We start from the raw sequence: 57,671 nt of genomic DNA on the forward strand, positions 1-57,671 counted from the left end.
GTGGTGTTTCCCCCAACGATGAAACTGATAACCCTTCGGGTTCGCCAGTCGCCTAGGTCGGGAGACCCTCCTGCAGCGCTGGCTCACTGATAACTGATAACTGGTAACTGGTAACTGTTAATGCATTTGAGGGCAGATGAAAATTCTCCTAAATACACATATTTTCTTCTGGTTTCTCAGTGAAGATAAAATAAAAAAGGGACTCTTGTCTCAATCCCTTTTCCAAAAACTAATTTTATTTTGAGTAGGTATGATTAGAAAACTCGAAAAATAAATGGATAACGGAACGGTTCATCAGGCTTGGTGAAACAGTGCAACAGCGCCCAAATTGTCAGTCCCCAGTGCAGTGCAAAGCCAAAAGCAACAACGGGGAAGAACAAAATTCCGCCAAGACCAAAGGTGAGAAAAGATAAAATCCCAATTGGAACTCCAATTAAGATTGCCCAGAACCAAACATTGAAGTGAAAATTAATTGATTCTTTGGCGTTGCTTTTAACAACTGGGTCATCGGAAACTAAGTTAATTACAATTGGAACCCCAATCGACAACAATGCTGTACTAAAGAAAATCGCCCCATGACACAGAGATGATAGCAATTTGCGCTTATCAGAATCGTATGTAACTTGCATCTTGGTGGTGGCTCCTCAATTCGCTTTCTTGCTTCGATTTTAACGGTCACCGAATAGATTTAGCATTGCAGGTTACCGTACTTAGAAAGCTTTTATGCTTTTCCTTGAGTGCAGATTAACTTTGAGTGCCACTCATCAACTATACGTTATGAGGTTTACCGAACCTCCACAGTAGAAGAAAAGTTTACAGATAACAAGCGTGAATACGCTCATTGCTTCAACGCCACTGCAAGGTGCGATCGCACTCTGTGTCAGGCGGAGGCGATTGCGATTCGGGGCAGTGGCAAAGCCAATCGCACTTTTGGTTAGCAGTTTCTTACTCTTTAGCAAACGAGCAAGATAATATTTAGTAAATATGTACTAATTTTACAGACTTCAATTATATTTTTACATCTAAATGGATACATCTGTTAAAGCTAGCAGCAGAGATAACATAAAGTAAGGTGAAGCCCTAACTTGAAATTACTTAACAAAGGCGGTATACAATGGGTCGTTTAAATCCCTTCTCACTTCAAATGCAGATTACCCAAATGTTTGAGCAAGGGCAATCATTTTTCGCCACAATCAAAGTGCAGGATTGGTTGAAAGAACGCAATCAAAATCCCGCAGATTACGACATTCTTTTCCATCAAAAACCTGCACCTCCCGGTTCAAAATCAGTTATGGTTGTTGAAATTGAGTTGCGTCGCAAAGATGGACAACCTGTTGAGCCGTGGTTGCAAGAACAAGCCAACCTTCATGCATGATAGTTTCACGATGGCGGGTATTGCGTACCCCAATTTATGAAATTAGTATAAATTTTTCCGAATAAGAGCGTTCCCTTTGCGGAACGCTCTTTTTTATCTTGAATGAGTTATAGGAATTTTAGAATAATTGTCATGCCATCTCATCGCTCTTGGTTTTTTGCACTTTGGTTCTACTTGGGAATTCTAGCTGCTATATCTCTTGCCGTCTATCTGAAAATTATTCCGTCTAAAATCACAAAAATTCAGCCTATAGATACAATTTTCCATTTTCTGTTCATAGGATTTATTGCTTACATAGGTCATTTATCAATTAAAAAATATAAAATTAAAATTTTTCAATTTTTTCTGCCAATAGCACCAATTATAGTTCTATTGTTTAGTTTTATAGACGAGTTCATCGAGATATTTATATGGCGTGCGGGTTTTGATAAACTTGACTCAGCAGCTGATTTTTGCGGTATAGTATTATTTACATTTTTGGCAGAAAAAACTAAAATTAACAAATCCTCAAAAAATCAAACTTAAAAAGCAATTATCTCTTTTTCTCTTACTCTGTATCCTCTGCGGTTTGTTAATCAAAATCACCCAATCAGGTGAGTCAACTGGCTGACTTCATTGCTAACTTTAGTGTGAGAGCAACTGAAAAATTAGGGAACGTGGAAAATGACCGTAAACCAGCCTTGTGTTTGCGCCAACTGTGGTAAGCGTCTATTTGCCTGGTTGATGGCTCAAGGTGACGACGTATACGATAAATTTATTAGCGATCGCAAACGTTCTCTCTTCGCCAACCTACATGGTAATGTTTTAGAAATTGGTCCAGGAACTGGTCCTAACCTACCCTACTATCCTAAAGACATCAACTTGATAGGAATTGAGCCAAACCCATTCATGCATTCCTATCTCAAAAAAGAAGCCCAAAAGCTGGGTTTCAACAACATCGACCTCCGCACTAGCACAGCTGAACAAATAGACGCTGAAGATAACAGCATGGATGCCGTGGTTAGTACTTTAGTTTTGTGTTCCGTGCCGAATTTAGCTGCTACATTACAAGAAGTTTTACGAGTTCTCAAACCTGGTGGAAGCTTTTTATTTATTGAACACGTTGCTGCACCGCAGGGAACTTTATTGCGACAGGTACAAAGTACAATTCGCCCAATTTGGAAAGTGCTTGCTGATGGTTGTCATCCAGATCGGGAAACTTGGATTGCGTTAGAAAATGCTGGGTTCAAGAGTGTGAATTACGAGCATTTTAAAGTACCAGTGCCGATTGTTAGCCCTCAAATTATCGGTGTGGCAATAAGATAATTTCGCGCAAAGAGGCGCTTGACGCTAAAATAGTTTTTGCGTCTTTGCGAGAGATTTCAAAAATCATCACAAAATATTATGGTTAACCTCTGGACTTCCGCAGAACACGCATTACTGTAATTTAAAGTTTGAATTTGCCGTTGCGGCAAAGCTATGCTTGAAAATAGGACAATTTAGGACAACAAGCATAAGTTGTCCAAAATGGTCACTTTATGCTTGTAATTCTCTATGGTCAACTTATGCTTGTTATTATTTAAACTCTGACGAGAGCCGCCCTTTAAAGCCTATCTTTGCCGCAGTGGTACAGGTCAGCGATCGCATCTCTGGTTAGCGCGATCGCACCTCAAAGCCCCCATTTCTGCTACTCAATTGCTACTCAATCTCTATGGTGGGCTACACTACAGTAAACCTTCCGTCTGGAGAGTCGGTCAACTAGAAGTTTTTGACTGTCATAGGCAAAATATGTAATTTGTAGGGGTTCTCGCATTCGGTGAACAATTTATACCGCTCAGAACTGCTGGTGCCGTAGGCAATCGCTCAAGATTTTCTGTCCCAATGCCACAGCCCTTCATTAAATGTCGATGAGAGTTAACTCTGTTTTCTTGACCGACTCAGACACGAACTATCCCCGCAGGTTCGGTTATTACGAATCTAACTTTCAGGATAACCGAATAAACATAGCTATCCCGCAGCCTATCAGTTACAAAATATTGACAGAATTGATAAAAACGGAAGAACAGTCGGCTTCGGCTGCCATTAGTTGAAGTATTGAGTCAAAAAGGGGGCTACTCTTGGAAGCGCATCCGCTATCGCCCTGCTCTGACTCGCTCGCTTGCTTGGGTAGCCGATTCGTGCAAAGATTGGGAAACGCTCAAGCTTGGGGTACAGCAAGGACTGATCCGGCGCTCAGTATTTAGATGAGTCTGGTTGTACCTGTGTGCGTTCTGCAGAATACAGTTATGCTCTCAGAGGGGTGCAAAAATCCATTCGTCAACGCCCTCGACGGGGCAGACGCATTAATATCTTGGGGGTTTGGGAACCAGGAGTGCAATTTGACGGGAGCTTTAATGGTGGGAACGCTTAAAGCCCCAACCTACGTGGAACTGATGGATTGACAGGCTCATATTGCCCAACAGCATCTTGATACTACTGGACAAATAACGGTGATGTTTAAATGGTATTGCTATCGGGCAATATATCCTCTGCATTTTTGATGATTTTGAAGAGATACCCACCTAAGCCAATTAATATACCTAATAAACCTAGAATAAAAAGGACTAGACCCATTCCAGCACCAGGACCAATACCAATGATTCCGCCGAACATAGGTACAATGCTACCTCCTGGTTGCATTGCTGGCTCAAAAACGTAGTCAGCTAGCGGTCCTGCAATAATTATGGCTAAAGGCATAGTAATTTCTCCTATCTGGCGTTGCACGCCAAAAACACGCCCTTGCAAATCGGGTGGTACTTTGGCTTGCCAGATAGCTTGATTACAGCCATATGCAATCGGGGGAAAGAATTTAGTAAAAAAGGCGGCTGTAGCCCAAACAGGAAGGTTCTGTCCCAGTCCCATCAGCGTTGTACCCAGTAGGCTAGTAAATGCTACGCCAAGCAAAACCCCGTGTATTTTGCGCGTCGGACCACCCCAACAGCTCATCAACACACCGCCAGCTATTCCTCCAATACCAAAAGCTGAACTTACAATTCCAAATATGACCTGATTGTTATTCGAGCGAGCCAAAATCATGGGTGCAAACAAAGCCATGTAGAAGCCGAAAGTGATGTTGATAGTGAAGAAAATAAGTACAAGTCCGCTAAGGCTGGGACGCTTAGAAATGTAGCGGAATCCGTAAATAGAATCTTGCCATAAACTAACGCTACTAACTTTTTCAACGGCTGTTTTTTCTGGCTGGGGAATATGTATGAAAAGCAATGCACTTATTGCTACTAGAAAAGTTAATATATCAATGGTCATAATACCTTTTATGCCAATAAGCGCAAACAAAAAGCCTGCCAATACTGGAGCGGTAACACCCGAAATAGATTCCAAAAGTGAGAGCATACCGCTAGCTTGAGTGTATTGAGCTTTTGACAGCATCATGGATATGGAAGCGTAATAAGCTGGAAATTGAAAAGATTCAAATATTGAGGCAATAGCTGTCGTGAGATACAGATGTTTTACTTCCAAATTGTTAGTGGCATAAAGTACTAATAAGCCAATTGTTACCAAACCTGCGCCCAAGTCGCTGATAAATAAAATCAGTTTTCGATTCCAGCGATCTACCAGCGCACCAGCAATAGGGCTGAGTAGTATAGATGGCATAAAGGAACAGAAGAATACCAAAGCTGTAGCTGTGGCTTGTTCGGTTATTGTGTATGTCCATATAGTAAGAGTAAAGCGGGTCATAGCAGTACCCAACTGTGAAATCACCTGACCAAACCAGATGACTGTAAATCCTTTCATGCCAGTTAGTAGCTTTGCTTTCCTCATCAAATTTCTCTCTTGTTACTGGTTCATCTTTTGCAGTGAGCAGTGAGCAGTTACCATTTTTAGCGGGAGGAAGGAGACCCCCATCACGCTCCGGGTACGTTTCACTTGGGGTCTAAATCAAGAGCGTGTTACCTGGTCACTGCGGCTGGTACTGGTCACTGTTTTAATAGAATTGCTGTATTATTGCTAATAAATTACAATCCCGCTTTTGGAAGACTACAACTGAACGATTAATGAAATGAGCGATCGCACTGTCTCCATCAAAGATTCGGCTAGACTCTCAATTGTGGACTGTCGATAAACATTTTCACTATAGATAAAATCTACCTCCAGGCTGTTCTCAGATATTACCCCGATGACATCTAGTAAATGCGGTCGATTTCCTTGTTTTTGCCTAATTGTTCCGGGAGATTCTGGGGCAAATTGGAATAAAGAAGCTTGAGAAAAATCTACTTGACCAAAGTAGTTGAAGGCAACTTCAGCTTGAGGTAAAGACCTTAATTTTTCGGCAACTTGAGTATTTGGTGTAAGATAGCGAAGAATACCGTAGCCGATGCCTCGGTTGGGAATGCGCTGAATTTGCTGTTTGACCGATCGCAACACATCCTCCAAAGTATCTCCATTGCCCATATCTAAAAACACAGGGTAAATGCTGGTAAACCATCCCACAGTGCGAGATACATCCATATCTTCTAAGATTTCCTCGCGTCCATGACCCAAGAAGTTAAGCAACAGAGAACTTTTGCCTGTCCACTGGGACATGGCACATAGTAAGCTAGTCAACAACACCTCTTGAGCTTGAGTGCCATAAATAGGAAACTCCCGCAGCAGCACATGAGTTTCTTTTTCATTGAGAAACCTGGAAACAGTGCGGCTAGAACATTCAGTATTAATGCCTTCAGGATAGTCCACTGGCAGAGGGTTTGCTTGTTTGGGTAGGGTTTCCAGCCAGTAAGACAACTCTTGCTGAATGTTATCCGACTGTGCATATTTGATCAGTTGTTGAGACCATTGCTGGTAAGAAGTACTCTTGGGGGGAAGTTGAATAGCTTGACCGCTATTGAGCTGCTGATAGAGTGTTTGGAGATCCTCTACCAAAAACCGCATCGAAACCGCGTCAATTACTAGGTGATGGGCAACTATTAATAGGAGGTCTGACTTTTGGGAACCAAGTTCAAAGAGAACAACCCCTATCAGTGGTTCTTGGGACAAATTGAAGTTAGCCAGTAACTCTGCTGCCGTTGCATTGATCGCTTGTTGGCGATCGCTCGTTGGTACGTGCGATAAATTAATTCGCTCAAAAGCGAGCGCCGCCCCAGGACTGGCGTTATACTGCTCCCAGCCAGAAACATTTCGTTCAAAGCGCAGGCGGAGTGCATCGTGATACAGCAGTAAATGTTGGAAAGCTGCTTCCAGCACACAGACATCTACTTTTTGCCGCACCTCCAGCAGCCACGTCAAGTTCCAGGGATAAGAGTTTGGCAGATCCTGCTCGAATAAAAAGTGCTGGATGGGGGTGAGGGGAACCAAACCCGTTACAGGTTCCTGTTCGGTGCAGACTGCCGTCGCCGTGCTAGCTACTGCTGCTACTTCAACAATAGTTGGATACCCAAACATCTGTCTGGGTGTTAGTTGAATACCTGCTTGCTTGGCACGAGCGATCGTCTGCATAATGAGAATCGAATCTCCACCCAAGGCAAAGAAGTTGTCGTTAATGCCTACAGGTTTGACAGCAAGTACCTCAGCCCAAATTTCCGTTAGTATCTTCTCTATGGGAGTGCGAGGTGGCACATATTCAGTACGGCTACGCGCTGACGTGAGAGTAGGAATTCCTACCTCAAATTCGCTGTTGACTTGCTCAGGTGCTGGTAATGCCCGCCGATCCACTTTGCCGTTAGCTGTCAGTGGCAGGGCATCCAACACCATGAACGCAAAAGGCACCATATACTCAGGCAGTTTCTCGCTCAAGAAGTGGCGCAGTTCATCAACGGTAGGGGCTGGCTTTTGCACGGGGACTACATACGCCACCAAACGCTTATTGCTTTGCTGTTGATCTGCCGTAACGACAGCTTGATGCACAGCCGGATGCTGCACCAAAGCCGCCTCAATTTCTCCTAACTCAATGCGGTATCCGCCGACTTTAACCTGGTAATCTTCCCGTCCTAAAAACTCAATTTGACCGTTTGGTAAATAGCAACCTAAGTCCCCTGTACGGTACAAGCGACTACCAGTAACGGGATGAGTGATAAAGTTGGCAGCAGTCTTTTGCTCATCCCGCCAGTAACCTTTTGCTAAACCAATTCCCCCAATATATAGCTGTCCCGGCACCCATACAGGACAAGGTTCTAGTGCCTCATTCAAGACGTAAAATTGCTGGTTGGTCATCGGACAACCGTAGGGGATGCTTTTCCAGCTTGGGTCGATAGTTTCAATCGGGTAAAGAATTGACCAGATTGAAGCTTCGGTAGCACCTCCTAGACTGATGACTTGAGCATTTCTAGCTATAGCTTTAATTCGAGAAGTCAGAGGTAATGGCAACCAGTCTCCACTTAGAAGCACTAGGCGTAAAGAGGTCAGGGAAAATTCTGGTCGCACATTGGCATATTCCACTAACATCTGCATTAAGGCGGGTACTGAGTTCCAAACAGTAATTTGCTCGTGTGCGATCGCATCCAACCAATGAGATGGGTCTTTAGCCGCATTCGCTTGGGGAATGACAATTGTTGCCCCAGCAGCTAAAGTACCGAAAATGTCGTAGACCGACAAGTCAAAACTGAGGGAGGAAAGCGCGAATACTCGGTCAGATGAGTTAACATCAAAACGTTTATTGATATCGAGGATGGTGTTAACTGCTCCGCGATGGTCTATCATCACTCCTTTAGGCATCCCGGTAGAACCAGAAGTGTAGATAACATAGGCTAAATCTTCGGGTTGCTGTACCGGATGCAAAGGCTGGTGTTTTTCAGATAGCAGTTCTTTTATGTCTACATAAATTCGCTTTACAAAAGAAGGTAACTCTAAGGTTTGATTCAGTTTTAATTGGGTTAAAACTAAGCTGACTTGTGCTTGTTGTAGTAAATGCGTAAGCCGCTGATTAGGCAATCCTGGGTCGATGGGTACGTAGGCAGCACCAGCAGCTAAGATGCCCAAAACAGCTACGACTTGCTCCCATCCTTTCTCCATAACGACAGCCACCAGAGTGTTTGGCTTTGCACCCAAGTGCCGCAGTCGGTGTCCCAATGCCTGTGAAAGGCTATGCAACTCTTGGTAAGTCAAGGTGCGCTTTGGTGCAATAATGGCGGCATGATGGGGATGCTGTTTTACCTGAGCCTCAAATAAAGTGTGTAGCAGCAAATCTGGTACTGGTAGCGTGGTGCTATTGATAGCTTCAAAAAGCTCAATTTGGGCATTTGGTAACAGTTGCCGTCTGGTTTTCAACCAAACCGATTCATCATTAGCCAAACGAAACAGAAAACCACAATAAGCTTCAAACATATCAGAAAGAAGCCCACCGGGGAAAAGTTCCTCGACAGCATCCCAGTTAAAAACTAAAGTTTCTTCTTCCTCATAAACTTGATGATCTAGCAAAACTTGAGGTGTCTGGGTGATGCTGTAAACTACCGAGCCAAATGGGGCGAATGGGTCAGTATTCTGTCCGGCTTCTGTTAAAGTAAGGGTGCTGGTAAATACGACTGGCATCAGAGCTTTTGACTCCTGAGTTTGGATGCGAGCCAATTCTCGCAACACCTGCACTCCGTCAAAGTAGCGATGATCTAAATCTTCCCAAAGTTGCTCTTGTATGTTTCGAGCATGGGTTTCAAACGAATCTAAAGTTGAGTTGTCTATGGCAAGTAAGCTTAATGAGGTGAAGTCACCAACAATTTCGTTGATTTGGGGATGTAGGGGTAGGCGATTAAATAGCGTTAGGTTGATGGTAAATCGGGGACATTTGCTCCAGACACTCAGAACTTCGGCAAAAGCAGCTAATAGCACTCCTGATGGCGTTAAACCTGCTTGATTTGCTCGTGTTTTCAGTTGTTGCCAGATTTCTGGTTGTAGCGTTGCACTCCGACGCACAAACCGAGGGGAATGTAGCAAGCTGGGATGTTTTGCCAAAGGTAATTCGGGTGCGGGTGGTAGGGTATGAATTCGCCTCAGCCAATAGTCCCGCGATCGCTCATACTCGCAAGAACCTTGCAGCGCGACACAAGCGAGAACATAATCTCGGAACGATACCGCGATCGCACCTAGAGGAGTATCGACATCTTGGTAGAGTTCCCAAAGTTCTTGTAATAAAACTTGCAGACTCCAATCATCGCCAATTAACAAGTCGAAGCTGATATGTTGCCGAATGCACCGTTCATTTAATATAGAAACACGAATGTCAAATAAAGGCCATTGATCGGTTGGCAGTATTTGATGAGACATTTCCTGGCGAGTCGCTTCCAATTGGGAAGCTGCTACCTCTGGACTTTCTTTGCACAGATCCAAGACTTGAATTTGATAAGGTGGTACAGAGTCCAGAATTTGCTGTTCTCCAGAAGGTAAGACAATCGCTCGCAGCATTTCGTGACGTTCGATTAACCGCTGCCAAGCTTTTTCATATCTTTCTAAATCTAAATTGATGCTTTCAATTTCCCAGTAAGCATGAGCTGCTACATTGCCCAATTCCAGCGCTTCACTGCGACCGATCCAGTAAGCTTGTTGAATATTAGTCAGCGGAAAAGGTTGGTGCCGTTTTTCTGGATCGGACACTATAGGAGGAAGTGGTTGCGTTTGCGAAAGTTCTATTCCTTCCTCTTCAAGTAAATATGCCAGAAGATCGCGCTCTTCAGTAGAAAGTTCAGTTCCGTCTGCAAAGCTTTTGATATTCATGAAATTCTAGCTCCTCTTTTCTTCTCCTGAAGCGTCTGTCTGATGTCTTGAGCAGACATATTCTTGAGCCTTTTTAAAGCTTTAGCAATCTTTTCGATTTGTCCTGGCTTTGGTTCGTTAGTGATAATGGCGTGCGACAAATCTGCCACATTGGTTGCTTTAAAAAGAGTACGCAGAGGTAGTTCTACCTGGAAGGTGTCACGCAACCTAGAAACTAACGGCAAGGCAAGCAAAGAGTCTCCCCCTAGTTCAAAAAAGTTATCGTATATGCCTATTTGTTTGATACCAAGCAATTTTTCCCAAATCTCAGTAACAGTTTCTTCAACCTCATTTCTCGGAGCAACGTAGGAATTTGATAAACTCGGTCTAGGATGGCTCGACGATGAATTGAGTTCTTGGGAATCTTTGACTTTTTGTAAAGGTTTAAAGTTAATCCATTGGTCAATCCTAGCTTTTAAATCTCCTGTGGAAATGACAATTTGAGTGGGCGCATTTATGGCTAAAATACGTTGTAAAACCTCTACTCCTTCTCCAAGTGTCATGGTTAATTCAGCCATACTTGCTCCTAAAGCTGTCGTTGTTGGTTTTTCTTCTTTAAATTGCCAGTTGTCCCAATTTACATTCAGCCAAGGAAAAGAGTGGGTTTGGTTGCACTTATAAGCAAAAGCATCCACGAATATGTTGGCGGCAGAGTAGGCTACACAACCTAATCCTCCTAAAACAGATGATAGGGAAGATACCAATAGACAAAAATCAAGTTTTCTTCCCTGCAATTCTTGTTCTAATACTATAAGTCCGCGTCCTTTAGCCTGAAACTGCTGCTCGCACTCAGTTTTATCTGTTTCTTGAATAGAGCGAAATGACTTTTCTCTGACAATTCCTGCGGCGTGAATAACTCCATGAAGAAGACCAAATCGTTCGTATATCTGGGTAATGACTGCTTGCATTTGGTTGCAATCGCCCACATCTGCGTTCTTGACCAAAACTTCGGCACCCAGTTTTTCAAGTGTTTGCAATTTCTGAATCTTGCGGCTGATTTCATCCTGAGAATCGTGAGTTTGCAGCCATTTTTCCCACTCGTCTTTTTTGGGAAAAGGCGATCGCCCAACTAATATTAGTTTGGCTTGCACGGTTTTTGCTAGATGTTCGGCAAGTACCAAACCAAGACCTCCCAGTCCACCTGTGATAAGATAGACTCCACCTTGGCGCAACCTTATTTTGCTCCCAGCTTTATCATCCAGTCGTATTGCTTCAAAAGTTTGCACCCATCGATGATTTCCACGGTAAGCAACAACTAAGTCAGACTGCTCTGCTGCTGTAAATTCGGCTATGAGTTGATTTATTAGCTTATTGTCCTGGTAAGTTTTGATTTCAGGAAGTACGATATCAATGCTGCGGCAAGTTATATTGCTGTATTCTTGAGGAATAACCTTGCACGCACCTAAGACAGTCGCCTTTTCTGGACAAAGTACCTCTTCTTCAGTCACTCCCTGCATATTCGCTGACACAACTTTGATTTGCAAAGAATCGGTAAGATTTCTATCTTTAAATGCTTGCACAAGATAAAGTAGACTGTAAAAACCGAGTTCCTGAGAGCTTTCAAAAAATTCAATTTCAGATTGTTTCTGCTGAAGCGGTTGAATACTCCACAGGTGTGCAACTATTTGGGGAATTTTACTTAATGTGCAAAGTTCTTTTAGTAAGCGATCGTAATCCTGGCGCGATCGCGGATTGATAGTATAGACACCATCATCAACTTTGCGAAACTCCTCCCCAATCATCACTTTGATAACAGTTTGCTTTTCTTGTTCCAAAAGTTTGGCAATTTGCTCTCCCAAACCGCATTCATCCATAAACATTAACCAGCAACGTTTTACGCTTTCTAATTCTCCTGGTTGAAATAAGTTAGGTGCAATAGAACGTTTCCACGATGGGATATAAAACCAGTCGGAAATGTCAGGCTTTTTGCTTAATGATACTGAGCTATTAGTTTCAGCGTTAGATAACTTTTTCGGTTCAATCCAATAACGCTGACGTTCAAATGGATAAGTTGGTAAGGGTAAGCGATGGCGTTTTTCGTATGCGTAAAATTTCGAGAAATCTATTAGCGTACCCTCAAGCCAAAGTCTGCCTAAAGTATTTAATAAAAATGCTACATCTGACTGTTCTTCTTTGGGATGTCGTAACGAAGAAAGCACAATTTGTCCGGTTATCTGTCCTTGATGCTGTTTTGCTAAAGTGCTTAATGTTCGACCTGGTCCAACTTCTAATAAAATTCGTTCTGATTTCAACAACTCCTGTATTCCAGAAGAAAACTGTACCGTATGGCGCAAATGTTTCGCCCAATAGCTGGGACTTGTTGCTTCTGCTGCTGATATCCAGGTGCCAGTAAGATTGGACAAAAAGGGAATTTCAGGGGGGTTCAGCTTAACTTTTTTTACCAGTTCGGTGAATGGATCTAAAATAGAATCCATCACAGAAGAATGAAAAGCATGGGAGGTATGTAAGCGACTTAGTTCCAAACTTTTCGCCGCCAACTCATCCTCTAGTTGGGCGATCGCTTCTACTGTACCAGAAACAACACATCGAGATGGTGCGTTAATTGCCGCCAAGGAAAGCCCTTCTTTTAAAAAAGGTTGTACTTCTGCTGCTGATAAAGAAACAGAAAGCATCGAGCCAGGAGGCAATTGCTGCATCAATTTTCCTCTAGCTGCCACCAACGCCAAGGCATCTTCTAAACAAAATACACCAGCCAGGCAAGCAGCTACATATTCTCCGATGCTGTGACCGATCGCAGCTTGAGGTTGCACTCCCCACGACATCCACAACTTAGCCAAAGCGTATTCAATGACAAATAATGCTGGTTGTGCAATCGCCGTCTGTTTTAGTTGCTGTGTTGCCTTATCCATATTTGACTCGTCTGGATACAGCACTTGCCGCAAATCTAAATTTAGATGAGGTTGTAGCAGTTGACAGCAGCACTCGACTTCCTCTCGAAAAGTTGGCTCAGTTTCGTAGAGTTCCCGCGCCATATTTACATATTGCGCTCCTTGACCGGGAAACATAAATACAATTGGTCTTTCGCTTGGCTTTTGCGAGTGATAGGATTGCTGCAAATTCAAATTTGAGAGTGCATTTACGGCATCTTCAACGTTTTGGCACACCAACATCCGGCGATAATTGAAAACGCTGCGACCCACTTGTAATGTGTAAGCTGCATCGGCAAGATTAATATCAGGATGCTGTTTAAAGTGTGCAGCTAAATTTGCAGTAGCAGTATCCAAAGCTGTTGGAGTTTTGGCAGAAAGTAACAATAATTGATACTTTCTGCCCTGCACCTCTGCACCGCTAGAATTATGTTCAAGAGGCGCTTCCTCCAAAACTATATGAGTGTTAGTTCCCCCGAAGCCAAAGGAACTAATACCTGCACGACGGGGAGTGCCGTTTGCTTTCCATTCAGATAAAGAAGTGTTGACGTAAAATGGGCTGTTAGCGAAATCTATTTGAGGATTTGGCTTCTCAAAATGCAGGGTGGGCGGTAGTAATTTATGTTTGAGAGATAAAACAGTTTTAATTAAACCAGCGATACCAGCAGCTGCATCTAAATGCCCGATATTAGTTTTGACAGAACCGATAGCACAGTAGGGTTTTTTATTAGGATTGGTGGGAAAAATTTTGGAAAGAGCAGCAATTTCAATTGGATCGCCTAAGGGAGTTCCGGTTCCGTGAGCTTCGATATAGCTAATAGTTTCGGGTTCCACTCCTGCCACAGACAAAGCTTCTGCGATCGCTTTTGCCTGTCCGTCAACGCTGGGTGCTGTGTAACCAACTTTGGCAGATCCGTCATTATTGATGGCAGAACCTTTGATGACCGCATGAATGCGATCGCCATCTGCAAGAGCATCTTGCAATCGCTTCAAAACAACAATTCCTAATCCATTACCGCCAACAGTTCCTTGTGCTTGAGCATCAAATGCGCGGCAATGTCCGTCTGGGGAAACAGCTCCTCCTTCTTGATAAAGATAACCGAGTTTTTGCGGAACTTTAATTGAAACTCCACCAGCCAAAGCCATATCGCATTGATAATCGAGTAAGCTTTGACAAGCCAAGTTTACAGCAACTAATGAAGTAGAACAGGCAGTTTGAACGCAAATACTAGGACCGTTAAGGTTTAATTTGTAAGAAACGCGGGTAGCTAGATAATCTTTATCGTTACCAATCAAAACTTCAACAAATTCTGAAGGCTTTCCCAGTTTCCATTGTGATGCCAAGTTGAGTAATGAATAAGTGTTAATCCCTGAACCAGCGTAAACACCAATTGCCCCTTGATAATTTTCAGGAGTATAGCCAGCATTTTCCAAAGCCTCCCAAGCGCACTCCAAAAAGATCCGCTGTTGGGGATCTATAATTTCAGCTTCTTTGGGAGTTATCCTAAAGAATTGAGCATCGAATAGATCTACATCTTCTAAGATGTATCCTGCTTTGACAAACTGAGGATTTTTTACAATGGCGGGGTCTATATTTTCCTCCATCTCCTCAGAAGAAAAGACTGAAATTGATTGTATGCCGTTTTTTAGGTTATGCCAAAATGTTTCAATATTTTTGGCTTTGGGAAAACGACCTGCCATGCCAATAATGGCTATTCCGGTCAAATCTATTTCTTCTTGATTTATCACGGCTTTTCTCCGATTTCTTGAAAAATCTATACGATTTGAGCGAAGGAATACGGTGGTTCGATTTGATTTATGAAGGGTTTGAAATGAATTAACCGCCAAGACGCCAAGAGCGCCAAGAAAGAAAAAGATAGGTAATCTTATAATGGGAAGGGAGTAGTTAGGATTGTTGTATTCTTTTTCAGGAGCTAAATGCTACTCAACTTATTCTTGCTACTTCGTTGTTTTTGTAAAGCCGCTTCTTTTCGCTTCTGCCCTCGGTCGTAACCTTCTTTGAAAACAGTATTTCTCGTTTCTTTTCGACTTAAAGCTTGTGCTAAAGCGCTAACTGTTGGATGTTCAAACATTGTGACTACTGGAAATTCCGTTTCCAGTTTTTCTTGCAGCTTGTTATAAATTTGAATTGCCTTTAAAGAATTTCCGCCCAACTCGAAGAAGTTATGGTGAATATCCACAGCACTTTGTAAGTTAAGTATTTGAGTCCAAATGCCAGCAATTATTTGCTCTAGTGTATTTCGAGGAGCTACAAAAGCTTTGTTTGGATTTAGTTTGATTGGACTCAGTTTGGTAAGAGCTTGCCTATCTACCTTTCCGTTAGAATTTAGCGGCAAAGTATTAAGGGATATATAGGCAGAAGGAACCATATACTCAGGTAGCTTTTTCTGAAGAAAATTCCGCAATTCATCTTGCTTCAAGCGCTTTTCAGAAAAAGGTTGTCGAGCAATTATTAAATGTTGCCCAAACAAATCATTAAGGGAACCGGATTGTGGGAAGGCAACAAAGTCTTCAAACGCATTCAATTGTAAAATGCTTTGCCATTGCTTTACTGATAAAGTAGGTAAGTTTTCTTGCGTTCTTTCATCTTCATAATTGCTGAAGCCTTTGACAAATCCCATAGTCGTCATGGCTGAACGGCTATACTCTGTTAACTCAACTAATAAAAGTAAACCTTGGGGAGCTAAAAGAGAGCGGATATAGGACAAAGTTGTTCCTAAGTTGCGGGCGACGTGCAAAACATTGGCGGCTACAATCAAATCAAAACTTTGCAATTGATAGCCTTGCTCCTGCGGGTTTTGGTCGATATCCAGTCGCTTGTATTCAACAAAGGAATATTCTCTGAATTTTTTCTTAGCCAAATTACTGAAAAATGCAGAAACATCAGTGTAAGTGTAAAGTGTGCGCTCGCGTGGCAACACTGGCAGCAGCGATGCAGTTGTGCCACCTATGCCTGCCCCAATTTCCAGAATTCTGAGTGGTTTTCCCGGAGGCAATGTTTTTACCAAAGACCTCACGACTTCCCTAGCAAGACTGTTGAAATAGGCAGCAGTAGGAAAGGATTGATATAGACTTTCTACCGTGTCTAAAGAACCGTCAGGAAATAATAAATCCAGCGGGTCTATTTGTCCTTTTAGCAGTGCCGAATGATTATTGAGATGACGCTCAATATAATTCAGAAAATTCTGCCCTTGAGGAATCGAGTTGGCATATTGCTTAACCTCGTTCCAAATAGTATTTAGAGAATCGGTTTGTAAGGGAATATGGTTGACAAAAGTATCTTGTCCTTCTCGCTGCAATAGCTTTTCTTTTTCCAGGACGCTTAACCACTGCCCTAATAGTTTTCGATAGTAAGGCTGAATCTGACATCGATTCATTAAACTATCTAGAGAATGCTTTTCTTGGGGGTGGATATAAACACCCAAACTGGTTAAGGTAGAACGTATATAGGTAGTACTCAAATGCTCTATAGCTTGCAAGAAAGCTGATAGAGTTTGAATATTGACTCCTTCTGGTTCTTTTTCAGCTTGTTGAGAAGCTGAATTCACCAGAGATTTCCAAACTTGTTGAATCTCTGAAAAATTTGTACCTTCCACTTCAAAAAGGGTGAATCCTTGTTCTCGTTCTGGAAGTACATAAGCTACTAGCTGCTTATTGTTTTGCTGTTCACCAACTGCCGCGACGACAGCTTGATGTACTGCCGGATGTTCCATTAAAGCAGCTTCAATTTCTTTTAATTCGATGCGATATCCACCAATTTTGACCTGGTAATCTTCTCGCCCAATGAACGAAATGTTGCCATCTGGTAAGTAGTAACCGAGGTCGCCAGTGCGGTAAAGTTTTGCTTTAGTTACCGGATGAGTGATGAAGCTAGCAGCAGTCTTTTCTTCATCCCGCCAATAACCTTTAGCTAAACCAATTCCACCAATGTATAACTGTCCCGGCACCCATACAGGACACGGTTCCAAAGATTCGTTAAGTACATAGAATTGTTGGTTAAGCATCGGACGCCCGTAGGGAATACTTTTCCAAGACGGGTCTACACTTTCTATGGGGTAGAGAATCGACCAAATTGATGCTTCGGTAGCGCCTCCTAAACTGATAACTTGGACGTTTTTAGCTACGGTTTTAATTTGATCGGGTAAAGTCAATGGTACCCAATCTCCACTTAACAGAACTAAGCGCAAACAATCCAAAACTGAGATACGTCCTGAAGCATATTCCACCAACATCTGCATTAAGGCGGGTACTGAATTCCAAATTGTCACCCGCTGTTTTTCAATCAAATTCCACCAGATTGAGGGATCTTTAGAAGCCTCTGTTTTTGGAATGACAATTGTTGCCCCAGCAGCTAAAGTGCCGAAAATGTCGTAAACTGACAGGTCAAAGCACAGAGAAGAAAGCGCCAAGACGCGATCGCACGGGTTAACACCAAAACGCTGATTCATATCCAAGATGGTATTAACTGCACCGCGATGGTCTATCATCACCCCTTTAGGCATCCCGGTAGAACCAGAAGTGTAGATAACATAGGCTAAATCTTCGGGTTGCTGTACCGGATGCAAAGGCTGGTGTTTTTCAGATAGTGGTTCTTCGATGTCTACACAAATTCGCTTTACAAAAGAAGGTAACTCTAAGGTTTGATTCAGTTTTAATTGGGTTAAAACTAAGCTGACTTCTGCTTGTTGTAGTAAATGCGTAAGCCGCTCATTCGGTAATGCTGGGTCGATGGGTACGTAGGCAGCACCAGAGGCTAAAATGCTTAAAACAGCTACCACTTGCTCCCATCCTTTTTCCATGACAATGGCTACCAAAGTATTGGGTTGTGTGCCTAATTGTCGTAAACGATAACCTAGCGCATTCGAGTATTCAAATAACTCTTGATAGGTGAAACTGCCCTCGGGTGCGACAATAGCCAAATGATGCGGACGCTGTTTTACCTGTGCCTCAAATAAAGTGTGTAGCAGTTGAGTTGACAGTGGTGCTGTTGTAGTGTTAATAGCTTCAAAAAGCTCAATTTGGGCATTTGGTAACAGTTGCCTTCTGGTTTCTACCCACGCTGACTTGTTAGTTGCTAAACGCTGCAAAAGATTACAATAAGCCGCAAACATATCGTCGAGAAGACCTGGGGGGAAGAGTTCTTCAACAGCATCCCAATTAAACATCAAAGTTCCAGCTTCCTCATAAACTTGATGGTCTAGCCACACTTGAGGCGTCTGGGTGATGCTGTGAACAACTTCTCCAAATCTTGCCAATGGATCGACATCTGTACTGGCTGTTGGTAAAGACAGTGTACTGGTAAATACAACTGGCATTAACGCTTTTGATTCCCATCTTTGGGTGCGTGTTAATTCCCGCAATACTTGAACTCCATCAAAGTAGCGATGGTCTAAATCTGACCAAAGTTGCTGTTGTATTCGTTGGGCGCGAATTTCAAACGAATTAGGATTAGAGTTGTCTACAGTCAGTAAGCTTAATGTGGTGAAGTCGCCAACAATTTCGTTGATTTGGGGATGCAGCGGTAGACGATTAAATAAAGTGAGATTAATTGTAAATCGAGGATTTTTACTCCAAATAGTTAGAACTTCAGCAAAGGCTGCTAAAAGCACTCCTGAAGGAGTTAAGCCTATTTGAGAAGCGCGTGTTTTCAGTTGTTGCCAAAAGAGGGGTTCTAGCTTTGCACTCTGGCGCACAAACCGGGGATGAGTAATGGCGCTTTTCTCCCGCTGAGGAGCAATCGCACTGGGATGTTTCTGTAGGGGTAATTCGGGTGCGGGTGGTAAAGATGGTAATCTGTTGAGCCAATACTCTTTTGAACGTTGATACTGCAAAGAATTTTGCAGCACCACACAAGTATTAACGTAATCTCGGAATGACACAGATAGTGGAGGCAAGGAAGTATCGAGATTTTGATAAAGTTCAAAAAGTTCCTTGCCAAGAATCTGAAAACTCCAGTAGTCACCAATTAACAAATCAAAGCTGATGTGCAGTCGAATGCGTCTGTCGTCCAAAACAGAAGCGCGAATGTCAAACAAGGGCCAAGTGTCAGTAGGCAACAGTTGATGCGACATCTCTTGGCGAATAGTCTCTAATTGAGAAGCGACTACCTCTGGAATTTCTCCACGCAGATCCAAGACTTGAATTTCATAAGGTGGTACAGAGTCCAGAATTTGCTGTTCTCCAGAAGGTAGGATGATCGCTCGCAGCATTTCATGACGTTCGATTAATCGCTGCCAAGCTTTGTTGTACCGTTCCAAGTCTAAATCAACGCTTTCCGTCTCTAAATAAAAGTGAGCTGCCACGTTACCCAGTTCAAACATCTTACTGCGACCGAGCCAGTAAGCTTGTTGAACATCAGTGAGTGGGAAAGGTTGATACCGCTGGTTTTCATTAGAAGCGATCGCAAATATTGTACTGACATTTGTACTGACAATTTTCTGCTTAACTGCATTTTGTTCAATCCAAGCTGCCAAACTATCAACGGTGGATAATTCCAACAGGCGTTGCAAAGTTAGTTCCACACCGAAAGTATCATGTACTTGGAGCAGCAGTTCCGTTGCTAGTAGCGAGTGTCCTCCTAACTCAAAGAAATTATCGTGAATGCCAACCCGTTCAATGCCAAGAACTTGTGCCCAAATTTCGGCTAACACTTTCTCTGACTCAGAGCGAGGTGCTACGAAAGCTTTCGCCAAATGCGATCGCGTAAAATCGGGAACAGGCAATGCAAGGCGATCCACCTTGCCGTTGGGAGTTAAAGGCAGTGCCTCAAGGAATACAAAAGCTGAAGGCACCATGTAGTCCGGTAGCTTTTCGCTCAAAAAGTGACGCAATTCACTGATACTAAGCTCTGATGACACCAAATATGCCACCAAGCGTTGTTCACCAGAGACATCCTTTTGAGCCAAAACTACCACTTCTTGCACGTAGGGATGTTTTGCAAGAATAGCTTCAATTTCCCCTACTTCGATACGAAAACCGCGTATCTTTACCTGTTGGTCAATGCGACCTAAAAACTCAATGTTTCCCTCTGGAAGATACTGCGCCAAATCTCCAGTTTTATAAAGTCTGGGGACTGGGTAATGGTGATTGGTGATTGGTGATTGGGGTATTGGTAGTTCTCTCCATTTCCTCATCTCAGACAAAGGGTTTGATATGAACTTTTCAGCAGTTAATTCTGGTCTGTTAAGGTAGCCTCTAGCCACGCCTGCTCCGCCTATGTATAATTCACCCGGTACTCCAACAGGTACAGGATTTAACTGCTCATCTAGTAGATAAATTTGAGTATTGGCAATTGCGCGACCGATAGGAATTGAACTCTTCAACTCATCGCTTTGACAACGATATACGCTACTCCAAACAGTTGCCTCTGTCGGTCCATATTCGTTAAATAAAGTTGTTTGCGGAAGTATTTGATAATGGCGATCGACTAACTCTCTCGAACAAAGCTCTCCCGCTACAATAACGGTACGCAGGGAAACAAGCTGCTGTAACGACCCATGAGTTAGTAAGGCTTTGTAGAGAGAAGGAACGCTTAACCAATGGGTTATTTGATATTGAGATATTAACTTTGTTAACTGCAAGATGTCTTTGTGCAAACCCTCTTTAGGGAGTACAAGAGTTCCTCCAAAGCAGAGCGTCCAGAAGATGACTGCAACTGAACTATCAAAGGCAAAGGATGAAACCAACAGGAAATTTTTAACGGGTTCTTGGTAATAGAAAGTACGAGCAACAGTCGAATAAACTAAGTTGTTATGCGTTACCATAACTCCCTTGGGTCTACCCGTGGAGCCTGAAGTATAGATCGTGTAAGCTAAGTTTTCTGAACTTACTGTACTGAGAGGGTTTTCGTTGCTCTCGTGTACCATAACGCCGCAGTCTGAGTCCAGACACACTACCTTAGCTTTATGTGCAGGGAGTTCTGCAACTAGCTGCGCCTGAGTCAGCAGTATCGGTACACAGGCATCTTCCAACATAAAAGCTAAGCGCTCTTTTGGATATGTTGGATCTAGAGGTACGTAAGCTCCACCCGCTTTGAGAATACCCAGCAGTCCTACAATCATCTCTAGAGAGCGCTCTACGCAGATGCCAACCAGTGTTTCTGACCCTACTCCCTGCCTTTGCAAGTAATGTGCTAGTTGATTAGCGCATTGATTCAACTCTCGATAGGATAGAGACCTGATAACCCTTGTCTCTACGTCTTCAAAGATAACCGCAACAGCTTCCGGTGTCCGCTCTACCTGAGCCTCAAATAGCTGATGAATACACGAATTTTCTGGGTAATTAACCTGAGTTTCATTCTGCTGTTTGAGTACGTGCATTGCTAGCTGGGCAAGGTTAGAATCTGGTGGAAAGTCAGCGAGAGATACAATGACTCCAAGGTCAGTCTCAATGCAGTTTTTTAGCTCGACTCGGCTCAAGGAGTCGAGTCCCAAACTGTTCAAAGGTTGCTGAAGATCCACTTGAGATAAAGCAATTTTCAGCATTTTAGCCACCTGCGCTTGCAGATAAGACTCCAGCAGAATCTGGCGCTCTTCTAGTTCAATCATGAGAAAAGCTTTGCGGTAAATTAATTTTTATTTAATCAGAGTATATAAGCTTTGTGTTCTGTAAATTCGGATTTTGAAAGAGTAATCCAGTGAGGCAATTGCTCCTATTTGCGCCGTAGGTATTGATTACTCTAAAGTCGAAGTTTTTTAGACTTATGCTGTTGAGAACGCCTCCCTGTTAGTTAGCGCAAGCATTACCTGAAAAGTTGGTATTGATATAATGCTTTACAGTTTTTTAGCTCAAAAAACTTAGCAAATCCAAAAACTTGGTTGGGCGATCGCTCGAACGGCGACGTCTTTTTAAGTGCGATCGCTTCGATAGATTTTTTGCAGCAAGTTGTAAATTGCTTCATCTCTAATTTGAATCGGCATACTTATTTCCTCACTCTGAGGTTTAGCTTGCTGTTAGCCAAAGTCATAATATCACCATATCACCTGTCTTACAATTTACAAGTCCTAAACCAAACAATAATTTGTAGAATTTTTTACTTTAAAACCGCAGCATCCCTTTTCGACATCTTTCTTAATAGTCTCTATTCCTTTTTCACGAAAGCTTTTCAGGCTCAATTCGGTTTTTTCTCATTAATTTCTTCATTAATATTTACTATCAATTCTTAACTTATTGATAATGATTTTCAAAGTTAGCAGGGCAATACTTGGATTGTAACTGGGATACTGTAAAGCTTGTTGTATTGCCTTATAAAAAGAATTGCATTGAGCAAAGATGAAATGGTATTATCTGTAGTTTTTTCGTTCTAACTTAGCGCATCGTCAGCGCTCTATAGCAAAGTTTTCTGTACATTACTATGCCCCTATAGGGCATAGTAATAAAAAAATATTTTTTGCTCGCTCCCATTCAAGTTTGACAACTTGTCGTTTGACACGGTTGCTGCAAATACAAATAATTTACTAAAGAGTCATTTTATAAAAACTCAATAATTCTGCTTCGGATTTAGTCCCGAAGTTCTACTTGGCTAAAGTTAGTTTTCAAATTCTCTATCTTTTATTAAAAAGTATTATTGTTATCAAAAAGTGTGATATTTACTTAGTAACAAAAAAAAGCATTCTAGCTGCTGACGCTTGCCAAATCCTTTTGGTAGCTGGGAGTTCGTTGCTGTTCAAACTACTTTGGTGTGAGGGATTTATGAATCAACTGCATCTACTGAGGAATTTAGGAATAGCTGTGGTCATAGCAGTGATTGTCAATCAGCAAGCTTTGGCAGGAGCTAACACCACGAAAACAAGTCATACAGCAAAAATAGTCCCTATTACAAAGATTCCCCAACTTAAGGACATCCAGCGTCCTTACACCAACGTTAAGGAGTGGCTGGCGCAGCAAGAGCAATCGAGTCAGATTATTCAAGTAACAGGGGTCAGGCTGAATCAAACACAAAGTGGCTTGGAAATCATCTTAAAAACATCTGCTACATCTGACAAGCTGCAAACTTCACTCAAAAGTGAAGGTAATACCCTGACTGCTGTGATCACCAATGCTCAATTACAACTGGCTAGTGGTCATTCTTTGCGTTCTGAAAAACCTATTGCGGGAATTACGCTGTTACAAGTCACAAATCAGAATCCTAATACTGTCCAAGTGACAGTGACAGGTGAACAGGAATTACCAAAAGTCGAGGTGTTTGACAGCGATGAAGGTCTCATTTTCGCGGTGACACCGGCTGTATCCTCAGCTGTGAAGCCCACACCTAGCCCTTCTTTGCCTACGGCACCCCCGCCCACAGACGAGGAAAGCTTACCTAAACCTAGTAGTGAAACACAGCCTGCAAAACCATCGGCTTCTGGTGAAGAACCCATTGAGCTAGTAGTGACGGGTGAGCAAGAGGAAGGATATCGGGTTCAAGAGTCAACAACCGGAACCAAGCTACCTGTCCCGCAACGCGACTTGCCCCTATCAGTACAGGTAGTACCGCAAGCCGTGATTCGCGATCGCGGGCTGACTCGTCTGGAAGAGTTCACTGAAAATATCAGCGGTGTAACTCGGTTCCCTGGCTTTCCGTTTGCGCCCGGATACCGGGTGCGAGGCTTCGGGGAAAGTTACCAACAACTCCGTAATGGTTTTCCAGACTCGGCTTTTATCAATCCCCACGGTTTTGCGAATGTCGAACGGGTGGAAGTCCTCAAAGGACCAGCTTCGACACTTTATGGGGGCAATTTCGCCTTTGGTGGTGTTGTAAACACAATCACAAAGAAGCCCTTAGATCAACCGTTCTACCAAGCGAATTTCACAGTTGGGAATTATGATTTTTTTCGTCCAACATTCGATATAGGAGGTCCTCTCACCGCAAATGGTTCTCTCACCTACCGTTTGAATGCTTCCTACGAATCTGCAAACAGCTTTCGCGATTTTGTCTTTAACGAAGACTATTTCATTGCACCAGCTTTTACCTGGCGAATGAGTCCGCGAACAACGTTAACAGTAGAGTACGAATATTTCAAAATTTCTAATAACATTTTTGGTGCTAACTTTCCACCAGAGCGAGAGTTTTTGCGAGTACCTATCAGCAGGTATCTTAGCGAACCAGATTTAGGGCCTACTACGGGAACAACCCACTGGGGATATTACGACTTTGAACATCGCTTTAGTGATAATTGGAGATTTCGGCAGGGGTTTAGTGTACTCGTTGCCGATCTCAATATTGGATCTGAACGATTAGCTAGCACTGCGCTAGAACCGGATCGGCGAACGCTCAACCGTGAATCTGTTAAGGGACCGCAGAACAATCAACTCTACACGCTGCAAAACGAAATCATTGGCAAGTTCAATACAGGCTCCGTGCGACACAATCTTCTGTTTGGTGTGGAATTAAGTCGATTTGTCTATCCCTATACTCGCAGTACCGCGCCTCTGGGTTCCATCGATATCTTTAATCCTGTTTACGGTGCCCGACCGGGAACTTACACTGTGTTGGACTCTGCGGAATTTGGCAACGATAGTCTCGGAATTTACATACAAGACTTGGTTGAGCTTGCCTCAAATCTCAAGGTGCTAGGTGGCATTCGCTTTGACTCTGTCTATTCCTTCAATGAAAATACACTAACAAATGACTTGATAGACCGATCGGATACACAATTCTCTCCCCGCGTGGGCATTGTCTACCAGCCAACAGATTCTACTTCTGTCTATTTCAACTATGCACAAGCCTTCAGTCCCAACACTGGTTACATCACCCAGACGGGAGAATTATTAGAACCGCAGAGCGGAGACCAGTTTGAGTTTGGACTTAAACAAGATTTCTTCGAGAACCGAGTTTCAGCAACCTTGGCATTTTACCAGATTACCAGACAGAATGTGCCAACAGCTGATCCTGACCCGGAATCTCGAGACTTGTATAGTGTTGCAACGGGCGAACAACGCAGTCGTGGGGTTGAATTGGATATTGCCGGAGAAATTTTGCCAGGATGGAATATCATCGCTAGCTATGCTTACACGGATGCAGAAGTTACAAAGGATACTAATCCAGATATAGTTGGCGATCGCCTGCCTGGTGTTCCATATCATAGTGCCAGTTTCTGGACGACCTACGAACTGCAAAGTGGAAGTTTGCAGGGGTTGGGATTTGGCTTGGGGCTGACATATGCACAAGATGCTGAGGTCATACTACCCAATACCTTCAAAATTCCCTCTTACCTTAAAGCAGATGCAGCTCTGTTTTACCGTCAAGATAACTTTAGATTCGGGCTAAATTTAAAAAATCTCTTTAGCACAAGATATTACGACGTTGATAACGGCTTTACATTAATTCCTGGAGCACCTTTGACAGTGTTGGGAACGGTGTCTATCAATTTCTGATTCGAGTGTGTCCTATGAATCGGAAGACAGTATCGAATTTAGTAACACGCTTAGTGGGCAATGTACAAAAATTGTCTTAGTAGTAGGCAATGCCTACTTGGTAAAACTTATCAGCGCACATCTGATTTCCTTCGCTTGCTAGTGGTGCTGCTGTTAGTAGGAGCGGCTGCTTGTAGTCGGGTTTCCCAGAATCGCTCACTGCTTAGCACCACCTCTGGTTCTAAGGAGCAGATTATGGTGGACTTGGGGTGGGATGAATATCATATATATGAGAAAGGGTTCGACCCAACAATGGGTTGGCATTACGCTGGTCCTCCTCTGTTTCAAAGTACACTATTAAGCCGCGACGAAAATTTAGAACTGGTCAACGATCTAGCCCAAAGCTACACCGTCAGCAGCGATCGCAAGGTCTGGACAGTGAAAATCCGCCAAGATGTTCGGTTCACTGATGGTCAGCCCCTCTTGGCAGAAGATGTCGCTTACACCTTCAATACAACGAAAGACAGTTTGGGGCGACTGGATATGGAGATTTTGGATCGCGCTGTTGCTACAGGTAAGTATCAGGTCGAACTACACCTCAAACGACCTGATATTACCTTTGTCAATCAACTTGCCAGTTTGGGTATTGTACCCAAGCATGCCCATAACAAAGACTACGCCCGCAACCCAATCGGTTCCGGTCCTTACAAACTGGTGCAATGGAACCAGGGGGAGCAGGTCATCATCGAAGCCAATCCTGACTACTACGGGCAGAAACCAGCTATTAAGCGTGTCATCCTTCTCTTCACTCAGGGAGATGCTGCTTTTGCCGCTGCCAGAGCCGGTCAAGTTCAGGTGGCTGCAGTTCCCAACCACCTAGCCTCACAGCCAGTGGAAGGCATGAAGACTTATGTCATTAAAAGTCTCGGTCACGCTGGGCTTATGTTTCCCTATCCTCCCCGTACAGGAAGGAAGACACCTGATGGCTACCCAATTGGCAACGATGTCACTTCAAACCGAGCGATTCGTCAGGCAGTCAATTATGCGATTGACCGCCAAACTTTGGTTCAAACCTTGTTTAATGGTTACGGTTCCCCAGCGATGAGTCCTGCTACTGGTCTTCCCTGGGACGAGCCAAAAGCAGACATTCAAGATGGGGATATCAACAAAGCCAAGCAAATCCTAAGTGAGGATGGTTGGCGGGATACGAATGGTGACGGCATTTTAGAAAAACAGGGGATCAAGGCAGAATTCACTCTCCTTTACAATGCCCAAGACGCTTTCCGGCAGGGACTGGCTTTAGCAGTTGCCCAAATGCTCAAACCTGTCGGGATTAAGGTAAATGTTGAGGGTCGGAGCTGGACTGAGATTGAACGCCGGATGCAAAGCAATGTTGTCCTCTACGCGCTGGAAACCCACGACACGCAGCAGTTATCCTTTCTCTTCAAAAGCTCTTTGGCACAAGGAAAATACCAAAATCCCGGTTACTATAGCAACCCAGTGGTTGATAGAGCGCTTGACCGAGCAGCAGCATCCGCTACAGAGACAGAAGCAATCCAATTTTGGAAGCAGGTGCAATGGAATGGTCAAACCGGAGTCACCACAAAAGGCGATGCAGCCTCAGCCTGGCTAGTCAATATCGATAAAACTTACCTTGTCAGCACCTGTCTCGACGTTAGTAAAGCTACCGAACAATCCCGCCACTACACGCTAACGCTTCTACATAACTTGCCTAACTGGAAATGGATTTCATCATGCACTTCCTGATTCGATTTATTCTGCAAAAACTCTTGCATTTGTTGTTGCTCCTGCTAAGCGTCGCTGTCCTTACCTTCGTGCTAGTTAGTTTATCTCCGGTTGACACTGTCAATGCTTACGTTGGTTCTGATGTAATTCGCCTCGGTTCAGAGCAAAGAGAATTGATTATCCAGCGTTGGGGGCTTGACAAACCTTGGATTATGCGATTCATTCTCTGGCTGGGGCAACTGCTTCAAGGCAACCTTGGAACTTCCATGACCTACAATCAGCCAGTTTCTGATGTCATTGCTGAGCGCTTTCAAGCCTCACTTTGGTTAATGGCATTGGCGTGGTTGGGTTCAGGCATTTTAGGAGTCGCTTTAGGTGTCTTAGCAGGAGCGAAAGAAGCTTCACTGCTGGATCAAGCAATTCGGCTGTATGCTTACACTTTGTCCTCTGCTCCCACCTTTTGGATTGCACTGCTGCTGCTTATTACCTTCTCCGTCACTTTAAAAGTCACTCCTATGTGTTGTGCGACTCCACCAGGAGTGTTGCTTAAAGATGTCACTTTTTGGCAACGTCTATACCATTTGTTACTACCTGCTCTCGCTCTCAGCGTTATTGGGGTTGCAAATATTGCTTTGCAAACCCGCGAAAAACTGATCCAAGTCCTTAATAGTAACTATGCCCTGTTTGCTTACGCTCAGGGAGAAACAACGACTGGAGTCATTTTACACCACGGTTTACGCAATATCGCTTTACCAGCCCTGACTTTGCAATTTGCATCTCTTAGCGAACTGTTTGGTGGTACTGTCTTAATTGAGAAGGTCTTTGGCTATCCTGGGTTAGGTAGTGCAACCTTACAAGCAGGTTTGCGCAATGATGTCCCGCTACTGGTGGGTATTGTTTTGTTCAGCGCCATCTTTGTGTTTATCGGCAACACCTTGGCAGACCTCAGCTACCAAGTGATTGATCCCCGCATCCGCATAGCAGGTACCAGAGGATGAAACTTCCCACTGCGATTTCAACCCCTCAAACTTTAGGACGCAAACTATCACTGATCTTCAGTAATCGTCGTAGTCGGACATTGGTGCTCATTGCTCTGTGCGCGATCGTTTTGAGCATCCTGCTGCTTGGCACCCAACTGATTGGTAAAGCTGGTTTGGAGATTGCCTTACAAGAACGCAACCAACCTCCAACGCTTGCTCACCCGTTTGGCACTGACTGGTTGGGACGAGATATGTTCACCCGTACCCTCCACGGTTTGAGCTTGAGCCTATGGGTGGGGCTGCTAACCGCTAGCTTTAGCGCCGTCATAGCCTTGGTACTGGGAACGCTCTCAGCTACACTTGGTGGTAAAGTTGATGCCTTTATCATCTGGATCATCGATGTATTCTTCAGCCTGCCTCACCTAGTATTAGTTATCCTAATTGCCTTTGCTGTTGGGGGCGGAGTCAAGGGGTTAATCATCGCCATCACTATCACCCATTGGATGAACTTGGCTCGTCTGCTGCGGGCTGAAGTGCTTCAGGTCAAAAGTTCTGATTACGTGCAACTCTCTTCTAAACTAGGACACTCGCCCCTGTGGATTGCCCGCAATCACATACTGCCCCACCTATTGCCCCAGTTCCTCGTTGGGTTGATTTTGTTGTTTCCCCACGCAATTTTGCACGAGGCAGGGCTTACCTTTTTGGGTTTGGGTCTACCGCCAGAGATTCCGGCAATCGGGATTATCCTGTCGGAGTCAATGCGATACCTATCCAGTGGCTACTGGTGGCTGGCGGTAATGCCAGGAGTAGCGTTGCTTCTAGCGGTGAAAACCTTCGACATCTTGGGTCAGAGCCTGCTTGCTTTGCTCGACCCAAAAACAAGCCAAGGGTAACATTATACTATGCTATCAGTTCAAAACCTCAGTGTCACTTTCACCATGTACGATGTGGGTCTGACCCAAAAACGGCTGACCGTCATTACGGATTTGGATTTAGAGGTTGGTGCGGGTGAAGTGGTGGCAGTGGTTGGCTCTAGTGGCTCTGGTAAAAGTCTGCTAGCTCACGCAATTTTGGGCATTTTGCCTTATAATGCCTTGGTTACAGGCAAGATAAATTTTAAAGGAGAACTCCTGACCTCAGAGCGTCAGAGCAAGTTGCGGGGCAAGGAAATTGCCTTGATTCCCCAGTCAGTTAGTTATCTTGATCCCCTAATGAGAGTGGGTTCGCAAGTACATCGGGCAGCTCGTTTGAGTGGATTGTCTGCTACGCAAGCAAGAGGAGTTGTGAATCAAACCTTTGAACGCTACGCTCTTCCCCTGCCAGTTAAACAGCTTTACCCCTTTCAACTTTCAGGTGGCATGGCTCGACGAGTACTAGTTGCTACAGCAGCCGTCGGACGCGCTGAACTGTTGATTGCTGATGAACCCACTCCTGGTTTACATATAGATGTAGTTGTTGAGACACTTAACCACCTACGCGAACTGGCAAATGAGGGCAAAGCGGTGATTCTTATCACCCATGACCTGGAAGCGGCTGTGCGAGTTGCAGACAAAGTGGCTGTGTTCTATGCAGGTACGACATTAGAAGTAGCGGCGGCAGAGGATTTTATTGATGGTAATCTGCGTCATCCCTACACACAAGCGCTGTGGCGATCGCTGCCCCAAAATGGCTTTATCCCGGTTAAAGGCACCCAACCCAGTCCAGAGGCGCTTCCTGATGGTTGTCTGTTTGCTGACCGCTGTCCCTTAGTGACTGACGCTTGCCAAAAAGCCCGACCCCAGTTTCAGATCGTGCGAGGCGCTCCTGTGAGGTGTATTCATGCTGAAGGGTGAACAGTTGTCTTTTCGCTACCGAGTGAATCAACCTTGGATTTTGCGTGGTTTCAGTATTGAAATCGACAAGAGTGAAATTGTGGGCTTGCAAGGTCCAAGCGGTCAGGGCAAAACGACTATAGGTAAGCTACTAGCCGGGTATCTTCAACCAACGGAGGGTAGAGTCACAATCGACGGTGAGCCTCTGCCAAAACAAGGCTATTGCCCCGTACAGCTCATCTTTCAGCACCCAGAACTAGCAATGAACCCCCGCTGGCTGATTAGCCAAATCCTAGCAGAGGGAAAAGGAACATCTAGGGAACTCCTGCAAGCTTTGGGAATTCACTCTAGTTGGCTGAGTCGCTTTCCCCATGAACTGAGTGGGGGAGAGTTGCAACGTATCGCAGTCGCACGCTCACTCAATAGAGCTACCCGCTACTTAATTGCTGACGAGATGACTGCTATGTTGGATACCAACACTCAAGCACTCATCTGGCGTACAGTCATTGACTATGCCTGCCAGGTTGGAATAGGTATTTTGGTTATAAGTCATGACATTGCGCTACTCAAGTATCTGTGCCATCGTAGGATTGATTTAAAAGCAGCGCATTGAAGAAAAGGGTTCATATTCGTCACTTGGCTCTTGTGGCTCATATTCCTTCAATCGCTCCCATTCATCCGCAGTTAGCTCATCGAATGGCTTGTCTAAAAGGTCATCTACTGTGCTATTCGTAGCGGTTTCAATAATTCGACTTTGCGCTTCCTCTCCCGTAGAACAGTACCAGCACTCAGTGCTACCACAAGAACGCGCTACCCACTCACCACTTATTGATTGGTAGAAGGTACCGATAAGACGCATACCTTGCCATACTCTGTACAAGCTGCCAAAGTCAGAGTCGGGTACTGCGTCAATTTCTGCTTCTGGTGCAACTTCCTGCGCTTGCTGTTCAATTGTTACGTTGAGTTCTGATTGCGCTACCGCTTGAATTTGTAAGGACTGCTTCGCCAAAATCTCATCAACACACTTGGCGTTTGCCGAATGCTTAGGTAACCCTAATTGGTCACAGATTGCCCAGAGTTCGGGACGTTTGAGAGTCGTGAGATGGTCGCCGCTATATATAGGATGTGTCATTATTAAAATACCTGACTTTAGTAGTTGGGGGTTTACAAAAGGCGATCGCACTTGATTGGTAGTCGGAGCGGTCGTCTTTTGTTTTGGCTTGGGGTAGTTCCCTGTTGCCTTGTGAATCTAATGTAATGCAATGCAACGCTTTTGTCAAACATTGCGACGCATAATTTTCTTTTGTATAGTCAGGAGAACTATAATTCAGGGAGAGACATTGCAACGCATTGCAGAGGGTCAATATGAGGATGGATACTCAAATCAATTTCCGGACTTCATCGGAAATTAGAGAGCAAATGGAGAAAATAGCTAAAGACCGAAACATAAAGCTATCACAACTGATTAATGATATAGTTGCCGACTTTATTAATCGCGAGGGGAATCAAAAGTCAGAAGGCGTGGATATACAAGCGCTTTATCAAATGGTAGTTTCACAAGAAAGACGGATAGATCAACTAGAAAAAAAATCAGCAGCCTGAGAGAGGAAAACCTGTCTCTCAGGCGACAACGCGATCGCGTCTTGCAAATTATGAAAGAAGACCCGCCTCCGTCACAAGACAAGGCGGGTTGAGTTTTATTAGGTGATAAGCGTCGCTTTGCGACGCTTATGTATGACAATGACGATAACACGTTGCATCTACAATGCTTAGCCTCAATGTTTCCTGTTACCACGTTTGTGATGGCGGAACCATGAGCGCAGGTTTGAAGCGTGGCTCAGTCGTTAAGCATCCAAGATATGGGTTCTCCTAGGTCGGGGCTTGGCAAGAATCTCCAACCAAAAAAGACCCAGACAGAAAAACAATTAGCTTGCACAGTCTTGATACTGGTAAGCGATAGCTGAAGCTTACGACAGATTGGCGAAAACTGCTGAGATAGGAGTGGAGGTAGTGAAATGAGCATAATTAATTTAGCTTCTGTCCACGAAAACAACGCTCTTTGTGCTGACTTTTCGATTGAGATAGCGGTTGTCTTGTATGAGTCAGACGAGCAGTATCCAGTTGATTTTGAATTAGCTTGGCTTCGGTTCTCGAATGCGGCGATTTTCAGTGAGTACGCTTAGCCATCATAATTTTAAGCTATCCTCGTAATCTGACCGAGTCCTCATGGACAACTTATGCTTTGTTTTTTGCACTCATGGACAACTTATAGTTGTCATAGGTAATTTTCTGTCCGCTCCGGGGTACGAAAAATCAACCTTCTAGAGATTCCTGTGGTCAACTTATGATTGTCATTGTGGACAACTTATGGTTGTTGTCCCATACTGCTAGAACACGTCCCCAAGACAGTGAAACGCATTCTTGATTTAGGAACTGGAGACGGTCGTTTGCTAGCACTACTCAAAATAGAACGTCCCCACGTCCACAGCGTTGCTGTTGACTTTTCACCAACAATGCTGGAGGCTGTAAGAACTCGCTTTGCCGATGATTCTACGGTGCAAGTTATTGCACATAACTTAGATGTACCACTACCTGAGTTGGGTTTGTTTGATGCGGTTGTCTCCAGTTTTGCTATCCATCACCTCACTGATGAACGCAAACATTCCCTGTACAGAGAAATTTTCCATCTGCTAGAACCAGGGGGAATTTTCTGCAATTTGGAACACGTCGCCTCACCCACTCCCAAGTTGCACGAACATTTTTTACATGCGATCGGTAGGACTCTTGAGGAAGACGACCCATCTAATAAGCTTTTGGATGTAGAAACACAGCTTTGTTGGCTGCGGGATATTGGTTTTACAGACGTAGACTGTTACTGGAAATGGCTAGAACTTGCACTGTTGATTGGGGTAAAACCAGAATAAGCTGTCGCATTTTTAACTTGCATACCATTTGCAATTGGTTATGGGTTTGTAGTTGCGCTTTAGCCCAGCTACAAACTAACTAGCGCTAAAAAATGAATAAATACCAGGTGCAATTATGACTTATCAAATTATTGCCAATCTGACCGAAAACCAGATTTCTGATTTACTGGATTTATATAAAAACGAATTTTGGAGCTACAAACGTACTCGTGAAGACCTTGTTAAGATGCTTGCAGCGTCAGACATTATCGTTGGATTGGTAGATGAAAACGAACAATTAATTGGTTTTACTCGTGTTCTCACTGATTTTGTGTATAGGGCAACTATTTATGATGTTATCGTTAAACCAACACATAGAAAAATAGGTCTTGGTGCTAAGTTAATCGACGCAGTTGTCAATCATCCCAAACTTTCCTCTGTTGAGCAAATTACTCTTTACTGTTTGCCAGAAATGATTCCTTTTTATGAACGTTGGGACTTCTCAGCTAACGTAGGTGAAATACGGCTGATGTACAGAAACCAAGAACTTTATACTGACAATGTAAAGACTAGTAAGAACAATAAATAGGAGCATAGATTGTAAGTATGTTTAACAATATAATTAAAAAGATTTCAGGTTTTCTCAAACTATCTCTCAGCAATCTCCTGCCTGGCAAAATCATAGGTAATAAGATTGAAGACATTTACAACTACCTAAAAATATCAGATTCTATTGCCACTTCAGGACAACCAACTAAAGAACAATTTTCAGCAATTAAACAAGCAGGATATCAAATCGTTGTGAATCTGGCACCATCAAAATCTCCCAAGGCTTTACCTGATGAAAAAGAAATTATTGAATCTCAAGGTATGCAGTACGTACACATTCCAGTAGTTTGGGAAAAACCCACTATTGAAAATGTGAACGAATTTTTTAGCGTCATGGAAGCAAACGGCGACAAAAAAGTCTTGGTTCACTGTGCTGCTAACATGAGAGTTTCGGCTTTCATGTATCTTTATCGCCGCATTCATGAGCACATGAGTGACGAAGAAGCAAAGAAAGATTTACAGAAAATTTGGAATCCCAATGAAAACTGGCAAAAATTTATGAACCAGGTTATTGAGAATTATCGTTGAAGAAAAATATCTAGATATTTGTAGTACAATTAAACCGTGAATTAGAGGTTATTTATAAAGTAAAAATAAAATTACTGTAGGGTGTGTTAGGCGCACCGTTTCGATATGATTTGTAACGAAAAACATGACGAAAGCGCCTAACGCACCGCTATAAGCGCATGGTGCGTGATAGCAAAGCCGTAACACACCCTACTTAAGATTTACTTTATAAATCAACTTTTAGGCGATCGCCTTTATGCGGTCAATTCGTGCGATCGCACCAAAGGAACAATTCCTAGCAACAAGCTATCTTTAATTATGGACTTGTGCAGTAAGTCATTTATGCCTGCCAAAGATGCCTTTCATACTATTGTCAAAACAGCCCTGCAAAAGGAGAGATGGCAAATAACTCACGATCCATACCCACTTCAAGCAGGTAGTTTTAATTTGGCAATTGACTTAGGGGCACAGAAGGTGATAGCGGCGGAACGAGGAGAACATAAAATTGCCGTTGAAATTAAGAGCTTTCTTGGTCCATCTAAGATTTCGGAGTTTTATGGTGCATTAGGACAGTTTTTGGCGTATCGAGCAGCACTGCAAGTACAAGAGAGCGATCGCCTATTGTATTTAGCAGTGCCAAACAACGTCTATGAGCAGTTTTTCACCACATCATTTATTCAGTCACTCGTTGAGGAGCATCAAGTGTATTTGCTGATCTACGATATTGATCAGGAGGTGATTAAGCGATGGCAGCCGTAGAAGAATATCGTCAGCACATTCAAAGATTGCTGAGTGAACACGCTCAGTTAGTTTGGGACAGCCGGATTCAGGCAGAGACAATTTTTGATCAAGAGCGCGATCGCTATCAATTAGTATATGTCGGCTGGCGTGATTCACAGCGTGTCTATGGAGTTGTGCTTCATCTCGACATCATTGATGGAAAAATCTGGGTACAGCAGGACGGAACAGAAGTCGGCATTGCCAATAAGCTAGTAGAAATAGGAGTGCCAAAACACGATATTGTGTTGGGTATTGACCCACCCAAGATGCGTCAATACACAGAATTTGCTGTAGGTTGAGTCAGGCAAACGTTGGGTAGCATCGCATTCGTTAAATAAATGTGACTCAAACCATTGCCTTTTAAGAGAAATCGCTAAAATACTGGATAAATGCAATAAAAATCTGCGGCAAATGCTTAGGCGACTTTGGCAGTGGCTCAAAAGGTTTTTTCAGGGGTTATTTGGCAACAAGCATCCATCTCCTCAACCGGGGGGACAGAGAAAGGTAGAACCACCCAAACAGCCGACAGATGCGGAGTATGAAGCGTTGTTCCTCGAACTGTTGGCGGGTGTGAATGAGGGTTGGAGTCGGGGACGGGTAAAGGGTTTCTTGGATGCAAATAAAATCACTCAGTCAGGTTTGGTGGAGTGGTTGCGGCGCTTTGGTGAAAGATTGTTAGCATCAAGCGCACCGAATGATGAGTTAGCAGCGCGGATGGTGCAGGTGGGTGAGTTGGGCGTTGGGGAAGTGGGAGATGTGGCGCGTGATATTGGGATGCGGTTGTTGAGGCGGGGAGGAGAAACGAACCGCCAAGACGCCAAGGACGCAGAGGAAAGAGGGGAGGGAGAGGCAGAAGCTTGGTTTGACCGAGGTAATGAGCAATTTATGGCAGGAGATTTTGCAGGTGCGATCGCATCCTACGACAAAGCCGTTGAATTCAAACCCGGCTACCATGAATCTTGGCACAACCGGGGCGTGATGCTTTCTAACTTAGGGCGAATTGAAGATGCGATCACATCCTACGACAAAGCCGTTGAATTCAAACCCGACGACCATGAAGCTTGGTACAACCGGGGAGTGGCGCTTTTTAACTTAGGGCGATTTGAAGAAGCGATCGCATCCTACGACAAAGCTGTTGAATTCAAACCCGACTACTATGAAGCTTGGAACAACCGGGGCTTGGCGCTGGGTAACTTAGGGCGATTTGAAGAAGCGATCGCATCCTACGACAAAGCAATTAAATTCAAACCTGACTTACATCAACCTTGGATTAACCGGGGCAATGCAGCTGGAAGTTCAGTTAGTTGCGATCCCCTGCTAGCTTTTATGAGCGCCATAGCCAGACAAAATCCTCTTCTTAACCAACGCGGTTATGAGGGACAATTAGCAAGCTATAAGGAAGGTTTGAAGTATTGCCACCAAGACACTCACCCAGAAGGTTGGGGACAATTGCATCGGGCGATAGGTAATGCTCACTACTTCCGAGGGCGAAAAGATTCCCGTCCCCGCAGCTATTGGCACAAAGCCGTCAACAGTTACAACGAAGCGCTAAAAACTCTTACAGAAGCAGATTTCCCCCAGTTGCATCTGGAAGTTTTGCAAGATTTGATTCGCGTCCTTTTGGCTTTAGAGGAAACAGCCAAAGCTTCTGAACTTCAGCGACGCGGTACAGATTTGTTGCGACGCTTGCTGAATGAGTGCAAAAGTCCTGGCAATAAAAAACAGTTGGCTTTGAAGTTTGCTCCTTTTCAGCAGTTAACTGTTGACTTAGCTGTGCAGTCTGGGGATCTGGTGCAAGCGGTTGAATTAGCAGAACAGGGTAAAAATGCCTGTTTGAGTTGGCTTTTGTATGCGTGGAGTGATGAGATTTCCTCCCCCAGCTACTTAAAAATGCAACGGTTACTCAATCCCAAAACTGCTATTATCTACTGGCATCTCAGCCCAGCAGCTTTACACACTTTCATCCTCAAACACGACGCCCCGTCACCCATCCTCCTTTCTTCTCCCCCCTTTTCAAGCAGGGTTGGTGGGGATCTCCAGTCCGATGAGTTAGAAGTACCCGCAGCGGTGCAACGCCTGCACGATTTTGAAAACTGGGTGAAAGATTGGAATCAACAATACGCCGATTATCGAGACAAGAAAGATGAACAAAGTAAAAGTAACCACTCCTGGCGAGTGGACATGGAAAATAGGCTCAATGACCTCAAAAAAATCCTCAGCATTCCCACAATTAAACAGGAACTTCAAGACATCACGCACCTGATTTTAATTCCCCACCGCGACTTACATAGATTTCCGCTTCATGCGCTTTTCAATGGGCAGGGGGAAGGGTTGAATTTCACAATTGCCTATCTGCCCAGCGCTCAAATTGGCATAAATTTACAAGAGTTTTCTCCAAAGGGAGGCAAAGAAGGAGCGCAACAGCTACTTAGTGTAGAAGCACCCACTAGTAAAGGTCTAAAATCACTAAATTTTGCCTTCTTTGAATCGGAAGCTATTAGCCTGATGTTTGATAATCCCAAACGCATCCAGGGAAAAGAAGCTACTAAAGAACAGGTGGAAAATGTCTTAGAAGATGGTTACGAAATATTTCATTTTACGGGGCATGGAAAATACAATTTTATTGACCCGAAAAAATCAGAATTAGCATTAGCAGGTGAAGACAAACTTACCCTAGAAGAAATCTTCCAAAAGAGTCTCACAACTTACAACCTTGTTAGCCTCTCGGCTTGCGAAACTGCTATCACTGGCAACCAAACCATTACCACGGAATATGTGGGTTTAGTCAGTGGCTTTTTGTGTCGGGGAGTAGCAAATGTGGTGAGTACGCTATGGACTGTAGAATCAGCTGCCAGTGCTTTGGTGATGATAGAATTTTACCACCGACGGCAGCCAGATAAATCTGATGCCATTGCTTTGGTAGAAGCAACTGAATGGCTGAAGGAACTGACTGTTATAAAATTGAAACTATGGTATGAAGATTTCCTGAATCAACTGCCGGATGAAGAATCAAAAATAAGACCTTTTTTAGAAACGGAGGTAGATAAAATTAGTAAAATGGAATCAGATAAAAAGCTATATAAACACCCATACTATTGGGCAGCATTCATTATTACAGGTAAACAAAAATAAATGAATTCCTTAGATGAAATAACGCTCAATGCCTTCCTTGCAGCCTTAATGCGGCAGGAGAATTCTCTGCCTGCTGATTTGCAGAACCAGCTAAAGGAAATCGGTAAGACGTTCTCCTCAAATGTCGGTAAACTTCATGCTCTAGCAAAGAAATATTCGCTTTTGGAACAAGAGTATATGTCGGCTCGTTCTGCTTTGCAAGATGATGGGGAACGCTTCCGTTCATCTACTGTACTTGAGGTTGATGACTCAGCAGAAATTAGTGACGACAAACTGATGAATTTTGCAGTGGAAGTTTTGAATGCTGACGATTCTGTAAATTTCGTGAAAAAAGCATACACAGAATCAAGCAAAATTGGGCAATTTCTTTTCCAACTGCGACGCCAGACCAGTTTTATGGTAAAAGATGCTCATAACATTCCCGAAGAAGAATTGTGGGTTTGGCAAGATCCCACAGTTTGGGATTCACTAGAACGGGGACTACGACAAGCACAAGCCGGAGAAGTTCACAACTTAGGTTCCTTTGCTCAATACGCAGATGTAGAAATAGACGACTAATGCAATACAAACTGCTATTTTCAAAGGAAGCCAAAGAAAAATTGGAATCCCTGGAAACACATGATCCTAAAAAGTATAAGAAGGTTTGCAAAATTCTAGGGTACATGGAAACTAACCTGAGTCACCCCAGCCTCCAAACTCACAAATACGAATCTCTTTCAGGTCCCGAAGGACAGGAAGTTTTTGAAGCTTATGTCGAGAATAGAACTCCAGGTGCTTGGAGGATATTTTGGTATTACGGACCGGGTAGAAGCGTTATTACAGTTTGGGCGATCGCACCCCACCCGTAATTTTTTGTGTAGTGATACCCCCAAAAAAGACGCAGCAGACTACATCTATACAATGCAATTATGCTAACCTGAATTGTCCTTTGCATTTTTCGCCGCTAAATGCCTTTCTTGGCGTCCTTGGCGTCTTGGCGGTTTAAAATCTCAACTATGTCTTCAATTCCTACAATCAAAAGTATATACACAGATGGTGCTTGCACTGGCAACCCCGGTCCTGGCGGTTGGGGCGTAGTCGTCTACTTCGATGATGGTTCCATCCACGAAATGGGCGGTGCATCCACCCGAACCACCAACAATAAGATGGAGATGCAAGCTGCGATCGCCGCCCTCCAATTTTTAAAAGACTCCGGACAAACTGAACCGATCCCCCTCTACACTGACAGCGAATACCTCATCAACTGCGTTACCAAATGGGTTAAAGGCTGGAAAAAGAAAGGCTGGAAAAAGGCAGACGGAAATCCCGTTCTTAACCAAGATTTGTTGGAAACCTTGGATGACCTTAATCACCCACGGGTAAAGTGGGAGTATGTCCGTGGTCATGCAGGTAATGTTGGTAACGAACGCTGTGATGCGATCGCCCGCGCCTTCGCCAATGGCAAAACCCTATCCCTGCAACAACAAGATTTATCTCATTTTCACCAAGTCTTTGAGCAAAAAAGCGAGGTAAATGTATCAAGAGGATCTGATTTTGATACAAACTCTACAATAATTAACAAAAAGACACAAGAAATCAGTACTCTGGCAACAGATATAACCAATATGGAACCACATACCCACTCTACTGCTTCAGTCAGCGAGGAATTACCTCGAGAAATCAGGGTAACGCAACTCCGCAACTTAGTTGAAACCTTACGTATTGCTGACGAAATTGCTGAAAAAGGCTACCTTATCACTAGTTCCGAACTCGCAGACTTGATGGATGTCCACGCCAGCGCTGTTACCAGTCGTGGAGACGAGTGGCGCTGGCGGAACTGGATAGTATCACGAGTGCGACGCGAAGGCAACCAAATTCTTTGGGAACTGGAACGGGGGGACCAAGTGGAAAATGAAGAGTGAAGAAGAACGCAGAACACAGAACCCAGAACACAGAATATTGACAATTTGACACTCCTCGCCCTATAAGGGCGAGGATTCTTTCATCACGGGGAGCGCAACCGCTTTACCCTCAGAAAGCATCTTGACCGTGTGCCCCACGGCTGCAAGTCCCCGTATGAGAACTACTTGAGCGGCTGCGACATCTCTGTCGGTCCTATAGCCGCAATGGTGGCATGAGTGTGTACGCAAAGACAAGTCTTTCTTACCTGTCTCGGTGAGGCAGTTGGGACAAATCTGGCTAGTCTTTTTGCTATTAACTTTAAGAAAGAATACACCGCGTTTGCGGCAACACTGTTCTAGTACATCAAAAAACTGACCCCATCCAGCATCTAGACAATGCTTACCTAAAAAGCCGCGAGCTAGTCCCTTGAGGTTCAAGTCTTCTGCAAATATCATCCCTGCCCAATCACAAAGATTGTGGGACAGGAGCCAGTGATAGTATGCCCTTACGTTAGCGATACGCTCATGCAATTTACTCACCTTAAACTGTGCTTTCTTACGGTTGTTTGACCCAAAAACCTTTCTTGATACACTGCGTTGCAGCAATTTAAGCTTGCGTTCGAGCTTCTTGAAAGGTCGTGGATTGGGAAACAATTTTCCGTTAGAAACAGCAGCAAAGTGACTTATTCCTACATCAATTCCAATCGGTTCTCCATGAGGGGTTATAGATGGAACTTCAACATTCCATTGTAACGTTATCATGGCGTACCAACCACTAACACGACGAACTATTCGTACCTGCCCTACTTTGGCATCACTTGGAATCTCTCTAGATTGACGGAACTTAACCCATCCTATGACTGGAAGTTTGATACGGCTGTTTTCTATTGATCCAGCGCTCATTTGCGGAAAAACAAATGACCGCATCGTTCCCACTTTTTTGAATCTGGGAAAGCCGTGGTTCTGTTCCCACATACTAACAAACGCTTGCTCTAGCCTTCTGAGCGTTTGTTGCAAAACCTGAGATTGCACTTTCTGCAAAGCTGGACTAGTTTTTCTATAAGCCGTCAATGACTTGCACTGATTGGCATAAGTTGGGCGTTTGCTATCTGCCGGAATAATGTATTCTGACCGAAGTGAGCAAGCATTTATCTGACAACTACGAGATTTAAACCAGTCCTTGCGCTCAGCTAGAGCATAGTTATAGACACGACGGCATTGTTCCAGCCAGTCGGCAAAAATGGTTGTTTGTTCCGCTGTCGGCTTGAGTTTGAATTCGTACGTCAGGCTAAACACTTGCATCACCTCCTTTCTGTATCATACATTTTTTTAAGAAATGCGGCTCCATTTCTTAAAACCTTCCGAGACAAACAAAAGCCGCCCTAGAAGGGCGGGGCTTTAGACCCAGTTTTTTGGTAAAATTCGGGAGTCTCTTAGTTTCACTCATTCTTCTGAGTTCTGACAACTGAGTTCTGAGTTCTTTCTTCTATCTTCCATCTTCTACCTTCAGTATTTTCGCCCTCGCCACTCTGTTGGAGTGCGGAATGCAGATAAGAAAATCCGCAGCACCGCTACTGGATCAGCTAGAGGTGATAGCCAGAACAACCAGCCACCGTTTGCTTGAGTGCGATTGCCTCCGGCACTGCGCTCCGCGCAATCGTAGGAAGGTGCGATCGCAAAAAGCATTGCAAAACGAATCACCAGTAGAAATAGATTCAGCCCCAAAAGAAGGAGGGGAGGAGAGGGGGACAACGAGACAGGGAGGGAAAGACTAAGGTAACTCAGGACAACTATGAGGGGTAGACCTTGAACTGCTGAAAGTAGCCATAAATCCCCCCAAATTTGAGCGCGGGAGGAAGCATCTTTCAAGTCAAGGCTGCGCCCCCATTGTTTCCAAGTTTCCATAGCTCCCTCATACATCCGCACCTTCAGCACTTTTGCCCCATCTAAGAAGCCGACTTTAAACCCAGAGGCGGCTATATTCCGTGCTAAGGTAACATCATCACAAAAAGAACCACTTGCACTCGTATATCCACCGACAGCCGCTAGAACAGAGCGACGACATAAAAAGCATTGCCCATTTGCCATCACCCGTTCTGGCTGGTCTGTATTAACACCAGCAGGGTCAAATCGGTAAAGCAGAGTCATCAGCAATGCTGGTTGTAGCAGGCACTCTCCTGGATATTTGAGAATGAACTGGGGTGAGAGGGAAACCAAGTCATAGCCTTGCTCTTCTGCTGTCTTCACCAAACCAGCAACCAAACCAGGTGATGGTTGTGTATCAGCATCCACACCCAGAAACCACTCACTTCCCTCTGAAGTATGCAAAAAGCCGTAATGCAACGCCCAAGGACGCCCTACCCAACCAGTGGGTAAGGGATCATCCGTCATCAGGCGAAAGCGAGGATCTTTTTGCTGTGCCGCTTTTACCAAGTCAGGTGTGCCATCACCAGACTTGCTATCTACAACGATAATTTCCCGGACTTCGTAGCTTTGCCGACTTATCGCATCTAGCAGAGGACTAATACGAAGAGCCTCATTCAGGGTGGGAATGACAACGCTGACAGCACCCAAAAGTTCTGGTGTGGGATTTTTGGGTGCAATGGGAGGAAGGCGGCTAGGTCCTTTTAGAAGGCGTGACAGCAGAATTGCTGTCGCTGGTAGTTGAATGAGTAGTAATAACAGTGAGATAGCACTTGCTATCGTCCACACGTCTAGCACAGCAAAATACCTGGCGATGGAAATCAATGCTCTATTTAACGGCAACTTTGACGTTCGCTACAGAAACTTCAGTGGTTGTTGGTGCAACAGGAACATTAGCAAATGAGGCTTTTGATCTCCACCAAAGTACCACAGCAGGAACTACGCCAATCACAAAGCCCAGCGAAACCGGGATAGCAAATCCAGCAGCTAAGCTGAGTCCAGCAGCGAAGAAAAAATTGCTGAGATAAACGATTAAGGGTACCCAGAGTTGCGATCGCTCGACTTTAATTGGTGTGTTTTTCCATAACAAGGCTGCTACTGTCATGAACAGGGCGCTAGTGCCAAACCAACCCGCATAATTTTGGTACGGTGTTCCAAAGAACGCTCCTGGATTTTCCCAATACCAAAAGGGGAGATTTGTTTGACTCATAGCTGGTTCCAATGCAAAGTCCCAGCAGGTGAACAGCATTGCGCCCAAGGCTATGGCACCTACGTGGCGCGCTAAACTGGGATTTTGAGCGACACCCAGACCGGCACGAGCAATCAGGTAAGAAGACAAGCCCACATAAAACCAGGATAAGGGAATTGTAAATGGGACAAGCCCCGCAATCTTATATCCCAAGCCACTCAAGTAAGTGTAGTCTCCAAAGGGAAACCCAGTGCTAGTTCCTAGTAATTCACTGCCCACCGATATTGACATAGCTGGCAGCATAAACCCTAGCCAAGTGCGCCATCCCAATATCCGGTATGCATAAATGGAGACAGCTATTGTCCCCAAAATAATATCTACCACACCGCCATCAGCCAAACTCAATTGCATGGCTGTTTGTCCAACGCCTCCTGAGTTCAAAATTATTTCGGCATTGGGTATGACCAATAGAATGCCTATCAGCCCAAAAGCCTTTGCCAAGATATGACCAATCAGGCTTACACGCTCAGCTATAACAAGTTGTCTCATGATAATTCCTTAACAAGACATGACACGCGGCTACTTAGCTGCTAACAGTTTACAAATGTTTAAGAAAATATTTAACAATTTGTGCGGGAATTCTTGGCAAACTTGCTTTGCTTTTATTGGGAGAGCATAACAGCCTCTTGATTTAAGGTAGAAAAAATATGATATTAAATTTATAGTCTAAGTCATTCAAGCCAAGATCTATCAACTTTCATTGCCTTTCTTTTGATGGGTTATAGTGTAGGCAAGAGATTCATCCTTTCCTACACAGTATCCTTATGCTTTCTTATCCTTTAGATAGTTCTGGAATGATAGCCTGTCCTTATAATGGGAACAACCCATGTCAATTTTGAAAAGACTTCCCTTTGTTTCCCTAGTATTACTACTGCTGACTTACACTACCTTAGGCTGGGTGATATCCAAAACATATGCTCCTGCTCGTTGGTTTATATGGCTGCTGGCTGTAATTGCTATCTTGGTTCTCCTGGCTGGCTTAACCATTTCTTGGAGAAGGCTAACAGACTATTCTTTTGTCTTATTCAAATCAAACCTCAAATCTTTTAGTATTACTGTTTTAGCGGCTTTCTTATTCTTTTTGATAATAGCCCAGTTCCGAGTATTCCTTGATACCTTGGTAATTATTGCTGCGGCTATCTTGGGAAAGATAGATTTTCAAACAGCCGGCTTCACTGAGGGGCAAGCCTTTTGCTTTTTATCTATCTTCTCTTTGACTGGGTTAGCCCTAGGTGCGCTAATCCATAAGGTCATTTGAGGAGAACTCAAAATTCAGAAACCGCAGCTAGGAACTCAGAATGACACCACGGATAAATCCGGCTAAGTCAGTATCAAATCATTTATGCGCCTACAAAGAAATTCGGTGGCAAGTGAAAAAGAACTCTCTACCCACTTGCAAAGAATTCATGCTGAATTCTGTGTGTTGAGTTAGTGAGTTCTTTGTTGGTCAGAGTCTTTGAACTCTCCCTACTTTGAAAAGCAAGGATTCTGACTGTTGTTATGACCTGGGCTAAAAGCCACAGGTCGTAACGTTGTCTCATGTTTTTGTAGAACACGTTGGCTTGTTCAAACAGCCCTACCCGCCTCGACCCTTCGACAAGCTCAGGGCTGTACGGCTACTTCGGTATCAAGCAACCATTGAAGATTTTACGCGCTTGTTGGCAACAAGTACAGACGCCCTGGCAGGGCGTCTGTACTTCTCAACACAACCAGATATCTTCAGTTGTCATGGTTCGTACCAACACATTTTTGTTATGGGTATTTCACCTGTGTTAGCATGACCTTATTATAACATCAATATGAGGTCATGCAAAAGCTTACTCTTAGATTTTCAGATAAAGAGGATCAAGATTTGACAAAGCTCTCTCAAAAAACAGAGCGTTCACGATTGGGATTTAATCCGAGAAGCTGTTAGGCAATACATTGAAAGAGAAACAACAAGTTAAAACTTGTTGTGTCGGGTTTCATCCCCCCCTTAAAACACAGATGTAGTTTGACGCACGGAGGAAAACTACATCTTCAGGGCTTCTCACCCTCCTACTTTATTTTGATAGTCAAGAGTTAATAGTTGTTATCGACTCTTGACTATAGACTTTTGACCTAACTTACAACAGCCTCAGTTGCCGCAGCTACTGGGTAAACGCTAAGTTTTTTACGGTTTTTCCCCTTGCGTTCAAACGTGACCACGCCGTCAACTAAAGCAAACAGAGTGTCATCACTGCCAATACCGACGTTGTTACCAGGGTGAAATTTAGTGCCACGCTGGCGCACTAGGATATTTCCCGCCCGGACAACTTGACCGCCGTAACGCTTAACACCCAATCTTTGAGCATTAGAGTCACGACCGTTACGTGTACTACCTGTTCCTTTCTTATGAGCCATAATTTCCTCTTGTATTTCTACTTCTTTTATCTATTATTCAGTAGCAGTTTCTTCAACAGGTTGGTTGTCAGCAGCCTCTGGAGTTTCAGTTGTTGCAACTGGTTCAGCAGCAACATCGATAGTCTGTTGAGTTTCATTATTCTCCGTACCAGTGGCAACTGGTTCTGTCACCTCAGCATTTTGTGTGAGAGCGATCGCGCTGTCTTCTGAGGCAAGAACTGAACCATCAACGCTAATTGAGTTAATCAACAATCTGGTGATTTCCTGGCGATGACCCCGCTTTTTCCGGGTTTTCTTTTTAGGTTTCATTTTATACACCAGGACTTTGCGACCTCTAAGATGCCGCAACACCGTTCCTTCTACCTTTGCCCCTGCCACATGCGGCTGTCCTATGGTGACTTCGCCGTTATGCTGTACTAACAATACTGCTTCTATGGTAACTTTCTCGTCCGGTTCGACCGAAAGCAGTTCAATATCATAAAAGCGACCTGGTTCGACTCGTAATTGTTTGCCGCCAGTTTCAATAATTGCGTAGGTCATGGAATTGTCCTTGAGGTTGCCGTACAGGTAGCTGGATCGTATGCTCTTGACAAAGCTTTCCAGCTTTTGCATTGTCTTTACCTGATCCGAGCAGGAATTAGACACACGATCTATAAATATACCCTAAGGACTAAGTTTTTGTCAAAGTAAAACAGGATCAACCCTTCACCAGACAAGAGTTCTCGAACAACACTTTTAGACTTTGAGTGTTTTTATCTAAAGCTAGGAGTGGCAACTAGATTTTCGCAAGCAGGTGCAAAAGATGGCACAGATAAAGAGCAAGCCTTCCATCCAGATTTCACTGATACATTAAACAATCGGCACGTACCACCACGCTGACCTTCTGGAGTGTAATATCGACAGTACCGACAAGCTGAAACACAGGATTTTAAGGTTGTCATAACTAGCTCTTAAAATTAAATAAAAATCTTCGTTGGTTAAAAATTGGTTTTATTCCCTAATAAGTATGTCAACATTTTCTTGAGAAAAGCATAGAAATTAGATGTTTTTATGAAAAAGTTTGCATTACGAAATATTATTTTACGTGAAAAATAGTAGTTATTTATACTTAGGTATGAGAAATAAAGTTTGTATGACCTCACTGAAAATATGAAGATATAGCAATCCGGTTAGATTTTTTCAAAAATCTAAGTATTTGTAGCGTGGGCAATGCCAGCCGTTTCAACGCGAACAAATGAACTAGGATTTTGAAATCTGAAAACCTCTGCCAGTCAGGAATGTGAGATACAACTTCGATGTATCCTTAAGATATAAGGGCGAGTTTGGGTGTCAAGATGCTATGCTCCATTTTTGAACAATTTGTCCTGTGAAAGTCCAGTAAGTGTAATGGCAGGAGGATTAATGGAGCGTGTATTTGCCCCGGAACGGATCGATAAATTATTTGAAACTCACGCGAAAGTACAGCAAAGCGCAAGAATTAGTATTTTCTAGCCAAGTAGATTTGATGAGTTTGGTGGTGTGTGGAATTCAAAAATCGGTTCATGCGGCCTATAAAGCTAGAGCAACAAACCTGATTGTCAGCTCGACTTTATCCATTTTCCAGCAACGCGATAAGCCGGAGGCTTGACGCTCCTTTGTATCGCATACGCTAAAACCCTTATGGAGCCTAGGCTTTGACTTTTTAAATCTCGGCAAAATTAGTGATGTAGGAAAAAGTTTTTGCCACAAAGCTATAAATGAATGCCAAATAACAAGGTTTACGCGGCTTAATTGGATAAAGTCGAGCTAAGCGGAGTTTTTACTGTCGATGCCGATCGCTGATTTTTAGTCTCAACTCCACTCACAACTACGAGAGTTAACACACGCTAAAATTGCTCGAAAATACCTCTTTTCCTGGTCATCTGCAACTTGTGTCATTGAAATGACTCACTAGTTCATTTGTTCGCGTTGAAAGGGCTGAGTGCGTTCAGCCCAAGCTGCGTTCTGTGTTCTTCTTAAGATTTCTCTAGTAATTTCTTGAGCGCAAACTATAGTTAAAGATTTTCCCAGTTGTAAACAGTTGAGATCCAGTTATTAATAAAGTACAGGATGCAAGCATGGCGACAAGAGATACTAGCGTAAAGGCATTACTCGTAAAAAGCATGATTGTAAATCCTAGGGCTATCAAAAACCATGCTAAATTCTGGTATTGACGACGCCAGGTGAGGACTACAACCCCTACAAAGCATAGAAGGGCACCTGGAATGCGTACAGAAATACCAATCTGAGTATTCACTGTTAAAATCAAAATTCCTGCAACCATCATCACCAAGCCTACAACCTTACCCAAACGCTCCTTTGCAGATGGTTTCGTGTTCGGAACCAATTCAATCTGAAGTACTGTGGGTGGATTATTCAGTATGGTATTATCAGATGGATTAACTATTTCTTGTTTGTGTAGAAATATAAATGTTACTTTACCGCCATGACCTAGGTCTATTTTATCTCCCAACTTAAGCGGATAGCGCTTTGTAGGCTCTAGCTTAATATTGTTGAGATATGTGCCATTGGCGCTGCCCATATCAACAAGATAATAAGTATTTTTCTCTACTTGAATCTCTGCATGAAGTCGAGAAACAAAATCGGCATTTGGCAAGGTTGAAACATTGATATCTGGCATGATTTTGTCTTTTGGCTTGCCTAAGCGAATAACAGAAAAATTCTGCGGCAACTCAAAAGAAGTGTCGGTTTGAACATGAAACAGCTCTAAAATCAGCCCGGTTGTCTGTGATCTGCCTGGGTTTTGCATGGCTTGTTTTTACGGAGCAATTTCTCAATAAATCTAGATTGCCTTGTTTAGTGGCAAAAATGGTATATGTAATAATTCTCTATATTATTGTCTCAATTCTAATACTTCTACTATCTGTTATTTGTAACATCTTATATTAAGCTCATCAACTCTTTACGTGTGGAACACGGCAGATTCACTTTGTGTTAGTATAGCAGACTACTCCACAGAAAATATGTCTGCTGTTACCAGCTTCTCCAAAAAAGCTTCAAGTTCATCAGTAAGTTTGGTTTCGCACAGTATGCCCTCTGGAGCCACTGTGAAAAATTATTCTCATCATACAGTACGTAAAACAACGTCGGAGTATAAATATTCTTCACATTCAGACTTTTTACAGTTTCACGAAAATTACTCAAAATTGCCCAGCCTTTGCAGCGAGCGCGGTTTTATTAACCCAAGTTGCAGGTTATCAAATGCTGGATGTTTTGTGACTGTCAATTCAGGCGATCGCGCACAAGAAGTTGGCGATGGCACGTAGCGCCATCGCGGCTTTGACTCCATCAAAAGTACAAGTCTGGAATCAAAATTAAATATAATACATTATTTAAGTCAAAAACGCTTGTCGAAGAGTAAAAGCCAAAATAAATGCTCTCAACCTAGGAAAAAACCCTTGATAAGTGACTGCATGAATCGATTTGGGGAAAGTGCTACTTTTAATCCTTGTTTATCGTCTCTCCTAATAAAATACGGACATTTTTTGTATTCTGTGCTACCTTAGCAAGGTAAATTCTGAAACAAGAAAAATGTTTAATAGAAAAATATACCAAATTGACTCTGTTTATGGAATAGCGCGTGATATTCCTTTAAATTATGTGGAAAGACATGAAGTTGACGAAAAACTTAAAGAGAACTTAAATAGAAACAGACATATTGTTATATACGGTAGTTCAAAACAAGGTAAAACATCCTTAAGAAAGCACTGCCTCGATTCTAAGGATTATATTATTATTCAGTGCTCTAATCGTTGGGAATTAGCAAATATACATTCTGCAATTCTTAAAGCAGCAGGTTATCAAATTGAACAATCAGTAAAAAAGACGGCTTCTGGTAAACAAAAAATTACGGCTCACTTTGAAGGTCAAACGGGCTTTTTTGATATTATTAAAGGGAAAGCATCAACTTCAGGTGAAGCAGAACATGGAAAATCAACTGAAATTACACAGAGAAATTTAGATCTTGACCCAGAGGATGTAAATGACGTTATTGCAGCACTAAAAGCAATTGATTTTAAAAAATATATTGTATTAGAAGATTTTCATTATCTTTCTACAGAAACTCAAAAGGATTTTGCAGTTGCCTTAAAAGCTTTTCATGAAGGCTCTAAGTTTTGCTTTATCATTATAGGTGTTTGGCTAGAGGAAAATAGGCTAATTGTCTACAATGGTGATTTAACTGGACGTGTAATTGCAGTCGATGCTGATAAATGGACTAGTAACGAATTACTTTCAGTTATTGATAAAGGCGCTGAATTACTAAATATACAATTCTCAAAAGAATTTAAACAAACTCTTATACGCGAATCTTATGACAGTGTTTACATCGTTCAAGAGGTTTGTGCGAAAGCGTGCCGTGAAAAAGGAATTTCTGAAACCCAGAGAGAAGAGCAAATTATTGACAATCATCGAGATGTGACTGAGCTAATAAAGATAGTTGTCAATCAGCAGAGTGGACGCTATATGTCCTTCATAAATCAATTCTCTGAAGGTTTTCAAGACACACGCCTTGAGATGTATAGATGGCTTTTATATGCTATCTTAACAGTTAATTCAAAAGAGTTACAGCAAGGGCTTAGTTACGCTCGAATACGTGAAATACTTCAACAGAACCACCCTCAAAGAAAAGACCTTAATCCAGGCAATTTAACTCAGGCTTTACAATCAACGGCATCACTTCAGGTTAAAAAAGATATCAAGCCAATAATTTTAGATTATGACCAGACAAACAGACGATTAAACGTTGTTGATAGATGGTTTTTTATTTGGCTTGGCAATCAGGATACAAAAGAATTACTGAAAGCGTCTGAAATCGATATTATGCTTTAGAGTTATGAATTTTGGAGTAGATTACGGAAGATAGATTAAAAGAGCAGTACGGGAAGGACGTGAGAGTCTAGAAACGCCAGACGAAAGGCCTGTTAGGGGGTCTTTAACTGTAGCTCTTTAAGCGATGGCGTTCCTCTCCTTGTCCTAAGAACCAGTCCTAAAACTTTCGGTTGGGTGACGAATCACAATGGTTTCCTGCGCTTCCGATGCTCATTATGGTCATGGTAACTGCGCTTCAGTCGGATACCTCTCAAATTCGTCCTCCATGTCACACGTTTTGCCTCCGCCGGAAAGCTTAACATCTGGGAACTGGCACACCAGTTAAGCTAAGGCAAGGGGTACCTTATTGATGGAAGATGGCTTTGAGATTAAGCGCCCTGTTTAAGATTCTCAAAACTTCCACTGTTTCATCAATAATCCGATAGAAGATAAGGTATTTGCCCTCAATGAGACACAGAAGACCTGGGGCAAGGTCGTTACGTCGGTGCTCATAGCCAAAAGCCCAGTCTTGTGACTGGGCTTTAATAAGAGACAGTGGGTTACGTCCCGTTCGGCTAATTATAAGAGATTAGATATAAGTGATTACGCTAATAATATCTACCACAACAGGCATATTAATTCCGGAAAAAATCAACAAGAAATTTAACTTCAAGATTGGAGCAGCTTTCGGTAGAATCAGGCAGCACTAAATTGCAAAGGGGAGAAAAGCTGTGAGCGCGACGTATACCGGAGGCTGTCAATGTGGACAAATTCGTTATAAAATCGGTGCTGAACCGTTAACTCTCTATCTGTGCCACTGTCAAGAGTGTCAGAAACAATCCTCCAGTGCTTTTGGAATGTCCCTCACTGTACCACGAGATGCTGTTGTTATTATCCAAGGACAACCGAAAGCTTGGACTCGTAAAGCCGATAGTGGACGTGAGGTGACTTGTCTGTTCTGCGGTGACTGTGGGACGCGACTGTTTCATGAGCGGACTTACAGCCAAGAAACCATCAATGTCAAAGCTGGAACGCTAGATGACACAAGTTGGTTACGCCCTGTGGGTAACCTTTGGACACGTAGCGCTCAGCCGTGGGTGATGATTTCAGACGAGATGCTCAACTACGAGGGACAGCCAAAGGATGTGCGTCCTTTGTGGGAGAAATGGGCAGAACAGCATTCATGAAACTTTGAAAAGAGCTATTGTTACTCTTGTTTCACAGTAGCGTATGCCCAATCCAACCACGGTAGCAACGCTTCAATATCCGCTGTTTCTACTGTAGCTCCACCCCAAATCCTGATTCCAGGCGGTGCGGCACGGTAGGATGCGATATCAAAAGCGACTTCTTGCTTTTCCAGAAGTTTCGCCAGTTTCTTAGCGGATTCTGCCTGCTTTTCTGGGCTTAGGGCTGTAAACCAATCATCAACAATCTTGAGGCAAATCGAGGTACAAGAACGAGTTTCTGGCTTCTCTGCCAGGAATGCAGCCCAACTACTTTGCTCAACCCAGCGGGCAATTGTTGCTAGATTTGCTTCGCTACGACGAATCAAGCCTGGTAGCCCGCCAATACTCTCTGCCCAAAGTAATCCATCAAGCGCATCTTCCACACACAGCATCGATGGCGTGTTGATGGTGTCGCCTTTGAAAATTCCTTCTATGAGCTTACCTTTTTGTGTCAAGCGAAAAAGCTTCGGTATCGGCCAAGCTGGTTGATAACTTTCCAGGCGTTCAACAGCGCGAGGTGAAAGTACGATGACTCCATGCTGTGCTTCTCCTCCTAGTACCTTTTGCCAAGAGTATGTCACAACATCTAATTTTTCCCAAGGTATTTCCATTGCGAAAACAGCAGAGGTGGCATCGCAAATAGTCAAACCTTGGCGATCGCCTTTTATCCAATCGCCATTGGGTACCCTAACACCTGATGTTGTGCCATTCCATAAAAATACGACATCATGACTCAAATCAACTTGATTGAGGTCTGGCAAACTGCCATAAGTTGCTTTAATAACGTTGAGATCAGGTAACTTCAGTTCGTCTACGACATCTTTAACCCATTCCAAACCAAAGCTTTCCCATGCCAAGATATCAAGGGGGAGCTTTCCCAACAGTGACCACAATGCCATTTCCACTGCGCCTGTATCGGAAGCGGGAACGATTCCTAAGCGATAATCAGCAGGAACACCGAGAATCGCTTTGGAGCGCTCAATGACTTCCTCTATACGAGCCTTGCCAGCCGCAGAACGATGAGAGCGACCTACACAGGCGTTTTCCAGCTTGGAAACAGACCAGCCTGGGCGTTTCGCGCAAGGACCGGAGGAAAAATGAGGAATCCGTGGTTTTGTTGTTGGAGGAGTAAGATGTGGTGACATACAAGATACTTTAGTACAGATGCGACCTAGTCGAAGGTCGTAACCCGCTATTACTTTACGTCTTGGTTTGTCCTAGGTCAACAGTCAAAATTTATGAACTTCTGCACAAAATATAGATGTCTAATGGTAATCAATTGACTGTTACTTTTTCTTCGGGGAAACAACCTCAAACTCGAAAAAACCAATACGACGGTCATCAACGTAGACTGCGATCGTATGTTTCCCAGTAGGATCGCCAGAAGCAATAGTCCAAAAGTTTTCAATGACTCCTTTGTTTGCTAACTGTGTGCGCTTCGTTACTGCTTCCTTACCATTAGGTGATATTGAAAAATTTTCACCACTTGCTGTACTCCAAGTATTAGGTAGTTTTGGTAATCGAAGGATTTCTCGCCATGTGACTTCATTTTGGTTATCTTGAAGCTGAATGCGCCATCCATAGCGTTTTCCCTCTTTAAGTGGCACTTTAGTTGTGGGGATAAAGCTCATGCTGTTAGTATCATCTCTTAAAACCCCAAACTCAGCTTTCTTCACAGTCATCGTTTTAGTATTGACTGATTGGGAAGATACGATGTCATTCACAGCTAAAGAAGATACAACCCATGATGTTAGCCAGCAAGAAGCTAGCACTGTGCCGTAAGCTAATTTTTTCATTAGCATCAGTTTTTTGTTAAAAAGTGCTTTTTAATTCATATATGAATGAATCTCCTTTTTTCAGATAAACTGCTGACATTTTTGATGGATTAATGTTAAGTTTTGCTTATAGCACTTAGGGACTTCCAATTAAAAAAATCTCCAATTTGTAAGTAATCCACCGAAACAATGGTGGGTTACGGCGCTGCGGCAAGTCCTGCATGTAAAACCTCAACTGTCGTGCGCCTAACCCACCCTACATAATGGATAATTTATTTTTTGGTACTCCCTTAGAGCAAGTCAAACTCCCCATCAGTTAAAAAAGATTCATTAACAGTTAAAGTAGTAATTTACACTGCATTCAGCACGTTCGTCACGCGCTAAAACACTGTAGAACCGGGATTAATTGTTCATGTACCTAACTTAAATTTCAGTCAATATAAACATTTAATACCCACGAAATGCATTTAGGTTGCAACGAGAAGCATGGGTCTCTAACTTGCTCAACGCATACCAAGTGAATAGTTCAATGATGCCATCGCTTGCCAGAAAGTGTTCTGCTTGAAAAGCCTGGACTGCTTGCTCAGTTTTTGCTCCAAAAATACCATCAATGGCACCATAGTAGTAGCCACCAGCTTTGAGGGTTTCTTGAACAGCTTTGACTATAGTTCCCGTATTGCCAATATAAAGTTTTGGCAAGCTACCAGATCCCTGGCACAAATATGCCCAAGTCTTTTCTCCCACAACCCCGTCTATAGTTAAGAAAGCAAGACACTGCAAGTATTTCACAGCATCTTGGGTTTGTCGGTCAAAGTAACCTGTGGTAGAAACTGATAAAGGATATCTTGATACGGTATCTAGTTGAACGAGCCTTTGGTTTAGGGCTTTCTGCATTTCTTTAACAATTTGACCGTACGCACCAAATTGTAAGGTTGGTTTCTTTGTAGGGAATCGAGTTCCAACAGACAGAATCATAATGTCACTTTAAGATGTAAGGAGATCTTAAAGACTTATAAAAGAAACATTAAAGTTCCCTAAAATCATTACGTCAAAACAAAGAATTCTTTTTTGGATACCAGTACCTTTGTCAAATATTTTTCTGCTCAAATCCGCTCACTAGATGTTAAATATACATAATAAGCGAGCAATCAACAAAAAAATAGTATAAAAAATTACTTAAAAAGTCAAAAAAATAAAGTAGATTTGGGGATTACTCTTGCTCGTATTGTAGTACAATTGTTCTAGTAGAAAGACTTTTGGTCTTGGGGAGCATCGCAATCATGCGGGCAGTTTGTGCCAATGCCCTTTGGGCACGCACTCGCGTTCGCAAGAAAGCACTGCACTACAACCAGCAATCGCCCTTGATTGGGGTAGGAGTTACAAATGCTCAGCCGTTTGACATTCGTTAGTCTGCTTGTGAAGCATTATAATCCAGCGCTTCACAGGTAGACCTGTGAAGCTTGGATTTGAATGACAGATGATGGTGAACACAAAGTAGGCGATCGCGCGGAGCGCAGTGCCCTCGTGCCCAATCGCGATTCGGAGCAGAGGCATTGCCAATCGCTCGGTAACACTCGCCGTCAAGGGGCAGAATGACTTAGAAATCGTACTTCATTAGCATCATACAGGCAATCAACCAAATTCTTTCTTTAATAAGATTGAGTTTACAGATTCCTCCTACTCTTCTACACCCATAGTGAATTTCTAAAAAAACAGTATTATTTCATACCATGACGACAAAAGTGAAAAGCGCAATTGCAGCTCAAGGTGACGAACAAGCAATTGCAAAATCGGACTTTGAGCAACAATATTTAGAAGAACAAGCTGAAGAACAAGCTAATGCTGTCAAAAGGCTTATTGACGACAGTATTTCCTTTGAAATGCTAGCTGATGCCACCGAAACAATTCTGCGTCATGCTTTTTGGTTAGCTAGGCAAAAACAGAAGCGCTCATTAAGGGAGTATAGAAAGCTACTTCTTGACCAGGGTTGGAAAGGCGAGGAAAAAAGATATCTCAAGATTGCGGCTGCATTTCAAAAGTTTTCGCCCCAAGAGTTAGCACAAATTGAACCAAGCACCGTATATCATCTAGCAGAAAACAACAAGAAGTACAAGCAAGTCATAGACAGGCTACTAGACTTAACTGCAATCACCCAAGAGGCTGTGCGTTCCCTCATGAGAGAAAAGCGCACCTCTAGAGAAGTAAAACCTGAAAAACCAAGTATTTGGCGACGCACAAACAATGGAGGGAGGTATTGCCAAATTCCACCGATACACGAAACAGAGGAACAAACTGGGACTACCTTGCAAAAAATGATGGATGAGGAGGGTTTGAGCGCACAGAATATTGTCGCAGAAGCTGTCGCTCTAAGGCAAGCTTACAAGGAAGGGCGGCTGGCATTTGTGGAAAAAAAGGCAATTTAATTTTAAGTTTGCCAGCATTTTGTCTTTTTTGGACTTTCGTAAAAAATCCGCAGTAGGGGATCAAGCTGCATTGTGAGTCTAAACTGTTAAATTCAATAGTCTAAAAAACCCGGTTTTTCAAACAAACCGGTTTTTTTTACTTAAAAGCTATTTGTAAATAATTCTAAAGAATAGATTAACACTTTGTAACCAGTTTAAACTTTATTTCAATCCCTCATAAGGATTCATATAAATCAGCCTATACTATCAGAAACAGAATACCAAATTCAGGGATACGAGGTATTTTTGCCTCAAATGAAAATAGTTATAACTATCAGTTGTGATTGATTGATATGGGCATATACTTGGGTTCGTAATGTATGTGCAGCCTTATCCCAAGCACATCATAGCCCTATTGTTATAGACAGTTTGCCACAGTTTCTATCATGAGCGATCGCACTCCATAAGGAAAATTTGTCAAGAAATGTAAATGTTTTTCAAACCTTGCGTAATTGCTCTAGGAACCCCTGAATAAGTAAATGAGGGATCAAGGAAAATCACGTAAAAGACAAAAGAAATTTCTTCTGAAGATTTGCGTAAAACTCCAAAGAACCCCTGAATAAGTAAATGAGGGATCAAGGAAAATTACGTTAAACGCAAAAGAATTTTTTAAGATTTGCGTACAACTCCGAACAATCCCCGATAAGTCAATCAAGGTTCAAGGAAAGTGAAATTCCAGACAAAAGAAATGACATCTTTGACGGAACGAAAACTTACCTTGGCTTGACCAAATCACAATCAAAATCTCAAAGGAGTAAAAATGTCTAACTACGATATCGGTCTTTTGCCCGCTAACGGTAATGCTGTTACCCGCAATGACTACACTTTAACTCCAGGGCAACCTACTGATGTGTTTGAGTTTAGAATCAACTCTACTAGAAACATCAACGTGGCTCTCACAGGTATCACCGCTGGGGATGATGCCGATTTAAGATTGTTCCGTGACATTAACAATAACGGTATCTTGGACGCTACTGATCGCGGTGTTAACAACGCCAACGCCATTGGAACTTCCACTCGCGGTGGTAATGCAGATGACTCGATTAATCTTGCAGATCGAGCTGCAGGTACTTATTTTGCCGAAGTTAGCCGCTATGCTCCAGGCAGTCAGGGCAATGTGACTTACGATATTGCCGTATCTAGTGCCGATCCTAGCAACCTTCTGCCTAGGGAGGTTGAACTCGGTAACTTGTCACGCGATGTTACCCAGACTGGTCAAGTGGGTAACAACGACACCGCTGATATTTACCACTTCTCTCTTGGACTGTTTGAGGGTGTCAATATTAATCTGAGCGGACTGAGCGCAGATGCTGATATCCGACTGATTCAAGACCGTAACGGAAACCGCATCGTTGAGGATAGCGAGGTCATTCGTAGCTCTACTAACGGTGGTACTTTGGCGGACTCTATTAGGGGTATTAATACTTCTGGTGACTACTACCTTGAGGTGTATCAGTATAGTGGCAATACCAACTACACCCTGACCTTCGACCACTACAATACCACCTTTCCTTTAACTTAATTATCGGTTGAGAGGTGTCATGGCAGAAAGTAAACCTGACGAAAAGTAATTGAAAGCATTGCATGACAATGCTTCCAATAAGTTGAAATTGATTATGGCGGCAGAGCACCGTAATTGGACTTTGCCGCTTCTACTCCACAATTACTGCACTTTTTTGCTATTTGTACACGACCGACCTTGTCTTGACCAAATCACTACCAAAATTTCAAAGGAGTAAAAAATGTCTAACTACGATATCGGTCTTTTGCCCGCTAACGGTAATGCTGTTACCCGCAATGACTTGACTTTAACTCCAGGGCAACCTACTGATGTGTTTGAGTTTAGAATCAACGCTATGCGTAACATCAACGTGGCTCTCACAGGTATCAGCGCTGGTGATGATGCTGACTTGACACTGTTCCGTGACATTAACAATAACGGTATCTTGGATGCTACTGATCGCGGTGTCAACAACGCCAACGCCATTGGAACTTCCGCTCGCGGCGGTAACGCAGATGACTCGATTAATCTTGCTGATCGAGGCGCAGGTACCTATTTTGCCGAAGTCAGTCGCTTTCCTCGAGGTAGTTCGGGCAATGCGACTTACGATATTGCCATATCTAGTGCC

General features: G+C 43.3%; 49 protein-coding genes and 1 pseudogene (1 of these 50 running past the window's edge). 32 read left to right on the top strand and 18 right to left on the bottom strand.

All coding sequences use genetic code 11. From position 1 onward, the window contains the following. Positions 1–254 precede the first annotated feature (254 nt). Positions 255–629 carry a DUF4870 domain-containing protein gene (locus tag ACM0OZ_RS29820; RefSeq protein WP_414586460.1) on the bottom strand — a complete coding sequence of 125 codons (375 nt, stop codon included), beginning with the start codon at positions 627–629 and terminating at the stop codon, positions 255–257. A 108-nt stretch (positions 630–737) separates the two neighbouring features. On the opposite strand from ACM0OZ_RS29820, the gene ACM0OZ_RS29825 reads away from it, so the two are divergent. The 5 genes from ACM0OZ_RS29825 to ACM0OZ_RS29845 all read left to right on the top strand — a co-directional run bounded on the left by ACM0OZ_RS29825 (position 738) and on the right by ACM0OZ_RS29845 (position 3,601). Next, positions 738–938 carry a hypothetical protein gene (locus ACM0OZ_RS29825; RefSeq protein ID WP_414586461.1) on the top strand — a complete coding sequence of 67 codons (201 nt, stop codon included), beginning with the start codon at positions 738–740 and terminating at the stop codon, positions 936–938. A 176-nt stretch (positions 939–1,114) separates the two neighbouring features. Then, positions 1,115–1,375: a hypothetical protein gene (locus tag ACM0OZ_RS29830; protein WP_041032804.1), complete on the top strand. Its 261-nt coding sequence runs from the start codon at positions 1,115–1,117 to the stop codon at positions 1,373–1,375. 132 nt (positions 1,376–1,507) lie between these two features. After that, positions 1,508–1,900 (top strand): VanZ family protein, encoded by a 393-nt coding sequence (locus tag ACM0OZ_RS29835; protein WP_414586463.1) that lies wholly within the window; start codon positions 1,508–1,510, stop codon positions 1,898–1,900. Between the two features lie 138 nt (positions 1,901–2,038). Continuing rightward, positions 2,039–2,680, top strand: a complete 642-nt coding sequence (locus ACM0OZ_RS29840; protein WP_414586464.1) for a class I SAM-dependent methyltransferase — start codon at positions 2,039–2,041, stop codon at positions 2,678–2,680. Between the two features lie 768 nt (positions 2,681–3,448). Beyond that, positions 3,449–3,601 carry a hypothetical protein gene (locus ACM0OZ_RS29845; RefSeq protein ID WP_332994416.1) on the top strand — a complete coding sequence of 51 codons (153 nt, stop codon included), beginning with the start codon at positions 3,449–3,451 and terminating at the stop codon, positions 3,599–3,601. A gap of 249 nt (positions 3,602–3,850) precedes the next feature. On the opposite strand, the gene ACM0OZ_RS29850 is transcribed toward ACM0OZ_RS29845, so the two are convergent. From ACM0OZ_RS29850 to ACM0OZ_RS29870, 5 genes are all read right to left on the bottom strand, one after another. Next, positions 3,851–5,173 carry an MFS transporter gene (locus tag ACM0OZ_RS29850; RefSeq protein ID WP_414586465.1) on the bottom strand — a complete coding sequence of 441 codons (1,323 nt, stop codon included), beginning with the start codon at positions 5,171–5,173 and terminating at the stop codon, positions 3,851–3,853. Positions 5,174–5,389: 216 nt separating this feature from the next. Further along, positions 5,390–10,048 (bottom strand): amino acid adenylation domain-containing protein, encoded by a 4,659-nt coding sequence (locus tag ACM0OZ_RS29855; RefSeq protein ID WP_414586466.1) that lies wholly within the window; start codon positions 10,046–10,048, stop codon positions 5,390–5,392. Then, on the bottom strand, positions 10,045–14,724 hold the full coding sequence (locus tag ACM0OZ_RS29860) for an SDR family NAD(P)-dependent oxidoreductase (RefSeq protein WP_414586467.1): 4,680 nt from the start codon (positions 14,722–14,724) through the stop codon (positions 10,045–10,047). Before ACM0OZ_RS29860 ends, ACM0OZ_RS29855 begins: the two co-directional genes overlap by 4 nt. A 185-nt stretch (positions 14,725–14,909) precedes the next feature. Further along, the gene (locus ACM0OZ_RS29865; RefSeq protein ID WP_414586468.1) at positions 14,910–21,542 is read right to left on the bottom strand and encodes an amino acid adenylation domain-containing protein; all 6,633 of its coding nucleotides are present in this window, start codon (positions 21,540–21,542) and stop codon (positions 14,910–14,912) included. A gap of 194 nt (positions 21,543–21,736) precedes the next feature. After that, positions 21,737–21,895 (bottom strand): hypothetical protein, encoded by a 159-nt coding sequence (locus tag ACM0OZ_RS29870; RefSeq protein WP_414586469.1) that lies wholly within the window; start codon positions 21,893–21,895, stop codon positions 21,737–21,739. Positions 21,896–22,686: 791 nt separating this feature from the next. Here ACM0OZ_RS29870 and ACM0OZ_RS29875 point away from each other — a divergent pair. From ACM0OZ_RS29875 to ACM0OZ_RS29900, 6 genes are read left to right on the top strand one after another with little or no spacing between them, the layout of a single operon-like run. Next, the gene (locus tag ACM0OZ_RS29875) at positions 22,687–25,350 is read left to right on the top strand and encodes a TonB-dependent siderophore receptor (protein ID WP_414586470.1); all 2,664 of its coding nucleotides are present in this window, start codon (positions 22,687–22,689) and stop codon (positions 25,348–25,350) included. Positions 25,351–25,410: 60 nt separating this feature from the next. Then, the gene (locus ACM0OZ_RS29880) at positions 25,411–27,096 is read left to right on the top strand and encodes an ABC transporter substrate-binding protein (RefSeq protein WP_414586471.1); all 1,686 of its coding nucleotides are present in this window, start codon (positions 25,411–25,413) and stop codon (positions 27,094–27,096) included. Continuing rightward, positions 27,084–28,073: an ABC transporter permease gene (locus ACM0OZ_RS29885; RefSeq protein WP_414586472.1), complete on the top strand. Its 990-nt coding sequence runs from the start codon at positions 27,084–27,086 to the stop codon at positions 28,071–28,073. Before ACM0OZ_RS29880 ends, ACM0OZ_RS29885 begins: the two co-directional genes overlap by 13 nt. Then, positions 28,070–28,948 (top strand): ABC transporter permease, encoded by an 879-nt coding sequence (locus ACM0OZ_RS29890; protein ID WP_414586473.1) that lies wholly within the window; start codon positions 28,070–28,072, stop codon positions 28,946–28,948. Before ACM0OZ_RS29885 ends, ACM0OZ_RS29890 begins: the two co-directional genes overlap by 4 nt. A gap of 9 nt (positions 28,949–28,957) precedes the next feature. After that, a complete protein-coding gene (locus tag ACM0OZ_RS29895; protein WP_414586474.1) occupies positions 28,958–29,887 on the top strand; it encodes an ABC transporter ATP-binding protein in 930 nt (309 codons plus the stop codon). Beyond that, positions 29,874–30,479: an ABC transporter ATP-binding protein gene (locus ACM0OZ_RS29900; protein ID WP_414586475.1), complete on the top strand. Its 606-nt coding sequence runs from the start codon at positions 29,874–29,876 to the stop codon at positions 30,477–30,479. The genes ACM0OZ_RS29895 and ACM0OZ_RS29900 overlap by 14 nt, the downstream gene beginning before the upstream one ends. Here ACM0OZ_RS29900 and ACM0OZ_RS29905 read toward each other — a convergent pair. Then, a complete protein-coding gene (locus ACM0OZ_RS29905) occupies positions 30,462–30,998 on the bottom strand; it encodes a hypothetical protein (RefSeq protein ID WP_414586476.1) in 537 nt (178 codons plus the stop codon). The genes ACM0OZ_RS29900 and ACM0OZ_RS29905 overlap by 18 nt on opposite strands. Positions 30,999–31,237: 239 nt before the next feature. Here ACM0OZ_RS29905 and ACM0OZ_RS29910 point away from each other — a divergent pair, with 239 nt between their 5' ends. The 11 genes from ACM0OZ_RS29910 (at position 31,238) to rnhA (ending at position 39,698) form a co-directional block, all read left to right on the top strand. After that, positions 31,238–31,468, top strand: coding sequence for a hypothetical protein (locus ACM0OZ_RS29910; RefSeq protein ID WP_332994386.1), 231 nt, complete (start codon positions 31,238–31,240; stop codon positions 31,466–31,468). Between the two features lie 413 nt (positions 31,469–31,881). Continuing rightward, a complete protein-coding gene (locus ACM0OZ_RS29915) occupies positions 31,882–32,049 on the top strand; it encodes a hypothetical protein (RefSeq protein WP_414586477.1) in 168 nt (55 codons plus the stop codon). Between the two features lie 171 nt (positions 32,050–32,220). Continuing rightward, a complete protein-coding gene (locus ACM0OZ_RS29920) occupies positions 32,221–32,790 on the top strand; it encodes a class I SAM-dependent methyltransferase (RefSeq protein ID WP_414586510.1) in 570 nt (189 codons plus the stop codon). A 115-nt stretch (positions 32,791–32,905) separates the two neighbouring features. Then, entirely contained in the window at positions 32,906–33,358 is a 453-nt protein-coding gene (locus ACM0OZ_RS29925) for a GNAT family N-acetyltransferase (protein ID WP_414586478.1), read from the top strand. 104 nt (positions 33,359–33,462) lie between these two features. Further along, complete coding sequence (locus ACM0OZ_RS29930; protein ID WP_414586511.1) at positions 33,463–33,906, top strand: protein tyrosine phosphatase family protein; 444 nt, start codon at positions 33,463–33,465, stop codon at positions 33,904–33,906. 321 nt (positions 33,907–34,227) lie between these two features. Next, entirely contained in the window at positions 34,228–34,644 is a 417-nt protein-coding gene (locus ACM0OZ_RS29935) for an element excision factor XisH family protein (protein ID WP_414586479.1), read from the top strand. Continuing rightward, positions 34,632–34,964 (top strand): XisI protein, encoded by a 333-nt coding sequence (locus ACM0OZ_RS29940; protein ID WP_414586480.1) that lies wholly within the window; start codon positions 34,632–34,634, stop codon positions 34,962–34,964. The genes ACM0OZ_RS29935 and ACM0OZ_RS29940 overlap by 13 nt, the downstream gene beginning before the upstream one ends. 112 nt (positions 34,965–35,076) lie before the next feature. After that, complete coding sequence (locus ACM0OZ_RS29945; RefSeq protein WP_414586481.1) at positions 35,077–37,797, top strand: CHAT domain-containing protein; 2,721 nt, start codon at positions 35,077–35,079, stop codon at positions 37,795–37,797. Then, positions 37,798–38,355: a hypothetical protein gene (locus tag ACM0OZ_RS29950; protein ID WP_414586482.1), complete on the top strand. Its 558-nt coding sequence runs from the start codon at positions 37,798–37,800 to the stop codon at positions 38,353–38,355. Further along, positions 38,355–38,645 (top strand): hypothetical protein, encoded by a 291-nt coding sequence (locus tag ACM0OZ_RS29955; RefSeq protein WP_414586483.1) that lies wholly within the window; start codon positions 38,355–38,357, stop codon positions 38,643–38,645. The genes ACM0OZ_RS29950 and ACM0OZ_RS29955 overlap by 1 nt, the downstream gene beginning before the upstream one ends. Positions 38,646–38,792: 147 nt before the next feature. Next, positions 38,793–39,698 (top strand): ribonuclease HI, encoded by a 906-nt coding sequence (gene rnhA / locus ACM0OZ_RS29960; protein WP_414586484.1) that lies wholly within the window; start codon positions 38,793–38,795, stop codon positions 39,696–39,698. 60 nt (positions 39,699–39,758) lie between these two features. Here the strand turns inward: rnhA and ACM0OZ_RS29965 are convergent, their stop codons facing one another. From ACM0OZ_RS29965 to cruF, 3 genes are all read right to left on the bottom strand, one after another. Continuing rightward, complete coding sequence (locus ACM0OZ_RS29965; protein WP_414586485.1) at positions 39,759–40,973, bottom strand: RNA-guided endonuclease InsQ/TnpB family protein; 1,215 nt, start codon at positions 40,971–40,973, stop codon at positions 39,759–39,761. Between the two features lie 210 nt (positions 40,974–41,183). Then, positions 41,184–42,398, bottom strand: coding sequence for a 2'-O-glycosyltransferase CruG (gene cruG, locus ACM0OZ_RS29970; protein ID WP_414586486.1), 1,215 nt, complete (start codon positions 42,396–42,398; stop codon positions 41,184–41,186). Positions 42,399–42,429: 31 nt separating this feature from the next. Next, the gene (gene cruF / locus ACM0OZ_RS29975; RefSeq protein WP_414586487.1) at positions 42,430–43,338 is read right to left on the bottom strand and encodes a gamma-carotene 1'-hydroxylase CruF; all 909 of its coding nucleotides are present in this window, start codon (positions 43,336–43,338) and stop codon (positions 42,430–42,432) included. 337 nt (positions 43,339–43,675) lie between these two features. On the opposite strand from cruF, the gene ACM0OZ_RS29980 reads away from it, so the two are divergent. Both ACM0OZ_RS29980 and ACM0OZ_RS29985 read left to right on the top strand, forming a co-directional pair. Next, positions 43,676–44,107, top strand: a complete 432-nt coding sequence (locus tag ACM0OZ_RS29980; protein WP_414586488.1) for a hypothetical protein — start codon at positions 43,676–43,678, stop codon at positions 44,105–44,107. A gap of 274 nt (positions 44,108–44,381) precedes the next feature. Beyond that, positions 44,382–44,630: a hypothetical protein gene (locus ACM0OZ_RS29985; RefSeq protein ID WP_414586489.1), complete on the top strand. Its 249-nt coding sequence runs from the start codon at positions 44,382–44,384 to the stop codon at positions 44,628–44,630. A 319-nt stretch (positions 44,631–44,949) separates the two neighbouring features. Here ACM0OZ_RS29985 and rpmA read toward each other — a convergent pair whose 3' ends face one another. The 3 genes and pseudogenes from rpmA to ACM0OZ_RS30000 all read right to left on the bottom strand — a co-directional run bounded on the left by rpmA (position 44,950) and on the right by ACM0OZ_RS30000 (position 46,172). Beyond that, on the bottom strand, positions 44,950–45,231 hold the full coding sequence (gene rpmA, locus ACM0OZ_RS29990; protein WP_096562443.1) for a 50S ribosomal protein L27: 282 nt from the start codon (positions 45,229–45,231) through the stop codon (positions 44,950–44,952). Positions 45,232–45,384: 153 nt separating this feature from the next. Next, a pseudogene (gene rplU / locus ACM0OZ_RS29995) lies at positions 45,385–45,771 on the bottom strand (50S ribosomal protein L21); the annotation flags it as partial. A 212-nt stretch (positions 45,772–45,983) separates the two neighbouring features. Continuing rightward, positions 45,984–46,172 carry a hypothetical protein gene (locus ACM0OZ_RS30000; RefSeq protein WP_414586490.1) on the bottom strand — a complete coding sequence of 63 codons (189 nt, stop codon included), beginning with the start codon at positions 46,170–46,172 and terminating at the stop codon, positions 45,984–45,986. 500 nt (positions 46,173–46,672) lie between these two features. Between ACM0OZ_RS30000 and ACM0OZ_RS30005 the strand changes: the two genes are divergently transcribed. Next, positions 46,673–46,858: a hypothetical protein gene (locus tag ACM0OZ_RS30005; RefSeq protein ID WP_414586491.1), complete on the top strand. Its 186-nt coding sequence runs from the start codon at positions 46,673–46,675 to the stop codon at positions 46,856–46,858. A gap of 378 nt (positions 46,859–47,236) precedes the next feature. Here ACM0OZ_RS30005 and ACM0OZ_RS30010 read toward each other — a convergent pair whose 3' ends face one another. Then, the gene (locus tag ACM0OZ_RS30010) at positions 47,237–48,019 is read right to left on the bottom strand and encodes an FHA domain-containing protein (RefSeq protein ID WP_414586492.1); all 783 of its coding nucleotides are present in this window, start codon (positions 48,017–48,019) and stop codon (positions 47,237–47,239) included. Between the two features lie 387 nt (positions 48,020–48,406). Further along, positions 48,407–48,559 (bottom strand): hypothetical protein, encoded by a 153-nt coding sequence (locus ACM0OZ_RS30015; RefSeq protein WP_414586493.1) that lies wholly within the window; start codon positions 48,557–48,559, stop codon positions 48,407–48,409. Positions 48,560–48,801: 242 nt separating this feature from the next. On the opposite strand from ACM0OZ_RS30015, the gene ACM0OZ_RS30020 reads away from it, so the two are divergent. Then, on the top strand, positions 48,802–50,100 hold the full coding sequence (locus ACM0OZ_RS30020) for a hypothetical protein (protein WP_414586494.1): 1,299 nt from the start codon (positions 48,802–48,804) through the stop codon (positions 50,098–50,100). Positions 50,101–50,810: 710 nt separating this feature from the next. Beyond that, positions 50,811–51,266 (top strand): GFA family protein, encoded by a 456-nt coding sequence (locus ACM0OZ_RS30025; RefSeq protein WP_414586495.1) that lies wholly within the window; start codon positions 50,811–50,813, stop codon positions 51,264–51,266. A 20-nt stretch (positions 51,267–51,286) separates the two neighbouring features. Here the strand turns inward: ACM0OZ_RS30025 and ACM0OZ_RS30030 are convergent, their stop codons facing one another. The 3 genes from ACM0OZ_RS30030 to ACM0OZ_RS30040 form a co-directional block, all read right to left on the bottom strand. Continuing rightward, complete coding sequence (locus tag ACM0OZ_RS30030) at positions 51,287–52,450, bottom strand: phosphoserine transaminase (RefSeq protein ID WP_414586496.1); 1,164 nt, start codon at positions 52,448–52,450, stop codon at positions 51,287–51,289. Between the two features lie 141 nt (positions 52,451–52,591). Continuing rightward, positions 52,592–53,101, bottom strand: coding sequence for a hypothetical protein (locus ACM0OZ_RS30035; RefSeq protein WP_414586497.1), 510 nt, complete (start codon positions 53,099–53,101; stop codon positions 52,592–52,594). A gap of 426 nt (positions 53,102–53,527) precedes the next feature. Then, a complete protein-coding gene (locus ACM0OZ_RS30040) occupies positions 53,528–54,055 on the bottom strand; it encodes a peptidoglycan-binding domain-containing protein (RefSeq protein ID WP_414586498.1) in 528 nt (175 codons plus the stop codon). A 305-nt stretch (positions 54,056–54,360) separates the two neighbouring features. Here ACM0OZ_RS30040 and ACM0OZ_RS30045 point away from each other — a divergent pair, with 305 nt between their 5' ends. The 5 genes from ACM0OZ_RS30045 to ACM0OZ_RS30065 all read left to right on the top strand — a co-directional run. Further along, positions 54,361–54,489, top strand: coding sequence for a hypothetical protein (locus tag ACM0OZ_RS30045; RefSeq protein WP_414586499.1), 129 nt, complete (start codon positions 54,361–54,363; stop codon positions 54,487–54,489). A 61-nt stretch (positions 54,490–54,550) separates the two neighbouring features. Next, positions 54,551–54,676: a hypothetical protein gene (locus tag ACM0OZ_RS30050; protein ID WP_414586500.1), complete on the top strand. Its 126-nt coding sequence runs from the start codon at positions 54,551–54,553 to the stop codon at positions 54,674–54,676. Between the two features lie 134 nt (positions 54,677–54,810). Next, entirely contained in the window at positions 54,811–55,503 is a 693-nt protein-coding gene (locus ACM0OZ_RS30055) for a hypothetical protein (RefSeq protein ID WP_414586501.1), read from the top strand. 799 nt (positions 55,504–56,302) lie between these two features. Then, positions 56,303–57,064, top strand: coding sequence for a pre-peptidase C-terminal domain-containing protein (locus tag ACM0OZ_RS30060; protein WP_414586502.1), 762 nt, complete (start codon positions 56,303–56,305; stop codon positions 57,062–57,064). 220 nt (positions 57,065–57,284) lie between these two features. After that, positions 57,285–57,671, top strand: partial view of a pre-peptidase C-terminal domain-containing protein gene (locus tag ACM0OZ_RS30065; protein WP_414586503.1) — the 5' portion only. It continues 375 nt past the right edge of the window; only the first 387 of its 762 coding nucleotides appear in the window; the start codon lies at positions 57,285–57,287; its stop codon lies off the right edge, out of view.

The sequence above is a fragment of the Scytonema sp. PCC 10023 genome (assembly GCF_963920835.1).
Taxonomy (GTDB): domain Bacteria; phylum Cyanobacteriota; class Cyanobacteriia; order Cyanobacteriales; family Nostocaceae; genus Kalymmatonema.

Coding starts and splice junctions, on each gene's coding strand:
- ACM0OZ_RS29820 (WP_414586460.1), bottom strand. CDS start 629: ATGCAAGTTACATACGATTCTGATAAGCGCAAATTGCTATCATCTCTG.
- ACM0OZ_RS29830 (WP_041032804.1), top strand. CDS start 1,115: ATGGGTCGTTTAAATCCCTTCTCACTTCAAATGCAGATTACCCAAATG.
- ACM0OZ_RS29835 (WP_414586463.1), top strand. CDS start 1,508: ATGCCATCTCATCGCTCTTGGTTTTTTGCACTTTGGTTCTACTTGGGA.
- ACM0OZ_RS29840 (WP_414586464.1), top strand. CDS start 2,039: ATGACCGTAAACCAGCCTTGTGTTTGCGCCAACTGTGGTAAGCGTCTA.
- ACM0OZ_RS29850 (WP_414586465.1), bottom strand. CDS start 5,173: ATGAGGAAAGCAAAGCTACTAACTGGCATGAAAGGATTTACAGTCATC.
- ACM0OZ_RS29855 (WP_414586466.1), bottom strand. CDS start 10,048: ATGAATATCAAAAGCTTTGCAGACGGAACTGAACTTTCTACTGAAGAG.
- ACM0OZ_RS29865 (WP_414586468.1), bottom strand. CDS start 21,542: ATGATTGAACTAGAAGAGCGCCAGATTCTGCTGGAGTCTTATCTGCAA.
- ACM0OZ_RS29870 (WP_414586469.1), bottom strand. CDS start 21,895: ATGAAGCAATTTACAACTTGCTGCAAAAAATCTATCGAAGCGATCGCA.
- ACM0OZ_RS29875 (WP_414586470.1), top strand. CDS start 22,687: ATGAATCAACTGCATCTACTGAGGAATTTAGGAATAGCTGTGGTCATA.
- ACM0OZ_RS29880 (WP_414586471.1), top strand. CDS start 25,411: ATGTACAAAAATTGTCTTAGTAGTAGGCAATGCCTACTTGGTAAAACT.
- ACM0OZ_RS29885 (WP_414586472.1), top strand. CDS start 27,084: ATGCACTTCCTGATTCGATTTATTCTGCAAAAACTCTTGCATTTGTTG.
- ACM0OZ_RS29890 (WP_414586473.1), top strand. CDS start 28,070: ATGAAACTTCCCACTGCGATTTCAACCCCTCAAACTTTAGGACGCAAA.
- ACM0OZ_RS29895 (WP_414586474.1), top strand. CDS start 28,958: ATGCTATCAGTTCAAAACCTCAGTGTCACTTTCACCATGTACGATGTG.
- ACM0OZ_RS29900 (WP_414586475.1), top strand. CDS start 29,874: ATGCTGAAGGGTGAACAGTTGTCTTTTCGCTACCGAGTGAATCAACCT.
- ACM0OZ_RS29905 (WP_414586476.1), bottom strand. CDS start 30,998: ATGACACATCCTATATATAGCGGCGACCATCTCACGACTCTCAAACGT.
- ACM0OZ_RS29910 (WP_332994386.1), top strand. CDS start 31,238: ATGGATACTCAAATCAATTTCCGGACTTCATCGGAAATTAGAGAGCAA.
- ACM0OZ_RS29915 (WP_414586477.1), top strand. CDS start 31,882: ATGAGCATAATTAATTTAGCTTCTGTCCACGAAAACAACGCTCTTTGT.
- ACM0OZ_RS29925 (WP_414586478.1), top strand. CDS start 32,906: ATGACTTATCAAATTATTGCCAATCTGACCGAAAACCAGATTTCTGAT.
- ACM0OZ_RS29935 (WP_414586479.1), top strand. CDS start 34,228: ATGCCTGCCAAAGATGCCTTTCATACTATTGTCAAAACAGCCCTGCAA.
- ACM0OZ_RS29940 (WP_414586480.1), top strand. CDS start 34,632: ATGGCAGCCGTAGAAGAATATCGTCAGCACATTCAAAGATTGCTGAGT.
- ACM0OZ_RS29945 (WP_414586481.1), top strand. CDS start 35,077: ATGCTTAGGCGACTTTGGCAGTGGCTCAAAAGGTTTTTTCAGGGGTTA.
- ACM0OZ_RS29950 (WP_414586482.1), top strand. CDS start 37,798: ATGAATTCCTTAGATGAAATAACGCTCAATGCCTTCCTTGCAGCCTTA.
- ACM0OZ_RS29955 (WP_414586483.1), top strand. CDS start 38,355: ATGCAATACAAACTGCTATTTTCAAAGGAAGCCAAAGAAAAATTGGAA.
- rnhA (WP_414586484.1), top strand. CDS start 38,793: ATGTCTTCAATTCCTACAATCAAAAGTATATACACAGATGGTGCTTGC.
- cruF (WP_414586487.1), bottom strand. CDS start 43,338: ATGAGACAACTTGTTATAGCTGAGCGTGTAAGCCTGATTGGTCATATC.
- ACM0OZ_RS29980 (WP_414586488.1), top strand. CDS start 43,676: ATGTCAATTTTGAAAAGACTTCCCTTTGTTTCCCTAGTATTACTACTG.
- rpmA (WP_096562443.1), bottom strand. CDS start 45,231: ATGGCTCATAAGAAAGGAACAGGTAGTACACGTAACGGTCGTGACTCT.
- ACM0OZ_RS30000 (WP_414586490.1), bottom strand. CDS start 46,172: ATGACAACCTTAAAATCCTGTGTTTCAGCTTGTCGGTACTGTCGATAT.
- ACM0OZ_RS30010 (WP_414586492.1), bottom strand. CDS start 48,019: ATGCAAAACCCAGGCAGATCACAGACAACCGGGCTGATTTTAGAGCTG.
- ACM0OZ_RS30015 (WP_414586493.1), bottom strand. CDS start 48,559: ATGGAGTCAAAGCCGCGATGGCGCTACGTGCCATCGCCAACTTCTTGT.
- ACM0OZ_RS30020 (WP_414586494.1), top strand. CDS start 48,802: ATGTTTAATAGAAAAATATACCAAATTGACTCTGTTTATGGAATAGCG.
- ACM0OZ_RS30030 (WP_414586496.1), bottom strand. CDS start 52,450: ATGTCACCACATCTTACTCCTCCAACAACAAAACCACGGATTCCTCAT.
- ACM0OZ_RS30035 (WP_414586497.1), bottom strand. CDS start 53,101: ATGAAAAAATTAGCTTACGGCACAGTGCTAGCTTCTTGCTGGCTAACA.
- ACM0OZ_RS30040 (WP_414586498.1), bottom strand. CDS start 54,055: ATGATTCTGTCTGTTGGAACTCGATTCCCTACAAAGAAACCAACCTTA.
- ACM0OZ_RS30045 (WP_414586499.1), top strand. CDS start 54,361: ATGCGGGCAGTTTGTGCCAATGCCCTTTGGGCACGCACTCGCGTTCGC.
- ACM0OZ_RS30050 (WP_414586500.1), top strand. CDS start 54,551: ATGACAGATGATGGTGAACACAAAGTAGGCGATCGCGCGGAGCGCAGT.
- ACM0OZ_RS30055 (WP_414586501.1), top strand. CDS start 54,811: ATGACGACAAAAGTGAAAAGCGCAATTGCAGCTCAAGGTGACGAACAA.
- ACM0OZ_RS30060 (WP_414586502.1), top strand. CDS start 56,303: ATGTCTAACTACGATATCGGTCTTTTGCCCGCTAACGGTAATGCTGTT.